General features: G+C 42.7%; 44 protein-coding genes and 6 tRNA genes (1 of these 50 running past the window's edge). 34 read left to right on the plus strand and 16 right to left on the minus strand.

Annotated features, from left to right (window positions below; translation table 11 throughout):
* From tssM to R2S67_RS03170, 18 genes are all read left to right on the plus strand, one after another.
* On the plus strand, window positions 1-1,706 hold a 1,706-nt coding region (gene tssM / locus R2S67_RS03085; protein ID WP_317342146.1), incomplete at its 5' end, for a type VI secretion system membrane subunit TssM.
* Window positions 1,688-2,383: a type VI secretion system-associated protein TagF gene (gene tagF, locus R2S67_RS03090; RefSeq protein WP_104970766.1), complete on the plus strand. Its 696-nt coding sequence runs from the start codon at window positions 1,688-1,690 to the stop codon at window positions 2,381-2,383. The genes tssM and tagF, both read left to right, overlap by 19 nt.
* A 9-nt stretch (window positions 2,384-2,392) precedes the next feature.
* Complete coding sequence (locus R2S67_RS03095) at window positions 2,393-3,187, plus strand: PP2C family protein-serine/threonine phosphatase (protein WP_005398381.1); 795 nt, start codon at window positions 2,393-2,395, stop codon at window positions 3,185-3,187.
* A complete protein-coding gene (gene tssA, locus R2S67_RS03100; RefSeq protein WP_074189671.1) occupies window positions 3,180-4,298 on the plus strand; it encodes a type VI secretion system protein TssA in 1,119 nt (372 codons plus the stop codon). Before R2S67_RS03095 ends, tssA begins: the two co-directional genes overlap by 8 nt.
* 15 nt (window positions 4,299-4,313) lie before the next feature.
* Window positions 4,314-4,844, plus strand: coding sequence for a type VI secretion system contractile sheath small subunit (gene tssB, locus R2S67_RS03105; RefSeq protein WP_005396385.1), 531 nt, complete (start codon window positions 4,314-4,316; stop codon window positions 4,842-4,844).
* Window positions 4,844-6,337: a type VI secretion system contractile sheath large subunit gene (tssC, locus tag R2S67_RS03110; protein ID WP_005396386.1), complete on the plus strand. Its 1,494-nt coding sequence runs from the start codon at window positions 4,844-4,846 to the stop codon at window positions 6,335-6,337. Before tssB ends, tssC (R2S67_RS03110) begins: the two co-directional genes overlap by 1 nt.
* 52 nt (window positions 6,338-6,389) lie before the next feature.
* Window positions 6,390-7,901: a type VI secretion system contractile sheath large subunit gene (gene tssC, locus R2S67_RS03115; protein WP_317342148.1), complete on the plus strand. Its 1,512-nt coding sequence runs from the start codon at window positions 6,390-6,392 to the stop codon at window positions 7,899-7,901.
* 10 nt (window positions 7,902-7,911) lie between these two features.
* A complete protein-coding gene (locus R2S67_RS03120; protein ID WP_074189670.1) occupies window positions 7,912-8,706 on the plus strand; it encodes a type VI secretion system accessory protein TagJ in 795 nt (264 codons plus the stop codon).
* A gap of 7 nt (window positions 8,707-8,713) precedes the next feature.
* Entirely contained in the window at window positions 8,714-9,178 is a 465-nt protein-coding gene (tssE, locus tag R2S67_RS03125; protein ID WP_012842186.1) for a type VI secretion system baseplate subunit TssE, read from the plus strand.
* Entirely contained in the window at window positions 9,175-10,998 is a 1,824-nt protein-coding gene (gene tssF / locus R2S67_RS03130) for a type VI secretion system baseplate subunit TssF (protein WP_317342150.1), read from the plus strand. The genes tssE and tssF overlap by 4 nt, the downstream gene beginning before the upstream one ends.
* Entirely contained in the window at window positions 10,995-11,960 is a 966-nt protein-coding gene (gene tssG, locus R2S67_RS03135) for a type VI secretion system baseplate subunit TssG (RefSeq protein ID WP_256951697.1), read from the plus strand. Before tssF ends, tssG begins: the two co-directional genes overlap by 4 nt.
* 10 nt (window positions 11,961-11,970) lie before the next feature.
* The gene (tssH, locus tag R2S67_RS03140) at window positions 11,971-14,538 is read left to right on the plus strand and encodes a type VI secretion system ATPase TssH (RefSeq protein ID WP_317342151.1); all 2,568 of its coding nucleotides are present in this window, start codon (window positions 11,971-11,973) and stop codon (window positions 14,536-14,538) included.
* 208 nt (window positions 14,539-14,746) lie between these two features.
* On the plus strand, window positions 14,747-15,226 hold the full coding sequence (locus R2S67_RS03145) for an Hcp family type VI secretion system effector (RefSeq protein WP_005375967.1): 480 nt from the start codon (window positions 14,747-14,749) through the stop codon (window positions 15,224-15,226).
* Window positions 15,227-15,274: 48 nt separating this feature from the next.
* On the plus strand, window positions 15,275-17,110 hold the full coding sequence (tssI, locus tag R2S67_RS03150; protein ID WP_258687212.1) for a type VI secretion system tip protein TssI/VgrG: 1,836 nt from the start codon (window positions 15,275-15,277) through the stop codon (window positions 17,108-17,110).
* Window positions 17,111-17,121: 11 nt separating this feature from the next.
* Entirely contained in the window at window positions 17,122-17,412 is a 291-nt protein-coding gene (locus R2S67_RS03155; RefSeq protein WP_005375969.1) for a PAAR domain-containing protein, read from the plus strand.
* Window positions 17,413-18,252: an NAD/NADP transhydrogenase subunit beta gene (locus R2S67_RS03160; RefSeq protein ID WP_282149746.1), complete on the plus strand. Its 840-nt coding sequence runs from the start codon at window positions 17,413-17,415 to the stop codon at window positions 18,250-18,252.
* A gap of 324 nt (window positions 18,253-18,576) precedes the next feature.
* The gene (locus R2S67_RS03165; RefSeq protein ID WP_012842192.1) at window positions 18,577-19,710 is read left to right on the plus strand and encodes an exonuclease SbcCD subunit D; all 1,134 of its coding nucleotides are present in this window, start codon (window positions 18,577-18,579) and stop codon (window positions 19,708-19,710) included.
* Between the two features lie 9 nt (window positions 19,711-19,719).
* Window positions 19,720-22,776 (plus strand): SMC family ATPase, encoded by a 3,057-nt coding sequence (locus tag R2S67_RS03170; RefSeq protein ID WP_317342185.1) that lies wholly within the window; start codon window positions 19,720-19,722, stop codon window positions 22,774-22,776.
* A gap of 56 nt (window positions 22,777-22,832) precedes the next feature.
* Here the strand turns inward: R2S67_RS03170 and R2S67_RS03175 are convergent, their stop codons facing one another.
* Entirely contained in the window at window positions 22,833-23,213 is a 381-nt protein-coding gene (locus tag R2S67_RS03175; RefSeq protein ID WP_005396397.1) for a cystatin family protein, read from the minus strand.
* Window positions 23,214-23,527: 314 nt separating this feature from the next.
* Between R2S67_RS03175 and R2S67_RS03180 the strand changes: the two genes are divergently transcribed.
* Entirely contained in the window at window positions 23,528-24,061 is a 534-nt protein-coding gene (locus R2S67_RS03180) for a lipocalin family protein (protein ID WP_256952379.1), read from the plus strand.
* 198 nt (window positions 24,062-24,259) lie between these two features.
* Here the strand turns inward: R2S67_RS03180 and R2S67_RS03185 are convergent, their stop codons facing one another.
* The 5 genes from R2S67_RS03185 to R2S67_RS03205 form a co-directional block, all read right to left on the minus strand.
* A complete protein-coding gene (locus tag R2S67_RS03185; RefSeq protein WP_134645718.1) occupies window positions 24,260-25,255 on the minus strand; it encodes a succinylglutamate desuccinylase/aspartoacylase family protein in 996 nt (331 codons plus the stop codon).
* A gap of 108 nt (window positions 25,256-25,363) precedes the next feature.
* The gene (gene yfcC / locus R2S67_RS03190) at window positions 25,364-26,896 is read right to left on the minus strand and encodes a putative basic amino acid antiporter YfcC (RefSeq protein WP_145472987.1); all 1,533 of its coding nucleotides are present in this window, start codon (window positions 26,894-26,896) and stop codon (window positions 25,364-25,366) included.
* 203 nt (window positions 26,897-27,099) lie between these two features.
* A complete protein-coding gene (locus R2S67_RS03195; protein WP_005396401.1) occupies window positions 27,100-27,420 on the minus strand; it encodes a c-type cytochrome in 321 nt (106 codons plus the stop codon).
* A 79-nt stretch (window positions 27,421-27,499) separates the two neighbouring features.
* Complete coding sequence (gene ltaE / locus R2S67_RS03200) at window positions 27,500-28,504, minus strand: low-specificity L-threonine aldolase (protein WP_005396402.1); 1,005 nt, start codon at window positions 28,502-28,504, stop codon at window positions 27,500-27,502.
* Between the two features lie 22 nt (window positions 28,505-28,526).
* Window positions 28,527-29,042 (minus strand): NUDIX hydrolase, encoded by a 516-nt coding sequence (locus tag R2S67_RS03205; protein WP_005396403.1) that lies wholly within the window; start codon window positions 29,040-29,042, stop codon window positions 28,527-28,529.
* A 268-nt stretch (window positions 29,043-29,310) separates the two neighbouring features.
* On the opposite strand from R2S67_RS03205, the gene R2S67_RS03210 reads away from it, so the two are divergent.
* The 6 genes from R2S67_RS03210 to dld all read left to right on the plus strand — a co-directional run bounded on the left by R2S67_RS03210 (window position 29,311) and on the right by dld (window position 36,058).
* Entirely contained in the window at window positions 29,311-30,972 is a 1,662-nt protein-coding gene (locus R2S67_RS03210) for an ATPase RavA domain-containing protein (protein ID WP_005396405.1), read from the plus strand.
* Window positions 30,973-30,981: 9 nt separating this feature from the next.
* Complete coding sequence (gene viaA / locus R2S67_RS03215) at window positions 30,982-32,436, plus strand: ATPase RavA stimulator ViaA (protein ID WP_012842207.1); 1,455 nt, start codon at window positions 30,982-30,984, stop codon at window positions 32,434-32,436.
* Window positions 32,437-32,642: 206 nt separating this feature from the next.
* Window positions 32,643-32,716 (plus strand) — tRNA-Cys (locus tag R2S67_RS03220).
* Between the two features lie 36 nt (window positions 32,717-32,752).
* Window positions 32,753-32,828 (plus strand) — tRNA-Gly (locus R2S67_RS03225).
* Between the two features lie 236 nt (window positions 32,829-33,064).
* Window positions 33,065-33,967: a LysR family transcriptional regulator gene (locus tag R2S67_RS03230; protein WP_203342454.1), complete on the plus strand. Its 903-nt coding sequence runs from the start codon at window positions 33,065-33,067 to the stop codon at window positions 33,965-33,967.
* Between the two features lie 384 nt (window positions 33,968-34,351).
* On the plus strand, window positions 34,352-36,058 hold the full coding sequence (dld, locus tag R2S67_RS03235; RefSeq protein WP_317342189.1) for a D-lactate dehydrogenase: 1,707 nt from the start codon (window positions 34,352-34,354) through the stop codon (window positions 36,056-36,058).
* 140 nt (window positions 36,059-36,198) lie between these two features.
* On the opposite strand, the gene R2S67_RS03240 is transcribed toward dld, so the two are convergent.
* The 4 genes from R2S67_RS03240 to R2S67_RS03255 form a co-directional block, all read right to left on the minus strand.
* Entirely contained in the window at window positions 36,199-36,507 is a 309-nt protein-coding gene (locus R2S67_RS03240; protein WP_124007969.1) for an AzlD family protein, read from the minus strand.
* Window positions 36,504-37,235: an AzlC family ABC transporter permease gene (locus R2S67_RS03245; RefSeq protein WP_012842210.1), complete on the minus strand. Its 732-nt coding sequence runs from the start codon at window positions 37,233-37,235 to the stop codon at window positions 36,504-36,506. Before R2S67_RS03245 ends, R2S67_RS03240 begins: the two co-directional genes overlap by 4 nt.
* A 316-nt stretch (window positions 37,236-37,551) precedes the next feature.
* Window positions 37,552-38,781, minus strand: coding sequence for an alanine racemase (gene alr, locus R2S67_RS03250; protein ID WP_256952389.1), 1,230 nt, complete (start codon window positions 38,779-38,781; stop codon window positions 37,552-37,554).
* 199 nt (window positions 38,782-38,980) lie between these two features.
* Window positions 38,981-40,612 (minus strand): methyl-accepting chemotaxis protein, encoded by a 1,632-nt coding sequence (locus R2S67_RS03255; RefSeq protein ID WP_012842212.1) that lies wholly within the window; start codon window positions 40,610-40,612, stop codon window positions 38,981-38,983.
* Window positions 40,613-41,164: 552 nt separating this feature from the next.
* Between R2S67_RS03255 and R2S67_RS03260 the strand changes: the two genes are divergently transcribed.
* The 4 genes from R2S67_RS03260 to R2S67_RS03275 all read left to right on the plus strand — a co-directional run bounded on the left by R2S67_RS03260 (window position 41,165) and on the right by R2S67_RS03275 (window position 43,579).
* Window positions 41,165-41,251, plus strand: a tRNA-Leu gene (locus R2S67_RS03260).
* A gap of 37 nt (window positions 41,252-41,288) precedes the next feature.
* A tRNA-Cys gene (locus tag R2S67_RS03265) sits at window positions 41,289-41,362 on the plus strand.
* Between the two features lie 308 nt (window positions 41,363-41,670).
* Complete coding sequence (amyS, locus tag R2S67_RS03270; protein ID WP_317342193.1) at window positions 41,671-43,194, plus strand: alpha-amylase; 1,524 nt, start codon at window positions 41,671-41,673, stop codon at window positions 43,192-43,194.
* A 130-nt stretch (window positions 43,195-43,324) separates the two neighbouring features.
* Window positions 43,325-43,579 carry a hypothetical protein gene (locus tag R2S67_RS03275; protein ID WP_012842214.1) on the plus strand — a complete coding sequence of 85 codons (255 nt, stop codon included), beginning with the start codon at window positions 43,325-43,327 and terminating at the stop codon, window positions 43,577-43,579.
* A gap of 74 nt (window positions 43,580-43,653) precedes the next feature.
* Here the strand turns inward: R2S67_RS03275 and R2S67_RS03280 are convergent, their stop codons facing one another.
* Both R2S67_RS03280 and R2S67_RS03285 read right to left on the minus strand, forming a co-directional pair.
* Window positions 43,654-44,442 (minus strand): lipase family protein, encoded by a 789-nt coding sequence (locus tag R2S67_RS03280; RefSeq protein ID WP_047009223.1) that lies wholly within the window; start codon window positions 44,440-44,442, stop codon window positions 43,654-43,656.
* 68 nt (window positions 44,443-44,510) lie between these two features.
* Window positions 44,511-45,440, minus strand: coding sequence for a CHAD domain-containing protein (locus tag R2S67_RS03285; RefSeq protein ID WP_317342194.1), 930 nt, complete (start codon window positions 45,438-45,440; stop codon window positions 44,511-44,513).
* Between the two features lie 301 nt (window positions 45,441-45,741).
* Between R2S67_RS03285 and R2S67_RS03290 the strand changes: the two genes are divergently transcribed.
* From R2S67_RS03290 to R2S67_RS03300, 3 genes are all read left to right on the plus strand, one after another.
* A tRNA-Leu gene (locus R2S67_RS03290) sits at window positions 45,742-45,828 on the plus strand.
* A 36-nt stretch (window positions 45,829-45,864) separates the two neighbouring features.
* Window positions 45,865-45,938, plus strand: a tRNA-Cys gene (locus tag R2S67_RS03295).
* Window positions 45,939-46,919: 981 nt separating this feature from the next.
* Window positions 46,920-48,602, plus strand: coding sequence for an Ig-like domain-containing protein (locus R2S67_RS03300; RefSeq protein ID WP_317342734.1), 1,683 nt, complete (start codon window positions 46,920-46,922; stop codon window positions 48,600-48,602).
* 72 nt (window positions 48,603-48,674) lie between these two features.
* Here the strand turns inward: R2S67_RS03300 and R2S67_RS03305 are convergent, their stop codons facing one another.
* Window positions 48,675-49,961, minus strand: a complete 1,287-nt coding sequence (locus tag R2S67_RS03305) for a DUF11 domain-containing protein (protein ID WP_225461124.1) — start codon at window positions 49,959-49,961, stop codon at window positions 48,675-48,677.
* A 680-nt stretch (window positions 49,962-50,641) separates the two neighbouring features.
* Between R2S67_RS03305 and R2S67_RS03310 the strand changes: the two genes are divergently transcribed.
* Window positions 50,642-52,237, plus strand: coding sequence for a DUF11 domain-containing protein (locus R2S67_RS03310; RefSeq protein WP_317342197.1), 1,596 nt, complete (start codon window positions 50,642-50,644; stop codon window positions 52,235-52,237).
* 63 nt (window positions 52,238-52,300) lie between these two features.
* Here the strand turns inward: R2S67_RS03310 and R2S67_RS03315 are convergent, their stop codons facing one another.
* The 3 genes from R2S67_RS03315 to rnk all read right to left on the minus strand — a co-directional run bounded on the left by R2S67_RS03315 (window position 52,301) and on the right by rnk (window position 56,166).
* The gene (locus tag R2S67_RS03315; RefSeq protein WP_317342198.1) at window positions 52,301-54,085 is read right to left on the minus strand and encodes an Ig-like domain-containing protein; all 1,785 of its coding nucleotides are present in this window, start codon (window positions 54,083-54,085) and stop codon (window positions 52,301-52,303) included.
* Between the two features lie 481 nt (window positions 54,086-54,566).
* On the minus strand, window positions 54,567-55,520 hold the full coding sequence (locus R2S67_RS03320) for a GGDEF domain-containing protein (protein WP_046875474.1): 954 nt from the start codon (window positions 55,518-55,520) through the stop codon (window positions 54,567-54,569).
* 238 nt (window positions 55,521-55,758) lie between these two features.
* Window positions 55,759-56,166 (minus strand): nucleoside diphosphate kinase regulator, encoded by a 408-nt coding sequence (gene rnk, locus R2S67_RS03325; RefSeq protein WP_005394604.1) that lies wholly within the window; start codon window positions 56,164-56,166, stop codon window positions 55,759-55,761.
* Window positions 56,167-56,695: 529 nt separating this feature from the next.
* Between rnk and nirB the strand changes: the two genes are divergently transcribed.
* Window positions 56,696-57,671: the start of a nitrite reductase large subunit NirB gene (nirB, locus tag R2S67_RS03330; RefSeq protein ID WP_317342199.1), read on the plus strand. The gene runs 1,589 nt beyond the window's last position; the window shows 976 of its 2,565 coding nt (coding positions 1-976); its start codon is at window positions 56,696-56,698; the stop codon falls past the right edge of the window.

A 57,671-nucleotide genomic window follows, 5' to 3' on the forward strand; every position in this document is an offset into this window, starting at 1 on the left:
GTCAATATCCGGGTGAACTAAATATAGACTTAAGAAAAGGTCTGTTACAGCACACTCAAAATTTATTAGAGAATAATGGACAAGGCTTTTCTTATAATACTGCTGCCGTGACTAATGCCCGCGAGGTTTTGACACAAATGTCTCTACCAGAACGTGCTTATCAGCGAATGAAGATACAATTTTCGAAGAGTCATGTTCCTTCATTTCGTTTGACTGATGTCTTGGGGCCTAAAGGGCTTGAGCAGTTTGAACGAGCGAGTGGAAAGCCGTTATCACAGGGCATTTCGGGCTTTTATACGTACAATGGCTTTCATAGCATTTTTCAGATTCAGATCAACCGTACAGTAAAAAGCCTAATGGAAGAGAACTGGGTTTATGGTGACGATCTTAAGGCTCATGAAATTGATCAAGATAGCGCTATTCAAGGAGTCCAATCTCGATACTATCAAGATTATGTGAATGAATGGAAAACTCTGATCGAAGATATTCAACTTAAGCAGGCTCCGAGCCTAGAGCTTGCAACAGAACAAGCTAGAGTTCTATCTGGAGTTGAAAGACCAATCGAATCGTTGTTGAGGGCAATCCAAAAAGAAGTTGGTTTGTCGAAAGTATCATTGTCAGAAAATCAGAAGGCCGCTTCTGAAGTTGCTGGTAAGGTTGCCAAAGTTAAATTTTCGAATACGGCAGATAGACTAGACATGTACTTGCCTGAAGAAAATGGTTTCAATGTTGCACTGCCAGGTAAAGAAGTCGAATCTCATTTTTCGGAGATCTTACGTCTCGGCGAACAAGACTTTGATGATATTCAACAAGCTATGGTTAACTTGCGCTCGTACTTAAGCGATTTATCAAGCTCAGGTAATAATCAGAAAATTGCTTACAAAAGTATTTTAGATGGGACCGTTACACAAGATGTGGCTGCTTCCTTTGCTCGCGCTAAAGAACTTTTGCCTAGGCCATTTAATCAATGGCTAGGTGAACTTTCTCAAGAGTCAGTTAAGTTTGCAGAGAGCGGGTCGAAAGATCATCTAAATCAGCTTTGGGTTACGCAAGTGGTGCGCCCTTATCAGCGGACGATTGCGGGTAGATACCCATTCGAGCCAAATGCGAGCAGAGAAGTAAGGCTGAAGGACTTCAAACGTTTCTTTGGTTATGGAGGTACGCTTGACTCATTCTTCCAAGAGTATCTTGAACCGTTTGTCGATACGTCGAAAAGTCGTTGGCGATTAGAAAAGGAAATTGGAGTTCGTCCAGAAACGCTGATGGTCTTTCAAAGAGCGAAGCGTATCAGGCAGTCTTTCTTTGAATCTGATAATTCATTGCGCGTAGAGTTCGGTATGAAACCAGTGTATCTGGATCAGCACATTACTCGGTTTGTTCTAGAGCTAGGTAAGCAAGATTTGGTTTATAAGCATGGACCAGCACGAGCTAAATCCTTGAGCTGGCCTGCGGGTCAAGACCAGACTCGAATAGTGTTCACACCACCAGAATCTAAACGCGAAATTGCTCATACCTATGAAGGTGAGTGGGGCATATTCAAGCTTTTGGATCAATCACTTAAAGCAAGACCAGAATCACGTAAAGACAACATAGTTATGATTGATTTAAAGGGAAATAAGGTGCAACTAGAGCTTATTCCGTCTAGTGCTATTAATCCGTTTTGGTCAAATGAAATGGAGAGGTTCAGATGTCCACGAACCTTGTAACATCAGCCTGGGGTTATATCGGTAAAATGCCTGCAAAAGGAGACTTTGTGAAAGATGGCTTATCACAAGATTTTTCAGAGCGCTGGCATGACTGGCAGCAGGCTGTTATTGCAGTCAGCAGAGAACAATTGGGTGAAAGTTGGAATGAGCACTTTTTAACCGCGCCTGTGTGGCACTTTGCTCTGGATGTTAGTTACTTAGAAGACTCGACATACATTGGTAGCATGATTCCTAGTGTAGATGCATGCGGTAGATACTTTTTCTTTACTATAGCTCGTGCCGTAAAAGGTGAAGCTGCGCAATATTGGGGGGACAAAGCTTGGACCGAGGACAGTGCATCTCTTGCCCTAGCAGTACTTGAGGACGACTTTGTATTTGATGTTTGGCATAAGAGCATGCAAGAAAAAAACGATTTAGTGGCGAATGTAAAAAGTGAAGTGCGGCCTCTTAAATTTCTTTATCAAAGCCAAATATCTACGATTTTTCATGATCAAGGTGGAGCAGATCAAAGCGCACTTTTGAATTACCTCATTAAAGAAAAATTGAGTAAGCCATGCTTTTGGTGGACTGAAGGCTCGACTCTAGTTGAACCATGTATGTTTATGACCAGCGGTTTCCCTTCTATTGGTCAATTTTCTGCCATGCTTGATGGCGGTTGGAAAAAGTGGAATTGGTAGGATAGAAGAATGAATTGGAACTATTTTACCTTTGCTAAATCGCACGCAGGAAAAGTACGCCCTTATAACGAGGATGCTCTTTTAGATATGACAGAGCAGCATATTTGGGTTGTAGCCGATGGAATGGGTGGGCATAGTGCTGGCGACATAGCAAGCCAGATGCTAGTGGATAGAATCGCGCGCCATATGCAGGATGTCCCAAATACCAATATCGATGATATCCGGAGTGTGGTTCAAGCCGCGAATTTAGAAATTTATCAATACGCACAAAATCACTTAGACGGTAAAACGATGGGAACAACTCTCGTTTTGTTGTTTATCCAGGACGGGTATTACCACTGTCTTTGGGTCGGTGATAGCCGAATTTACCAGCTTAGAAATGGTCATTTTTCTCAAAAAACACGCGATCATAGTCAAGTTATGGATTTAGTCGATCAAGGGTTATTGGCATTTGAAGATGCTGAGTCACATCCTCTCGCAAATGTTATTACCAGAGCTGTTGGGGTAGATGAGAGTATCACTATTGATCAAGTTTCGGGGCAGTTGGCTGACGGAGATCAATTTCTTCTGTGTAGTGATGGGCTTTCTAAAGAATTAACGAGTGATGAAATTCACCGGACATTGTATGCGGACTCAGTAAATCAAGCAGGATTAGCGCTCATGCATTCGGCGTTAGTGAGAGGTGCAAGTGATAACGTTACTTGTGCGTTAGTCAAAGTTCGCCAAGCGCAGACGGAATTTGAAGCAGTAACGAGAGAAGACGCGACGATCCCCGTTTTTCTTAGAGGGAGGTCTTATGAATAGTGAGATGTTCGATTGGTATGAACAAGCGTTGACTCCTATATCTCAAGAGAATCCCACAGGTGTTGACCCTAGAGAAGATGTATCGCCACAGTCTGCTTATTACCGATTAAAAGATCAGCGTATGGCTGCGCGAAATGCAGAGCGCAATGCACTTATAGAAGAAGAAAGTATTTATACCCACAGTAACTTATGGCGGGTATTTATAGAAGAAGTACCAGAGATACTTACGAATCAATCTAAAGATTTAGAGTTTGTTGCTTGGCTTATAGAGGCTCTAACTCGATTGTATGGTTTTCGCGGTATGGGCGTTGGGTACAAACTCGCTACTGAGTTCATCGAGAAATTTTGGGATGCTCTCTATCCAATGCCTGATGAGGATGGCATTGAAACAAGAATATCGGCGATTACTGGCCTCAATGGTATCGATAGCGAAGGAACACTTATTTTCCCTATTGCTTGTATCCCGCTTACTGACGTAGGCGTTGAGCAAGCGTATGCCTACTGGGAATATCAGCAAGCTATTGAGTTGGAGCGTTTAGATGAAGATAAGCGCCGAAATCGAGTCGATCTTGGCGCTACAGAGCTATCTGATATTACAACTACAGTTAAATCTACCTCTGATGCCTTTTATCGTGAGCTAATCGCTGATCTGGAGTTCGCCACAGAGTCATTTAATGAATTCAGTCAGCGATTAGATGAAGCGGTAGGTGATGTTACTCCTAGCTCTTATATATCAAAAAGGCTTGAATCAATACACTCGGCATTAAAGCATCTCCTTGGAGAGCGTTTTAATCAACCACAAGCTGTGTTTGAAGAACTGGAGGAGGTGGATGAATCTTCTTCTTCGGAACAACAAGTGAGTTCACAAAGTTCTGATGCACTATTAGCGACAAACATGAAATCACGAGAGCAGGCGATTAGACAATTGCAGCAAGTGGCTGATTTCTTCAGAGAGAGTGAGCCTCACTCACCAGTTTCTTACTCCATCGAACAGATCATTCGTTGGTGTGGAATGCCTCTGCCGGAGTTACTGGCGGAACTTATCTCCGACGGAGATGCAAAGAAAAGCTACTTCCGTTTGGTTGGCATAGCAGAACAAAATGAAAATTAATAAAGGGAGAATGGTATGACGAGTATCCACTCGAAACTGTCACGAGTACGGAAGCCTCGTGTCCACATTACCTATGATGTTGAAACTGAAGGTACAACTCTTAAGAAAGAGCTACCTTTTGTTGTAGGTGTAATGGGTGACTTCGCTGGTCAAAACACTGAAGCGTTGAAGCCATTGAAAGACCGCCGTTTTATTCAGATCGATCGAGACAACTTCGATGATGTGCTCAAAAAGATGAACCCATCGGTTAAGTTCAAAGTTGCGAACAAGCTTGCGAACGACGATTCACAGTTTGAGGTGGATTTGAACTTTAAATCAATGCAAGACTTTGAGCCCGCTGCGATCGTAAATCAAGTTGATCCACTGCGCCAACTGATGGAAACGCGTAATAAACTGCGTGATTTGATGACAAAAGTTGACCGTTCTGAAGAGCTTGAAAACATCTTAGAGGATGTTTTGAACAACACAGACAATCTGGCAAAACTTGCGGGCGAGTTAGATCTTGGCAAGAAAGCGAAGTCAGACAGTACTGAAGGAGCGGAATAGTGACGACTGAAGCTGAAAAGCAGTTAGATCCAACTGTTAATGAACAAACAACTTCATTTTTAGATCAAGCTATTGGTGCAACTAAGCAGACAGAAGCCTCTCGTGCTGAAGAGCTAATTAAAACGCTCACTGAAGAAGCGATGAAAGGGACGGTTACTTGGAACAAAAACCTAACGGTAACTTTTCGTGAAGCGATTAATTTACTTGATAAACAGATTTCTGATCAGTTGTCTGAAGTAATGCATCATCCTGAATTACAGAAACTTGAAGGTTCTTGGCGTGGTTTAAATTATCTAGTGATGAACTCAGAGACGAGCTCTACTCTGAAAATTCGCATGATGAGTATGACTAAGAAAGAGTTACATAAAGACTTGAGTAAAGCGGTTGAATTTGACCAAAGCCAGATCTTTAAGAAAGTTTACGAGTCTGAGTTTGGCAGTGCAGGTGGTGAACCTTATGGTGCATTAATTGGTGACTATGAGTTTACCAACCACCCAGAGGATATTGAGTCGCTGCGCCTAATGTCAAATGTAGCCGCTTCAGGCTTCTCCCCATTCTTGTCCGCGGCCTCACCAGCACTATTTGGTTTTGATGAGTGGACTGAACTGTCAAAACCACGCGATCTAGACAAGGTCTTTGAGTCGCTAGAATACGCTCAATGGCGTTCGTTCCGTGAGAGTGCTGATTCACGTTTTGTTAGCCTGACTATGCCGAAAGTTCTGGCTCGTTTGCCATACGGACAAGCCACTGCTCCAGTTGAGGAATTTGGATTTGAAGAGTTCGAAGTAGATCCAGTGTCAGGTATTGCTGTCAATGCTGAGCATAATGACTACTGTTGGATGAACTCTTCGTATGTTCTTGGTGTTAAGTTAACAGACGCCTTCTCAAAATATGGATTCTGTACAGCTATCCGTGGTGCAGAAGGTGGTGGTCGAGTGGATAATTTGCCAACACATTTCTTCATGAGTGATGATGGCGATCCTGATATGAAGTGTCCAACAGAGATTGGTATTACCGACCGACGTGAGGCAGAGCTGGGTAAACTTGGTTTCTTACCGCTTTGTCACTACAAAAACACCAACTATGCGGTGTTCTTCGGTGCGCAAACCTGTCAAAAACCGGCGAACCACGAATCTCCAGAAGCAACGGCTAATGCGGCGATTTCAGCACGTCTACCTTATATGATGGCGACATCTCGTTTTGCGCATTATTTGAAGGTAATGGCTCGAGATAAAATCGGTAGCTTTATGGAAGCAGAAGACGTTGAGTCTTGGTTGAACCGCTGGATTCTAGGCTATGTAAATGCTTCAGAGGGTGGTGGTCAAGAGATCCGAGCGAAATACCCTCTAGCAGATGCTCGTGTCCAGGTTAAGGAAATCCCAGGCGCACCAGGTTCTTACAATGCTGTAGCATGGCTTAAGCCTTGGCTGCAAATGGAAGAATTGACGACATCTTTGCGACTTGTTGCAAAGATCCCTCAGTCGGGTGGATAAGAAATGAATTGGCTGGTCGTAAGGCCAGCCATACCAAATCGTTATGTTCTAGATGGAAATAGCAGTGTCACTTAACTTTCGCGATCCCAGTAAGCTAAAGCATGAATTCAGCACAGGAGGCTATGCTGAGCTTGATAGCCCGTGGTTGACTCGATTCAATGAATCTTCTGATCTTTTAGAGTCAGCTCGAATTTGGCTAGAAGGTACGCGTTCAAGAGATTTGGACAGTTTTCGTCATAGTGTGATGAACACGATAAACCGAATTGATGAGCTATTAGAATCTCAACTAAACGAAATAATACATCATCCTGAGTTTCAACAACTCGAAAGAAGTTGGATCGGCGTGAGGTATTTATGCGAACAGGTCGACACTCGCTCATCAGACTCCGTCAAAGTCAAGGTGTTGGCGGCAACATGGAATGAAGTCAGTAAAGATGCACTAAAAGCCATCGAATTTGACCAATCAGCATTATTTAAGCTGCTCTATCAAAATGAATATGGCATGGCCGGGGGAGAACCCTTTGGCGTGGTAGTTGGCGATTATCAACTTCGTTGTGATGCGAGTAAAAATTATTTTGATAGAGATCTGTCTGTGCTCAGCAAGATCTCTCAGTCTGCAGCGGCAGCATTCAGCCCGTTCATTATGTCAGCATCGCCGGAGATGTTTGGTGTTGACAGTTTTTCACAGCTCTCTGCGATAAGAGATATTGCGGCCCAATTTGAACAGGCAGATTACGCAAAATGGCGCAGTTTGAGAGACAACGATGATACCAAATTTATTGGCCTGACTGCGCCGAATGTTTTATTCCGTCAGCCATATAAAAGTGATGGTTCACGCAACGATCAGTTCGACTTTCAAGAGCATGTCTACGACTCTAATCGCGATTTGCTATGGGGGAGTAGCGCGTATTGTTTTGCGGCCGTATCAATTAGAGCGTTTCAGGAGCATGGGTGGTTTACGCACATGCGAGGCATTAAGCAAGGGGATTATAGTCAGGGTATTATCGTCGCTCCTACTAGGAACAAAATGCGTGTTAATGGCAAGAATGACCGTGAAAGATGTCCTTTAAACTTAAAGATCTCTGAGAGAAAAGAACAAGAGTTGTCTGAATGCGGTTTCATTTCTATTTCTCCTGTACCTGAAACCGATATGGTAGGGATGACCTCGAATGTATCTCTCTACAAGCCTAAGCAATATGCAGAAAAACACATTTCAACGAATGCAAAGCTCACGTCGATGTTGCAATACACGTTGTGTGTGTCGCGAGTCGCACATTATCTCAAGGTTATGGGGCGTGACAAGATTGGTGGGTATCAAGATGCAGAAAGCCTAGAGCGGGACTTTCAACGATGGTTGCATCAGTACACTACCGCGTCGGATGAAGCATCTGATGAACTTAGGGCGAAGTACCCCTTAAATGAAGCGAAAATTACGGTTCGAGAGAAAAGAGAAACTCCAGGACACTATTACTCTGTTATCCATTTGCGACCGCACTTCCAGCTCGATCAAATGGTATCTAGCATTAAATTAATTACTGAATTATCACCAGAGCACTTGGTGTAAGGAAATAACAATGACCCAATGGAAAAATGCTTTGTCCCAAGGCCAATTGCAACAAGCTCTAGAGCTATTAATTGATGAAATTAAAGCGGCGCCTAAAGATGCAAGCTTGAGAAGCTCGTTCATTGAGCTGCTTTGCATTGATGGAGACTTCGAGCGTGCGGATGAGCAACTTATGCAATCGATCAAATTGTTTCCTGAGTATCTACCTGGTGCAAGTCAGTTGCGACATTTAGTGAAAGCGGCCCAGGCTAGAAAAGATTTTATCGACGGTGCGGCTAGTGCCAAGGTATTAGGTGACGAGGAATTCACTAAAGAGCTTGTTCGCTTTAACCTCGCTCTCAAAAATCAAGATTATGCAGAAGCGTCACACCTAGCGCATAGCATTGAAGAGCATCGTACTATTAAAGGCTTTAACATAAACGGTACAAACTATGAAGATGCTAGGGATATTGATGATCGTTTAGGTGGTTACATTGAACTGTTTTCCACCGCGGGTAACTATTTTCTTGTTCCAATTTCTAGCATTCAAGCGCTAGAAATAAAAGCACCTACCTCTTTATTAGAAAGTATTTGGCGACCTGTAGAGTTTGATATTGACGGACTTGGCGAAGGAGAAGGCCATATGCCATTGACCTATGTTGACTCAGAAACTGACGCACAAAAGCTAGGTCGAGAAACAGATTGGAAACAGCTTGGTGAGCAAGAATCCTTCGTGGGTTTAGGCCAAAAATGTTGGCTAGTTGGTGATTCAGCCCTCCCAATCTGTGACTTGACTACATTGTTAGAGTCGAAACAAATAGCGTAACAAAAACATGTCTTTAACCGTTTCTCTGCTCGACAAATTGATGGATAGTGATCCTTCAACTAGAGATGAAAAAGACTTCCCTACGAGCCAACAACAGATGTTGAACAGCTTGCTTAGAGATCTGGAGTCTATGTTAAATAGTCGTATCGGATGGAAAAACATTCCTGATGACCTTTTAGAGGTTCGCTATTCAATATTGAATTATGGTCTGCCAGATTTTTCCTCGATGCCTTATAGCAGCCAAGAGGGGCAGAATCAGCTTTGTGACATTGTTCATGATGCAATTAAAGAGTTCGAGCCTAGGTTAAGGAATCCTTATGTCCAGATTTCGGACGAGAAAAACGCTATTGATAGGGTGTTGAGGTTGCAAATTAGCGCCACTTGCTTAATCGATAACAGCATTCATGAAGTGCGATTCAATTCTGAAGTAGAGCCGGTAAATTTAGGTATGAAACTGAGTAGAGCGAAATGAGTGAAGAGTTTCTCAAATACTATAATCGCGAGTTAGCTTATTTACGTCACAAAGGACAAGAGTTTGGGGAGCAGTATCCTAAGATCGCTGCGAGACTCCGTATCAGTGAGGAGCAGGTTGACGATCCACATGTAGAAAGATTGCTAGAAGGCTGTGCATTTCTAACGGCAAGGATTAGACAAAGTTTAGACAATAGTTATCCTCAGTTCACTGAATCTTTGATGGGGCAGTTATATCCGGATTTTCACGCACCAATTCCATCAATGTCCGTCATTAAGATGAACTGCTCTAGCTCCACTTCCTCTTTTTTTGACGTAGAAGAAGGTGAGCGAGTCGTTATCGGTGCTCCTGGATACCACGAATGCGAGTTTAGAACCTGTTATCCGGTCAGAATGTACCCTGTTGATGTGACCTCTGGTGCTTTCAAAAATGCACCGCTTAAATCGGTGGGCTCCCAATGGGAAAGCCATGCTCATTCAGTTTTGAAAATCCAGCTCACCGCCCAAGATGAAGAGACATCTCTGAGTGACATGGGATTAGAACGGTTGCGCTTTTATTTAAACGGGCAATCTCAGTTGACGTTTAAACTTTACCAAATGCTATTTCAAAATCTAATTGGTTTATCTGTCGTTGCGGGTGGCAAAGAAGTTCGTTCTTTAACGAAAAGGCATCTTATTGAAGTGGGATTTTCAGAAGATGAGAAGGTTGTTCCATACAGTAAGAGAAGCTTTTCGGGAGCAAGATTACTTGTTGAGTATCTGCACTTTCCTGAGAAGTTCATGTTCTTTGATATCACTGAACTCGGATTATCAGAGCTAGCTCTTGGAGAGCAAGCTGAACTGTATTTTTACTTTGATACCAATGATGATTGGCTTCCTAAGCAAGTGGATGACGAGAGTTTGATGGTTGGTTGTGTGCCAGTCGTCAACTTATTTAAAAGTGTTATGGAGCCCAAGCGTATTCTACCAACCGAGTACGATTACCACTTATCACCGCAATACCAGGAAGCCGAGAGTAATGAGGTTGTCTCTATTTCTGACGTAACGTTGAGAAACTGGAACAAAACGTATCACAACCTGCCATGTTATCACGCTGGTGAGCACACGCATTATATGAACGCCAGTGAAATTTATTGGTTGATGAGACGTGAGGATAAAAATTGGGCTGGTGGATACGATGAGCCGGGTAGGGAAACTTACATTTCTTTTGTTGATAAAAGGCATCAATTGTTCAGTCCAGAGAGCCGAGAAAACTGGTTAATGTACGTTGAAGCTGAGTGCTGCAATCGTAATTTAGCGCAGAAGCTTCCATTTGGAGGCGGTCTTCCAAAAGTCTCTTTGCCGGAAGTAAATGACAACTTCGAGTCAGTTCGTTGTTTAGTTTCTATATCAGAAACCCTCCGGCCAGAAATGGATGAAAGTACACGATGGCAGCTAACTAAGCTTCTAACTTTAAACCACTTTACCGAAGAAGATGGATTAACAACTTTAAAGCAAACCCTGAATCTCTACGCGTTTTCTGGGACCGCAGAAACGAAAGCGGTAATTGATGCTTTAGCGAAGCTAGAGTTCGAGCCGACTACAGGTAGAGTCAGTCAGAAAGGTAAAGTTGGTTTTGCGCACGGTATAAAAATCATTTTGACGGTTTCTGATCAAATTTTACCTAAAGAGCAAATCTTCCTCCTAGGTAGTGTGCTATCCGTTTACTTTGCACAATATGCTGAAATTAACATTTTTACGCAGCTAGAAATAAGACTTAAGTCAACGGGAAAGCCCTTCCACTTATGGCCTGCATTAACTGGCGATAAGGTGTTGCTATGATCGCGGAGCAATTTTATCGAGATCTAAAGCAACATCCGTTGTTTGAAGCAATTCACCTTATCGAACACGAGATCTTGCAAGCCGAGGCACAAATAGGGACAGATGCTCTACCGAAGCATGAAAAACTAAACTTAAAGGTCAATCCATCGTTAGGTTTTGAAAATGCGCAGCTTTGCGATCTAAAACATATTGATAGCCACAAGCTAGCACTTGAAACCAATTTAATAGGCCTAACGGGTGAGCAGGGGGTGCTTCCTCAGCACTACAGCGAGTTAGCTTTGCATCGTCAAAAAGAAGGCGATACGGCAATGGTGGACTTCTACGATATTTTTAACCATCGTTTACTGTCTCTTTACTATCGATGCTGGCAACTGAGTCAATTGACCGTTCAGTCTCGTGCTCATGCACAGGGATTACGTTCACCTTTAGAAGATTGTAAGTCGGCATTAACTGGCCAGGGTAGTTCGTTGTCCCTGTATTATGGTGGTGTTTTTGCTTCACCGACGAGAAGCAAAGCTGGACTAAAAAGTGTTCTTGAATGTTTATCTGGATGCCAAGTAAAGATTCATGAGTTTCAAGGGCAGTGGCTACATCTTGCAAAAGAAGAGCAAACACGTCTTTCATCTCGAACTATGCCTGAAGGGCAGTTTGCTCAACTTGGTTCCGGAGCATCCTTAGGCTCGAAAGCTTGGAATATAAACGCAGGAACAACGATCGAGTTTCTGCCAAAGCACAAAGATCTGGTTAGTAAATTACTGCCTAACCATCCAAATGTAGAAATTATTAAACGTGCGGCTTATGAATTTATTGGTAAGCATAAGCAAGTGAAATGGCAGCTCACCACCAAACATAGTTTATTACCTCAAGTTTGTTTATCAAAAAAACATGGTCAGTTAGGTGTTGGTTCTGTACTTAAAAAACATAAACGCACAAAAGATCGAACCATAACAATTACTATTTAAAGGAAACATAATGGCTTCACTCTCACTTTCAGCGTTGGTCGAAAGATTGTCTCCTCAGGCTAAGGAAACACTTGAACAAGCAGCTGCGATGGCAAGCTCTCGAACCCATCACAGTATTGAAATGTCTCACTGGTTAATGACGATTATTCAACATCCTGCCGATATTTATTCAGAAGTTTTCGACGAATTTGATGTCGATAAAATCAAGGTTGAAACTGATCTTCAAAAGACACTTGAAAAATACAAAACGGGATGTCAATCGGTCCCAGGTCTTTCAGCTCACACAGTGACTGTGATGCAAAATGCTTTGCTATCGGCAACGATTGAATTCAATCAGGAGCAGTTGGATTGCATTCATCTTTTATTTGCCTACTTGTCCGATAATACGTTAGTCAACATGGCTGGTTCGATTAGCCCTGAGCTAAACAAGATAGAACCATCTCGGTTATTGAACTTTAAGGAAAGTAATACGCGTCAACCAGGTTCGAATGACCTAGGGAAATCAAACGCGAATTCTGCGCTGAATCAATTTACAACAGATCTTACTGAGCAGGCTAGGGAAGGTAAGATAGATCCGGTTATTGGTAGAGACAATGAAATCCGTTTAATGATCGACATCTTATTAAGACGTCGACAAAACAACCCGATTCTAACTGGTGAAGCTGGCGTTGGAAAAACAGCCGTTGTTGAAGGCTTGGCGCAAAAGATTATTGATGGCGATGTACCTCCTGCTCTACAAAATGTAGCGATTAAGTCTTTGGATCTGGCGTTATTGCAAGCTGGTGCTGGCATGAAAGGTGAGTTTGAAAACAGACTTAAAAACCTTGTGAAAGAAGTTAACGACGCACCACAACCCATTATTTTGTTTATCGATGAAGCACATGGTCTGATTGGTGGTGGGGGACAAGCAGGACAAGGTGATGCAGCGAATATTCTAAAGCCAGCGTTAGCGAGAGGTGAACTCAGAACGATCGCAGCAACAACTTGGGCAGAATATAAAAAGTATTTTGAAAAAGACGCGGCTCTTACCAGACGCTTTCAAGTAGTGAAGGTCGACGAGCCAGCGCCGGATCTAGCGATCGAGATGTTACGTGGTTTACTTGACGTAATGGCACAACACCATGACGTCCACATCACTAGCCAGGCCCTCAATGCTGCCGTTCAACTCTCAGCTCGATACATTAATGGCCGACAACTGCCAGATAAGGCTGTGTCTGTTTTAGACACAGCCTGCTCGCGAGTCGCGTTAAGTCAATCGTCTACACCGGGAGGTCTAGATGCGAAAAGGAATAAACTAAAAGCCAAGCAAGCTGAATATGAGCACCTAAGCCAAGAAAGTCAGCTAGGTGCACCTCTTGATATGCAGTTGCAAGATGTCAGAAAAGAGATTGATGTTCTATCTAGTGAAATAGTTGAACTAGAGACGCTGTGGGAGAAAGAAAAAGAGTGGGTAAGTGAAGCTAAGTCACTTAGAGCTCAAATAATCAAGGAGGGTTCTGAGACTGCTAGGGACAAGTTACAGGAGCTCGAAAGTAGCCTCTCCGCTAACTCGCAGCCATTAGTATTTTCGCATGTCAATGAAGCGCTTATTGCAGAAGTAATTTCAGATTGGACCGGGATACCACTGGGCAAACTCCAGGATGATGAAATCCAAGCAGTACTGAGTTTGAAAGAGAGTTTGTGTAAACGAGTTGTCGGACAGGAGCACGCTTTGGAAGTCATGTCTGAAGTGATAAAAACTGCCAGTGCACAGCTCACGGATGAGACACGACCAAATGGTGTATTTCTTCTCACGGGACCAAGTGGAGTGGGTAAAACTGAATCTGCTTTAGCTATTGCAGAGAAAGTGTACGGCAGTGAAGAGAATGTCACAACTATCAATATGTCCGAGTTTAAAGAAGAGCACAAAGTTTCCTTATTATTAGGCTCGCCTCCAGGTTATGTTGGGTATGGCGAAGGTGGTGTACTTACTGAAGCCGTCAGACGCAAACCTTATAGTGTGATTCTCTTGGATGAAATGGAAAAAGCACACCCTGGAGTTCAAGATATTTTTTATCAGGTATTCGATAAAGGCTCAATTAAAGATGGTGAAGGTCGCGATATAGATTTTAAAAACACTATTATTATTATGACCGCGAATACAGGGACCGAAACGACGATGTCGTTGTATTCTGATCCTGATTTATCTCCAGAACCTTCAGCACTAAAAGATGCTTTGCGTGACGATTTGTTGGTTGACTTTAAACCTGCATTTTTAGGACGTGTTAATGTATTACCTTATTTGCCTCTATCAAGAGAAGTATTGATAGAAATAACAAAATTAAAATTAGCCAAAGTTACGAATCGCATTCGTAAAAATTACGGCGCTGACCTATTTTTTGATGAAGAACTAATTAATGATATTGTAGACAATAGTAATGAGTCGGGGAGCGGTGCACGTGTGGTACAGACAACCATAGAAAACACATTACTTCCTAAGATTTCTCATGAAATATTGCATGCAATTCTTAATGATAAGACGTTTGATGAAATTATTGTTAAAGGTACAACTAGTGGACTTGATGTCTCAATAGTTTAACATCCTTTACACTCTCAATAATAATTGGGAGTTGGTTCATATTAACTATTATTTTTTATAAAAAACGCTTAAATTAAGTCTTATTTAAAGATATAACAGGGCGTATTTAAAATGAAGTTTTTGATACATTAATCACTAATTATCATCAAACGTCAGATAATTAAATTACTACGATATATGTCAATTAATAATGCTATAGGAGATTAGCATGCAGTCTAATACGTATCTTAAATACGCAGATATTAAGGGTGAGGCAACTGCCGAGCAATATAAAGATTTGATTACACTACTATCTGTAGATTGGAGTGTAGGTCGTGAGATCTCATCATACACTGGTACAGCGATGGACCGTGAAGCGAGCGCTACTCGTCTATATGATTTGACTATCACTAAACTTCAAGACCGTTCTTCTCCTGACTTATTTAAAGAAGCGACAATTGGTAAAGGTAAACCTGCGGTTTTCCATATTACTAAGCAGGGTGAGAAAGTTGAAGAAATCATGAAGATCGAACTGACTGATGCGATGATTTCTAACTACTCAGTTTCTATCCAGGATGATCGTCCAGTTGAAACCATCACTATTTCTTACACTGAAATGATGATGACAGTGACTCCTACTGACGATAAAAACAACACTTCTGCGCCATTGGTATACGGCTACAGCGGTGTTAAAGGTCAACAAATGTAATTTTTATGCGGGGGAATATTCCCCCGCATTTTTTGAAAGAAGTATTTAATGAAAAGAGCAACTCAAGATAACAATTTCATCCGAATTTCCTCTCCATTCGGAAAAGATGCCATCATACTAAACTCATTTGAGTATAGAGAAGAGATCTCAGAACTTTTTTCATTGCGTGCTAAAGCTTACTTTAATGATCAACGAAGTGAGTTAAACGAAATAATTGGTAAAGAAGTAACAATTACCCTTGAAAATAGTGAGGATGTTTCTTCAAAACCTCGTTATATACATGGTTATGTATCTGCTGCAAGATTAGAAGGGCAACGAGTTTCTAATACTCATAATGGTGAGAATTATAAAAATATAGAGTTATTAATAGAGCCTAAATTACGTTTCGCCGATTACAGAAAAAATTGCAGAATATTTCAGCATAAAGATATAAAAGAAATTATCTCCGAAGTACTCTCGGAGCATAGTGTCGCCTTTAGTTTTGAGTTAACTAAGTCGTACCCTAAATACACATACAAAGTGCAATATGAAGAGTCAGACCTTGAATTTGTCCGACGCTTATTGTCAGAAGAAGGGCTATCGTTCTGTTTCACACACACTAAGTCTGTCCACACGCTTAAGATTTTTGACGACATCAGTTTCTATAAGCCGGGTACAGAGTTTTTAGTCGATTTTGATACAGGTACAGCTAAGTCTAGCCATATTTCTTCTTGGCATGAAACCCAAGTTTTGACGACTAAAGCAAGCCAAAAGTCTGGCTATAACATGCTTAAGCCTTCGTCTAATCCTAAAAATACTGCCAAGGGTGAAAGTGATTTTTTTACCGTGCCTGAAAGCGAGTATTTTGAATACATGGGTGAAACGGAAAGTGATGATCAATACGCACTTAGAAACACGCACGCTATAGAAGCACTACAGCAAAACGCATATCTGTGCCGTGGCGAGACAACGTGTCGAACGTTCAGTGTGGGAAAGTGCTTTAAGTTTAAAAAGCATGAAGATAAGTCTCGAGTCGGCAAAGAATACGTACTGTCCTCCGTTTTTTTATCTGCGGCTGTTTATAATCAGACTGGTCAAGGTGGCACTGCTGCGCAAGGTGTTAAAGTATCATTTAGTTGTGTTGACTCAAAAACAATCCTTCGCCCTTCAGTGAACTATCCGAAACCTCAGATAAAAGGTTTGCAAACCGCAGTGGTAACGGGAAACAAAGATGGCGAAATTTACATAGACAAACACGGTCGCATTAAAGTTCAGTTTCACTGGGATCGTGTTGGTAAATACGATGTAAACAGCTCATGTTGGATTCGTGTTGCGCAAAATATCGCGGGTAACGGATGGGGCTCGGTGTTTCATCCTAGAGTAGGACAAGAGGTCATCGTCGAGTTTGTCAATGGCGATCCTGACCAGCCAATTGTTACGGGGTCACTGTACAATGGTAGTCAACTCCCTCCCTACACGTTACCAGAGCAAAGCTCTCAAAGTGGTTATAAATCGCGTTCTGTACAAAAAGGCACATCTAATTTTAATGAGTTGCGCTTTGATGACAAACCCGGTGAAGAACACATCTATCTTCATGCCGAAAAACTTTTCCAAATGCTAGTTGAAGACTGTGTTGATATTGCCGTTGAAAACAGTAAAACCGAAAAAGTGACGAATGATGTCAATCAAGAGATTGGCAAGAATGCGACCTTGAAAGTGGGTAAAAACTTTTCTAATGAAACGGGTGAAGTGTTGTCTTTTAATGCAGGAAAGAGTATCGAGATCAAAGTCGGTGGCGCTTCGATTCAGATGTCTAGTTCCGGAGAAATCAACATCAAAGGCAATAAAATATCTATTAACGGCTCTGCTATCGCTCTTAAAGCTGGGCAAATTTCATTGAACTAAGGTGATTTAAAGTGGGTAAACCAGCCGCAATATTGGGCAGCTTTCATCTTTGTCCTAAAAAAACAGGAAAAATTCCTCATGTAGGTGGCCCCGTCGTAGTTGGCTCGCCAAACGTGACAATTGGCGGCATTCCAGCGGCTAGGCAGGGAGATAAGCTTATCTGTATAGGTCCTCCGGATAGCATCTCAGCAGGCTCTTCTAGCGTTACAATCAACGGTAAGCCAGCGGCAAGGGTCGGGGATTCAACGTCTCATGGTGGTAAAATTCTGTCTGGCATGCCTACGGTTTTAATCGGAGGCTAGATGCCACTCGCATTTCAAACTCATCTTCTTGCCATTAATGGCAGGCCATACACTGTTCGTGAGATAGCTAACGAATGTTTTAGATTGCCCGCAGAAACACCAAGATCCTATCCTGATCAATCACTGTATGAGCAGATATTAAATCTTGTGCGCTCTAAGCGCGAGATACTGGAGCAAAGTGATATCAAAGGGAATATCTGCGTTCTTTTACCGTCTTCGGTAGATAAAAGCTTGCTTAAGGCATTGATAAACGAGTTTTCTCTTATCCTTGGTAACTCTGCCAATAGAGAAATTTATTTTTATCCTTATGGTCAAGCGGCGTTCTTGATGGCGCTAAATCGGATAAACCGTGAAGTTAACGAAACACAAGCAACTTGGATACTGGCTATAGAAATTGCTCGCGATGCAGAAGAGCATGCCAAATCTCAAAACTCGATCATTTTGACGAAGTGCTTTTTTCAACAGTCCGGCCTTGTTACTGATGATGTTAGAATTGATTTAGATACCAAACAACAAAGCATTGCTGTAGATAAAGTGTTTAAACAACTTGGAGTAGGGTGTGATCACTCACTTAGTGAGTTGCATTTATCCGTTGATGGAGATGAGCCGCGATGGTTAAATGCTATGCAACTCTTGTCTCCCTGGGTGACCGATCAAACTCAGTATCAATTTATTGATGTTAAACTAGGAGGGCTGGGCGCATGCGGAGGTGTTTTAAAAGTGTTAATGATTGAGGAGCATCAAAGAAGTAGCCTCAACTCAGACTTCCACGTTTTGCAAGCTGATATCGAGCCAGATGGTTATACGGTGGGAGTTCTATACAATTGGCATAACGAGTAGTTCTGGATCTAGTTTGTCCCTTCTAAACGTTGGCTTTTAATGGTTTAAATGTGACGGTTATGTTTACTCGAGACCATCACTTAATGTTGCTTAAAAGGTGTTTATACAACGTTCTTCTCGCTTTCCGGTGAAATAGTGAACCATAGAACATAAACTACATGAAAAGCTGTTCGACTCAAGATATCCTAACCCAAATTAAATAAATTGAGCTTTGGTTTGTGCCAGATTCAGCCAGTCAGGTAATACTCTGATGTTTACACGGCTGAAATTCGGATTCTTGCAGGAGCAAACCTAGCTTAAAGATTTGGCGGAAAGTGAATTCGAATGAAGTTTATCCACACCTCAGATTGGCATCTTGGTCGACAATTCCACAATGTATCACTACTCGAAGATCAACAAGCAGTACTCGAACAACTGATTAACTATATTGAACACAACCCCGTCGATGCCGTTGTAGTGGCGGGAGATATTTATGACCGTTCGGTGCCACCAACGGTTGCAATAGAACTGCTAAATCGAGTCGTGAAGCGTATTTGTACTGAACTGAAAACACCGATGATATTGATATCTGGCAACCATGATGGTGCAGAACGATTAGGTTTTGGCTCAGAGCAAATGAAAAATGCAGGCCTTCATATTGTTAGTAACTTTGAAGATATGCTAACTCCCATCATCATAAAAACGGACTCTGCGGGTGAGGTAGCGTTTTATGGCATGCCTTATAACGACCCTGAACAGGTCAGATTTGCCTACAAAACCTCGGTATCAACTCATGATGAGGCACATCAACTGCTTGTAGAGCAAATAAGAGAGCATTTCATTTCAGAGCAAAGGCGTGTTCTCGTTAGCCACTGTTTTGTTGATGGTGCTATTGAGTCTGACTCTGAACGACCACTATCTATTGGTGGCTCTGATCGCGTAAGTCATGAGCATTTCTTAGATTTCGACTACGTCGCACTTGGTCATTTACATCAGCCTCAGAAGAAAGGCGCAGAGCATATCCGTTATTCTGGTTCACTTATGAAGTATAGTTTTGGTGAACAGAACCAGAAGAAAGGCTTCACGTTAGTCGAACTAGACAAGAAAGGATTTGTCTCTGCTAAACATATTGAGCTAATTGCCCCTCATGAAATGCGCATTGTTGAGGGAGAGCTAGATAAAGTCATAGAGCAGGGCAAGACTGACCCTAAAAATGAAGATTATTTGTTAGTTCGTTTGATGGATAAACATGCGATTTTAAATCCAATGGAAAAGCTTCGTTCGGTGTATCCAAACGTTTTACATCTTGAGAAACCGGGTATGTTAATTGGGGTAGAGCAGGAAATGGCGCAAGCAAAGTTGGCCCGAAGCGAAATTGATATGTTCCGAGACTTTTTTATTGAGGCACAAGATAGTCAATTATCCCAAGAGCAAGAACAAGCCGTTACTGACATTATTAAGCAATTATCACAGCAATAGGGACCAAAGATGAAACCAATTAAACTTACCATGCAAGCCTTTGGTCCGTTTGCAAAAACCGAAGTCATTGACTTTGAAAAGCTTGGCCGTAACCCTCTGTTTTTGATTAATGGTCCTACAGGCTCAGGTAAAACGTCGATCTTAGATGCCATTTGCTTTGCCCTTTACGGTGAAACTACCGGTAATGAGCGGCAAGGCATCCAGATGCGATGTGACTTATCGGCGCAAGACTTACCAACCGAAGTCGTTCTAGAATTTTCGTTACATGGCAAACAATACCGAGTTGTGCGATCTCCAGAGCAGGAAGCGCCCAAAGCGCGTGGTGAAGGGATGACGGTAAAAAAGCACACTGCGGCTCTTTATGAACTCGGCGAGACCGAAAAGCTCATCACTAGCAAGACGACTCAAGTTAAAACAGAAGTGAGCAATATTATTGGTTTGAATGAAACGCAATTTCGCCAAGTAATGGTATTGCCTCAAGGAAAATTCCGGGAGCTGTTGCTTGCTAGTTCTAAAGAGCGCGAAGAAATTTTTGGTCAGCTCTTTCAAACGGACATATATAAAAAAATTGAGTACGCGCTCAAAGATAAAGCGAGCGCAATCAGTAAAGCGAAAGATGAATTTGATAATCAAATTCGAGGCGCTTTACAAGTTGCAGGAGTGAGTTCAGAGCAGGAATTATTACACCAGCTTGAACAAGCAACTGAGCAGCTAGAGGTCGATAGAAAGAAAGAACAAGCTTCGTTAGATAAGCTAAATGTTGCTAAATCTGAATTGCAAAAAGCGGAAACTATTAATGGAGAGTTTTCGAAACGAGAGCAAGCAGAAAACGCACTCAAGCTGCATCTAGAACACTCAGACTCGATAAAAGTTCGTCAACAGCAATTAGAAAATGCTAAAAATGCCAATAAGATAGAATTACCCTACGTCTCATTACAAAATGCAAAAACTCAAACTCAAGAGCTCAGACAAAAAATCGTAGCTTTGAAAGAGAGCCTTGATAAAGCCAATGCTGTTACGAAAGAAAAAGAAAACTTGCAGCAAAGTGCAAAAGAAGCCGCGGCAAAAGTCCCACAGTTAACGCAACTGCAGTATCAACTTGAAAGCATGAAAGACAAGTTGGTTGAAAAAGCCAACTTGGAAAGAAAAATAACGGCAGGTCATCAACAAAAGCAACAATTTGAAGCAACGTTAAAACAGTACATAGAGCTGAAAGACAAGTTGGCGTTTCAGGCGCAACAGGGCCAGAAAGATCTAGAGCAAGCCCGAGTAGATGTTGCGCTTGTTGGCAGCATCGATGCGGAAATAAAACAAAAACAACGACTACTACAGGATCTACAAAAGCTGCATGGTCTTACTTTGGAGCTCTCTAAACTCACGGCGTTAACCGTAAGCAAGCAGCAGTCATTACAGGAGGCCAGTCAGCGCTATATGCAGTGTCAACAAGCCGCTGATACGATAGAGCTTAAGTGGCACAACGCTCAAGCGGCAGTATTAGCGCAGCGACTAAAGGCAGGTGAAGCATGTCCGGTATGTGGCAGCCAAGCGCATCCTAACCCTGCGACGTTTGTTGAAGAAGTCGTTACAAAAGAGCAAGTTCAGGCTGCCAGAGTGAAAGAAAGAGAAGCTCAAACCTCACTGAACCAGCTAAGTAATCAGCTAGAACAACATAACGTTGTCATTAGTCAGTATCAGAATCAATGTAACCAGTTGAAAGAAGAGCTTGGCGAGCATGCAGCATCTGAGATCTCGACGGTTCAAACTGAGTTGCAGGCGCTTAATGATCAACTTCTACGTCTACAATCTATTGATATTGAAAAGCTAGAAAAGAACGTTGAACAGCTTAATCAACGCTGCTTAGTGGGTGAAAATAAAATTCATGAGCTGCAGAATCAAATGGCGGCAAATGAATCAACCGCTCAAGCAAACCAAGAACAATTGACTCAATTACAAGCTTCCATTGAACCGAAATACAGTTCCGTTGATGCGCTTGAGCGTGACATTTCGCTCACAAAAGAGCAAATTCTGACCTTGAATACAGGTTTAGAAAAGGCACAAAACGCTTTGCAGCAAGCGGTATTAGCGCAATCGAATGCTGAAAGTCAGTTAGTGACGAACAAGCAGTGGCTATCTGAGTCAGAACAAAAGCTTAGCCAAGCAGAATTAGCGTGGAATGAGGCGTTACAGGCGAGTAAATTTGAGGATGAAAGCAGTTATCTAAATAGCAGAGTGACAGATGATGAGCTTCAAGTGTGGCAGAAAGAAATAGACAACTTCAAACAGGCACAAACCAAGCTTGAACAAACACTACATGATTTAAACCATGCATTGAAAGCGCTTGAAAGACCGGACTTGGATTCGCTTAACGACAGCTTAACCACTCTGCAGGCGCAGTATATTGAAGTAAGGAATCAGCTCGATACCACGCGCTCAACCTTTGAGCGAATTGAAAAAGTTCGTAAAGATATTGCTACGCTGCATGAGAAAAATAGCAAGTTAGAAGAAGAGTACAAAGTGTTTGGTACGTTATACGACGTTGCCAGCGGTAAAACAGGCAGCAGGGTTAGCCTGCATCGCTTTGTTCTTGGTGTACTGTTGGATGATGTATTGATTCAGGCCTCTCAACGTTTAAGCCTCATGAGTAAAGGGCGCTATATCCTTGCTCGAAAAACAGGGGGCTTCAAAGGCGCTGCGGGTCGCGGCTTAGATTTAATGGTTGAAGATGGCTACACAGGAAAAATACGTGATGTTGCGACACTTTCCGGTGGTGAATCGTTTATGGCAGCGCTCGCTTTGGCGCTTGGCTTGTCGGATGTTGTGCAATCCTATAGTGGTGGTATCCGTTTAGACACTTTATTCATTGATGAGGGGTTCGGTAGTTTAGACCCAGAATCTTTGGATCTCGCGATTCAAACGCTAGTGGATTTACAACAGACTGGACGCATGATCGGTGTTATTTCTCACGTTTCTGAGTTAAAAGAACAAATGGCGCAGAGGATTGATGTTGAACCATCAAGAGTCGGTTCGACAGTATCGGTCAAATCTCAATGTAGCTTCGCTGTCTAATTCAGTTGCTATCACAAAACCCAAAGCCCCTATCTAGGGGCTTTCTTACTTAATCGCTACTGTTCGCAAAAGTGGCCTTCTTTTGGCGACTGGGTAATCGCATACTCACCATCTAGGTTGCGATAAACAACTGTATTCCAAATAGAGCCATCATCCAATTCAAACTCAATGGCATAGTTGACGCCGCTAACGATTTGCGCGTGAACGTTCAGTATTTGTTTGAACGACGCTATTGTGTCCATTCTTTTCAAAACAAAAGCCATTGCCTTTTGTGCATCAGGGGTAGCATTAAACTCATTCCACCCACCTGGCATGTTTCCTTGTGTATTACATACATCTGCCGAGGTTGTTAATTGTGTCGCTTGGCTTGGGTTTTCCTGCTGGCAACCTGCAAGCAATACCAAAAGTGCACAAACTGACACTGTTTTTAATTTCATAACAATAACCTCTGTCTATATCGCGACGTATTATAGGAGGGTGATATGACAGCGTATGTCTATATTGTGCAAAGTTTCTATATGCATACGGTTAAATGCTGACAAAATATACAAGTATGACCAACTTGTAAGTCAAACATAGAACAATATTGTTAGGGAATTGCTGACATAACGAGGTTTTGGTGTTCAGCATGCTATTGATAATGAAGAACTGTGATGTGTAGCTACGTACCTTTGGGACAGTGGTGCGACTTAGTGATCGATTTGCTACCTTCTACAGTAAAATCAATCACTAAATCAAATTTAGGTGTTGTATGAAATCGCTAAAAACATTATTACTTTTATCACTTGTAACTTTATTTGGCTGTACCTCTAAACCTGATGGGGTGGAGCCAGTTAACAATTTTGATTTAGAGCCTTATCTAGGCAAGTGGTACGAAATCGCACGGCTCGATCATTCGTTTGAGCGTGGTCTATCCAACGTTACGGCCGAGTATCGGCTTCGCAAGGATGGTGGGGTTAAGGTGACAAACCGCGGATATTCAGAAGAAGAGCAACAGTGGTCCGAAGCTGAAGGTAAAGCTTATTTTGTTGAAGACGAAACGGTTGGGCACTTAAAAGTCTCCTTTTTTGGGCCAATCTATTCTTCTTACATTGTGTTTGAGCTAGGTGAAAACTATGACTATGCGTTTGTCTCCGGTTACAACCACGACTACTTGTGGCTATTGTCTAGAACACCCAACGTTGATGAGAAAATCCTGGAGCGTTTTAAGCAGGTTGCTAAAGAGAAAGGTTTCGCGTTAGATGAGCTAATTCTCGTTGATCAAGAGAGTGGACGACAGTTTTAAGTTCATCAATGTGACTTCTAAAATCAACAGAAGCGAAGTTTCTGTCTAGCGGTTTTGAGTTTTGCTTGGAATGTTTTTGTTACCTTGTAACCTCATGTAATCAAAAATATAGGCCCATCATTTGTGATTACTCGTGATGGGGCTTATATAAATTTGAGTGAGCGTCGAAAGGTGGATCTATCGACAAACGGTTATGGTTTACTTAATCAAACGAACGATCAGAGAGCCAGGCGCCCGAATAGATTCCACATTGTGGCTGAGCACTGTACCACTTGTTGGGGCAGTGTAGTGCTCAACTTCAGTGCCAAAGCTGTCGTATTGAATAGCAACCATTTGGCCTTGCTCGACAAAATCCATCAAACCAACATGAGGTAGTACAAAGCCGCCATGTGTCGCTTTCACACTGACGATCTCGTTTCCTTCCAAGCATGAAGTGATAGGCTCTATCTCACCTTCTACGACGTTATGCTGCTTCAACACATTAAAAATGCCTGATACGGTTCGACTAATGAGTTTTTGCTCTGTGTAGCGCCCCATACCCACTTCAACCGTAATGCTTGGGACACCATGGTTATTCCAAACTGTTTCAAGGACGCCTGCATCTCCGGGATCATTTAAAATCGCATCAGGATTAATGAGACGAGCCATTTCTAATGATTGCTCAATTCGGAAGTCTGCAAACACGTATAGTGGATAGGCCGCACCACTGGTTTGAGTGTGAAGGTCAATGGCTAAGTCAGCATTTGGTTTGAGCAGATCATTCCACAATGCATATAAGTAGCGTTGTGCCTCATTGCCGTTTTGGTCACCAGGGAAAAAGCGGTTTAAGTTTGCAGGAGACGCATCCGGGTCTGCGGAATAGAAATCGCGGCTGTGGTTTAGCATACCTGGCATGTTAATGGTTGGAATAATAGTGACAGTACCAGCGACTTCAGTGCCAATGAGTTCTCTAGCGGTCTTCTGCGCTGCTAACACACCATTATATTCATCACCATGAACCCCTGCGGTGATCATGATTTTCTTGCCAGGTTTTTCACCTTTGAATACCAAAACAGGAAGATGTTGCCACTGAGAGATCGCGTTGGTCGCGATGCGGAACCAAAACTTATGCTCACCCGGACCTAGGTCTGCTACATTGAGAGATTGAATCACTTGATGACCTTGAATCATGTCATCGAGAAGTTGTGTTGCCATTAAAGTTACCACTCCAAAACCATAAGCCAATCTAAAACCTTAACGTCGCCATACGAAGAGTATTAATAAGGCGAGAACGTGTCTCGCCTTGTGCCAATTGATTTCGTTTTACGCAAACCCCATTATGTGAGCTGCGATAACGACGACACTCGACAGGGTAAAGAGTAATAGGATAAATCGCCAGCAGAATTTTGCCCAGTCACCCCAGTCGATGCGGCAGACACCAAGTGTTGCCATCAAGGATGCTGAAGTAGGGACGATAACGTTGGTAAAACCATCTCCAAGTTGGAATGACAAAACGGCAACTTGGCGCGTGACACCTGCAATATCCGCCAATGGCGCTAATAAAGGCATCGTCAGTGCCGCTTGTCCAGATCCGGAAGTAACGAAGAAGTTGAAGATAGATTGGAATACATACATTAACCATGCCGCAGCTACGTCAGGAAGCCCACTGATCACGCCGCCAGCACTGTTCAGAATAGAATTCAGTACACTCGCTTCATCAGTCGTACCGCCACCTAGGATAAGTAACACACCTTTCGCACAACCAACCAATAGAGCAGGAGCAAGCATAATAGCCGCCCCCTCCTTAAACGCATCGGCTGCGCAGTTGAGCGTCATACCGTTTAAGCGAAAAATCGTACCGATGATCGCGACAACAAAGCCCATAGTGAAGAATTGAGAAGCGATTTCTGGGATGTACCATGCGTTAGCGACCACGCCCCAAACAACCCATACTGTGGTTGCAATAACCGTAAGAATAACGAGTGTATCGCCGATATTCCAACGAGAATCTTGATTGCCAAGCTCTTGCTGACGGAAATATTTGTCTGTGCGGTGACTGTAAGAAAGTTCTGGGTTTGACTTCACGCGAGCGGCGTAGATCATGGTGAAGGCGATACCGATTAACGTAAAGCCAGCCCATAACCCCATGCGCACTGTCATGCCGGATAAAACAGGTACTCCCGCAATACCTTGTGCAATAGCAACAGAGAAAGGGTTCATCCAAGATGTTGCGAAACCAATTTGAGTCGCCACGTAGGTCACCATTACCGTAGTGATACCATCGTAACCAAGGCGAACCATAAGCGGAGCGATAATAATCGCAAATGCTACGGCTTCTTCACCCATACCAAATACCGCACCGCCCAGAGAGAACAGCAAAAATAGCACTGGAATGAATAGCGCTTCGTTACCTTTGGTCTTATCGATAAGGCGCAAGATACCGTTGTCGATGGTGCCTGTTCGCATTACAACGCCGAAAGCACCACCGATAACCAACATGAACATAATCACGCCGATCGCGCTGCCCCATTTAGAGCCTGAAACTAGCCCTTCGAATGGGAAGTTCATTAAACCAATGCCACCACCAGAAGCAAACAGGCCAACCTTGTTGTAAACCAATTCACCGTTTTCGTCGGTTGCATAAGAGAAAGAAGATGGATCGATAACCGTGCGAGTTTTTTCTGCACCATCGACCATATAAGTCACTTGCTGACTGTCAAAATGGCCAGCAGGAATTAAGTAGGTAAGAATCGCAGCGAGAATACCAACAATGAAGATCAAAATGAGGGTATCTGGCATCTGCCATGATTTGGGTGTAGCAACCGAGTCCGTTGGTTGCGCATGTGTGTGAGACATAACTTACTTCACGTTAAATTCAATGAAGCATGAAATATCAATAAAACAGAATAAAAAGTCAACATTAATGGAAATATTGAACTATAAATTCATCAAATATTTGAAGTGAAGTCATTGTGATTATTTTACAAGCAAAGTTTGGTTAAATGTTTTGGCTCGGGTCGAGGGCTCACAAGCTCTTGTTGTGAGCCGAGATAAACAAATCATTTGTCTTGCGTCTGTTCTGCATAAAATGCAGCGACATCACGAAGATCCTCATCATTTAACATTCTTAATTGTGCGCCCATCATTTCGGCAAGCGGCCCTTTACGTTCGCCTGCTTGGTAAGACTTCATCGCATCGTATAGATACTGGGCATTTTGACCTGCAAGATTTGGATAGGCATCATTACCTGCGACGCCTGTTGCACCATGACAATAGACGCAGCTAGGGGATTTGATTTTACCTTTATCAGCATCACCAAAAGGCGCGGCATGGCTAGCGGAAGAGAAAATAAGAGAGGTTAGAAGTACAAATCTGAACATGAAGATTGTCTATTCGCTAAAAAGTCATATCGATACAATAAAGCTTCCCCTTAGGGGAAGCTCAATGATCAAAATCAAACTAAAGCAGAGATTTAATGCTTGATAAGAAATTGTCGATATCTTGCGCTGAAATGTCTTTATGAGTCACGAAACGAATGGGGTTTCCAGGTGTTATCGTGATATTTTGTTCCTTTAGTTTCGCAGCGATATTTACTATGTCCACTTGAGGATCAAGCTTCGCGAATACGATATTCGTTTGAACAAATTCAGGGTTGACTGAAAAACCAGGCAGTTCAGCTAAACCTTCCGCTAAGGTTTTTGCGTTGGTATGATCTTGTTTTAGCTGTTCCACTTGTTCGGTAAGGGCGAGTTTGCCTGCTGCGGCAAGAATACCCGCTTGACGCATACCACCGCCGACCATCTTTCTTAAGCGACGTGCTTTTGCGATGTACTCTTTGCTACCAAGCAGTAACGAACCAACAGGGGCAGCCAAACCTTTCGACAGACAAATCGTCATTGAATCAAAATACTGACCGATTTCTTTTACCGGAACATCAAGCGCAGCGGCTGCATTAAAAACGCGAGCGCCATCTAGATGCATCTGCAAGTTATGTTTATTCACGAAATCACGTGCTTCTGCTAAATAAGACAGAGGTAATACTTTACCATTAATCGTGTTTTCTAAGCTGAGCAGCTTGGTACGAGCAAAGTGACAATCATCTGGCTTAATCGCCGCTGCCAGTTTATCAAATGGGAGTGTGCCATCTGGGTTATTTTCGACTGGTTGAGGTTGAATTGACCCAAGTACTGCTGCGCCGCCGGCTTCGTACTTGTAGTTATGTGCTTGCTGCCCACACAGATATTCATCTCCGCGTTCACAATGCGCCATTAGGCCGAGCAGATTGGCTTGCGTGCCTGAAGTGGTAAACAAAGCCGCTTCGAATCCTGCAAGCTCTGCGGCAAACTCCTCAAGCTCATTGACCGTAGGGTCATCACCATAAACATCATCCCCAACGGGGGCCTTAAACATGGCCTCTCGCATGGCTTGGGTAGGCTGTGTAACGGTATCTGATCGAAAATCCATGAATGTCTCCTTGGTCAAAGTCCTAAATATATCCGCAAAGGCGCGCTTTGCTTAAACAAGCGATCGTTTTGGCATCGGTAATTGTGCCATCAATAATCTTGTCTTCGAGTTGTTGGAGTGACAAGGTAACAACCTCAATCACTTCATCTTCATCACATTCGTAACGGTTGGTTTGGCTGAGCTTCTCAGCAACAAATAGGTACTGTATCTCATCACAAAATCCGGCAAGGGGAGTGACTTGGCCGAGAGAGGTGAATTTTTCTGCACTATAGCCCGTTTCTTCTTCTAGCTCTCTTTTCGCGCAGCAGAGAGGGTCTTCATTGCCTTCTCTTGTACCAGCAGGAAGCTCCAAAAGCCATTTATTAAGTGAAGGGCGAAATTGATGGACAAGGACTATCTCTCCTTCCGTTGTAATCGGGAGAATCACCGCAGCGCCCGGGTGATGGATTGTGGTGTGCGTAATTGCCTGTCCTGTAGGAAGCATAACCTCTTCTTCAATCAGAGAAATTTGCTTCCATTTATGAATTATTTTGCTCATGCAGTTATTAACCCTAGCTGTTACCGCATTTTGACGTTTTTCGACATTAACCACAAATGGTGGGAAACAAAAGCAAAAAATGTTGCAACACGACGAAAGCGTTTGCACTTTCAGTGAGCTGTATCTCATAAATGGAAACTTTGATTGCTTGCTAAAGAAGGGGGTAAGCATCTGCTATAAGGGGAATTCAACAAAATACATTTGTAACAAAGTTATAACAAGTGTATAAAAATGTTAACGCAATACCAGTTCAGCAGCCGGAGAACGTATGACACAAACCTTATTTGCCTCAAATGCCGAAAAAGCGCTTCTCTCAGAACGCATCAACAAGTTGGCTAAAGCGTTAACGGATGGCGTTTATGAACGCGAACATACCATCAAGCTCTGCCTCCTTGCGGCACTTGCTGGTGAAAGTGTTTTTCTTTTAGGCCCACCTGGCATTGCAAAAAGCTTAATTGCCAAGCGACTTATCCAAGCGTTCGATAATAGCAGTTACTTTGAATACCTGATGACTCGATTCTCAACACCTGAAGAAGTTTTTGGGCCACTGAGTATTCAAGAACTCAAAGATAACGGTCGTTATGTTCGCTTAACTAAAGGGTATTTGCCAACCGCACAAGTCGTATTTTTAGATGAAATCTGGAAGGCGGGCCCCGCCATTCTGAATACATTGCTGACAGTGGTCAATGAGAAAACGTTCAAAAATGGCAGCGATATTGAGCGTGTGCCAATGCGTTTGTTGGTATCGGCTTCCAATGAACTGCCAGATGAAGACAGCGGTTTGGATGCACTCTATGACCGCATGTTGGTGCGCGTGTTTGTGAATCGAATTCAGAATAAACAAAACTTTAAGTCGATGTTGACGGTAGGCACGTCACAAGAGGCACAAGTGCCAGAAGGGCTAGCAATAACAGATGAAGAATATCATCAATGGCAACAGCAGCTCGACAAGCTGACGTTAACCGATAATGCATTCGAGAAGCTTTTCCAGCTTAAAACGATGTTAGAAAGCAAAGTCGAAGCTCAGTTTGGCGATGTCGCTAATACCGACATGTATGTGTCTGACCGCCGCTGGAAGAAAGCCGTGAAATTGCTAAAAGCGAGCGCGTTTTTTAATGGCCGCGATGAAATCAACCCACTTGATCTACTGTTGCTGCAAGATTGTTTATGGAACAGCCCTGAATCGCGAGACGTGGTACGCGAAGTGGTCCAAGAGTTCGCCCTAAAACATGCATTTGACCAACAAGACGCCGAGCAGGAAATTGAATACTGTCGCGAGTCTTTGGTCGATGTTCAGCATGAGCTTGAAGATGCCTACCGCATGACGTTAACGTCTGAAGCGGCAACGGGTATTCTGCGCAAAGAAACCATGCGTTTTGATACCTCTAAAGCTAAGACCTACAAAGTTGGCGCAGCCGTTAACTTAGTTAAATTGGTTATTTTGCAAAGCAACATGTCGGTTTCAGAGTCAGAGAAAGGCGATAGCCGCTGGGTTTACGTGCCAAAAGATGAACTAGACCGAGTCATCAAAGAGGGACACGGTGATGTGTATGGCTACGTCAATCAAAACACCAACATGTGTCGTTTACGATTTGATGTTGATGCCGCAAATAACCTAGTTATCCGTGATATCGCAAACCGAGGCATTCTGGTGAGCTTAGTGACTCAAGAGGGCTTGGATGTAGAGCTTTACCAAAAGTGGTTAACGCAGAGTGAAAAAGCCGTAAATCAACTCAGTGAAGCAGAGCACCATATGCGCAAGGTAAAAGCGAATTTCCATGATGCGCTTCCGCATAGCTTTGTTGATCCTGAACTACCACGCCTAATGGAGTCGAGTCTTCAGCAGGTCAGTCAGAGACTTGAGTCTATCCAAGCTGAAAGCGAGAAAGTTATCCAACGCTTTAAAAACTTACATCAGTTTTTCTCATAAGGAGACGACATGCTAGGTGCAGACGGACTTAACCTCGCGCTGATGGTAGCCGACTCTGGCATCATCGATAGCGCAGTTAATGATTTAATGGCGCGTTCACAAGTCATGATGATGGCGGAAAACCGAGGCGTTAAATCTTCAGTCAAAGGCCACTTATTAAAGTGGCGAGGCAGTGTTAAAAAACGGATTACCAAGGTATGTGAGACAGAGCGTTTCCAACAAGAGCTGTCTTTATATCAAGAGGTCATTCACTGGGATGAAGAGGCGTTTTTCGAAAACATCGAAGATGTGATTAAAAAGCTTGAGTGGCACTCCGCTTTTTATATGCAGGCTCGCCGAATGATGGAGAAGAACAAGGGGATGAATAATCCCATGTTCCCACATTACTTCTGTGATCAATGGTACCAAAGCCTAGCCGATGCGATTAAGCAAGCGCAAGTAAGCGAGCTTGAGGCCAATAAAGAGAAAGTGCTGAATGACCTGTATCAGCGTATGGAGACCATGCGTAATATGGATAAGGTCACGGAGTCGGGTGATGCTGAAAGTGTAGGGCGCTTATGGGATATGGCATCTGCCAAGTTGAGCAAAACTGACTTAACAGTGATGAAACGCCATGCGGAGTTTCTGAAGAAGCACCAAGGCTTGCAAGAAATAGCCGAGCAACTTGGTCGTATGGCGGGGCAAGTGAATGATCCCGAACTTAACCGCGCGCCTACCGAAGAGCTACAAATGATCGAAGAGAAGAGTGATGAAGCGACAGATGATATTGTCGGCATTCACGAAAGCGATGATTTAAATAAGCTACTTCCCAACGAAACGATGTTTTTGGCGTATCCTGAACTCGAGGTCGTGTTCTATAAACACTTAGTCGATAAACGACTTATGAACTACCGTACACAGGGCAAATCGCGCACGTTACGTAAAGTTAAAGCTCACCGACCTGACAACAAAGCGGTAGATATCGAAAAAGGACCGTTTATTGTGTGTGTGGACGCGTCCGGCTCAATGAGCGGGTTTCCTGAGCAATGCGCCAAAGCCATGGCTTATGCGCTGATGCAAATTGCATTAGCGGAGCAACGTGATTGCTATGTCATTATTTTTTCGACGGAACACATTACGTACGAGCTAACCAAACAAGATGGTCTGCGCGAGGCGGCGGACTTTTTAACTTATAGCTTCCATGGTGGTACAGACTTAGAGCCAACTTTGATCAAATCTATCGACTTGATGAGCGGTGATAAGTACAAAAATGCCGATATGGTGGTCATTTCCGACTTTATCGCGCCAAAACAACAAGACGAGTTGCTTGCCAAAGTGGATGCGCTTAAAGCGAAGAAAAACCGTTTTCACGCGATCAGCCTATCTAAATACGGAAACCCGGCATTGATGTCGATGTTTGATCACACGTGGTCTTATCATCCTAATGTTGTGGGCAGGTTGCTTAAACGGGTCGGTAATTACTAAGTGACATTGAAATTCTATTGAGTAAAACGTACAGAAAGCTAGATTTATATTGCTTCGTTTTAAGCCGATAAGATCGAACTTTGGTCTAATTGGCTTAAAAGAAATCAAACAAACAGAAAATGAAAGATTTTTGTTTGACTATCTTCTCTCAATCCGTAAAGTAGCCACCAACGCAACGGGGAAGAGCCCTGAAGCGAAGTAAAAAAGGCGCCTTGGCAGAGTGGCTATGCAGCGGATTGCAAATCCGTGGACCTCGGTTCGACTCCGGGAGGCGCCTCCATTATTCTTTGAGAGTGAATGGCTTTCGAGAATCAATGCGACACTAGCTCAGTTGGTAGAGCGCAACCTTGCCAAGGTTGAGGTCACGAGTTCGAACCTCGTGTGTCGCTCCAAATTATTCAGATATGGCAATTGCGGTATCTCGATGCCAAGTGCATCAACTTAAAACCAGCGAAAGCTGGTTTTTTTGTATCTGAATATTGATAAATTTACGCCATCCCAATTTCTTGAACTGTGGGTATAACACTTGTTTCTGTCACCAGTTATGCTGTTAAGTGTGACCCGATATTTCGCAGATTGATCAATATCAGTTTAAAATGTCGGTCTCCAAAGGATTTGACGAAGACGCATGAGAAATACCGACGATTACATCATTTTCTATCACCTGATCGAGCAAGGCTCATTTAGCGCTGCAGCAAGACACATGTCATTGACCAAATCGGTTGTCAGTAAACGCATCGCGAAGCTTGAGCAAGAGCTTGGTGTACAGCTTCTTTACCGAACAACGCGAACGTTAACGTTGACGGAGGCAGGGCGAGCGTTCTTTACTCATGCAAAAGCCGTTTATCAAGCGGTGGCAACGGCAGAAGAATCCATTGTGGGGTTAGGTAAGAATTTATCTGGAAACATTAAAGTTTCTGTACCCACTATCTCTGGTGAGTTAATTCTTCCTCAAGTGATCAATGAGTTTAATCAGAAATATCCTGACATCAATATCGATATGGATCTAGATAATCGTTTCGTCGATATCGTGAATGAACGTTTTGATCTGGCAATTAGAACGGGTGTGTTGCCAGATTCTAGTCTGATTGCAAGAAAGCTGGTGGATGCGAATTGGATTATTTGCGCGTCACCCCAATACCTGGCTAAACATGGCATACCTAAACAACCTCAAGCCTTGGATAAACACAATTGTTTAGTCTATTCCTACCAAGAAACAGGAGCGCATGAGTGGGCGTTTAAAGATGGAGACGAGGTATATCAAATTACAGTCGACGGTAACCTCTGTACCAACAATTCTTCTGTATTGAGAAATGTGGCGCTGTTAGGGCAGGGAATCATCTATGTGCCACGTGTCTTGGTTTATGAAGACTTAAAGCAAGGCCGCCTGATTCAATTGTTCAAAGACGAAACCGCCAAATGTTTGGGTATTTATGCAGTGTATCCTTACACTCGTCAACAGCCAGAAAAAATTAAGATCTTCATTGATCATCTATACACCAGCTTTCAAAGTCAAAATCATCGATTTTAAGACAATAACTCAACACCAATCGTTATGTTGGTGTTGAGTTATTGTTTCCATCTTCATTTCTAATAATTCTTATAAATTTAGAAGCTTAAGCTTTCTCCTTGTTTTATCACTAATATTGATAACAAGATGCCGCGCACAACTGTTAACAAATGGTTTTGCTATTGTTTCTTTTAAGAAACGGTCTGTTTCTTGCGTTAAATTTTCCGAATGTGAAAGATAAGTAACAGAAAAATAAAAGAATTATTTTGTTTGTTGTCTGTTGGTTAAGTATTGCTCGCCTGCCTGACATAGACGCCGAGAAATGGACTGCTTATAGTGGCTCAAACGCCCATTACCGTCATTAAACGGTGATGTGAGCGAAGTACAATAACTAGAGATACGGATATGAAACAAAAGCAGCTGATTGATGAATTTAAAACTATCGTTGGGGAAGAAAATGTCCTAACCGACGAGGTTAAAACAAAATACTATCGTTCGGGTTTTCGCTCAGGTAGTGGTACTGCACTTGCTATCGTGTTTCCTAATACTCTTGTAGAACAATGGAAGATCATTAAACAGTGCGTTGAAGCAAACTGCATTATTATTATGCAGGCTGCCAAAACAGGTTTAACAGAAGGCTCAGCTCCAAGTGGTAATGATTATGACCGTGATGTGGTTGTGATCAATATTACCAAAATCAAGAAGATTCACTTATTAGATGGTGGTAAGCAGGCGGTATGCTTGCCTGGTGCAAGTTTGCACTCATTGGAAAAAGAATTGAAGGCGGTGAACCGAGCGCCGCACTCTATCATCGGTTCTTCATCATTAGGTGCCACTGTGGTTGGTGGTATCGCCAATAACTCAGGCGGTGCGTTAGTCAAGCGTGGTCCTGCTTACACCGAACTGGCGATCTATGCGCAGGTCGATAAGCAAGGCCAATTACACCTGGTTAACCACCTTGGTATTGAAGGTTTAGGTGAAACGCCAGAAGAAATTCTGACAAACCTGCAAGAAGGAAACTTTGACCCAGCGAAGATCATTCATGACGGGCGAATGGCATCAGACAAAGAATACGATGAACGTGTTCGAGACGTGACTTCTGACATTCCTTCTCGCTTTAATGCCGATGAACGTCGATTATTTGAAGCCAGTGGCTGCGCTGGTAAATTGGGTGTTTTCGCCGTTCGAGTTGATAGCTACCCAGTACCCGAAAAAGAGCAGGTTTTTTACCTTGGCACCAATGATCCTGCGAAACTGACGAAGCTGCGAAAAGATTTCTTATCTACGTTTGAGAACTTGCCTGAGATGGGAGAATACTTGCATCGAGATATCTTCAACATGGCAGAGAAGTACGGCAAAGATGTCTTCTTATCCATCGACTTATTAGGCACAGATAAGCTGCCAAAAATGTTTGCACTTAAAGCTAAAGTAGAAAATTTCTTAGAGCGCGTCCCGTTTGTTAGTAAATACCTGCCGGATACCATTTTGTACTACGCGAGTAAGTTGTTCCCACAACATTTACCAGAACGAATGCTGGATTTCCGTGACAAGTATGAGCATCACCTGGTATTGAAAATGAGTGATGGTGGTATTGCTGAAGCGCAAAAATACCTCAAAAAAGTTTGGGCTGTTGAAGACGACTGTGATTTCTTCGAGTGTACGCCGGAAGAGGGTAAAAAAGCTTATTTACATCGCTTTGCAGCAGCAGGTGCAGCAATTCGTTACGAGACGATTCACCGAAAAGACGTAGAAGACATCGTTGCACTTGATATCGCTTTGCGACGTAATGATGAAGAGTGGCTAGAAACTTTACCGGAAGCGGTGAGTAAGAACCTTGTTCAAGCGCTCTATTATGGTCACTTTATGTGTTATGTATTCCATCAAGATTACATTTTCAAAAAAGGGACCGACACGAAGTTGATGAAAAAGCTGATGTTAGAACACCTCAATAGACGTGGTGCTAAATACCCAGCAGAACATAATGTGGGTCACTTGTACGAAGCTGAAAATTCGCTGCAGAAGTTTTACCACGAGCTAGATCCAACCAACACCTTTAACCCTGGTATTGGCAAAATGGACAAATATAAGCGCAATTGTAACTGCTGTGCGTAATTTGCTATCTCACCGTGATTAATATCGTTGATCATCGTTAAAATAATGAGCATAAGATAAGCCCTGATGACACTCGTGACATCAGGGCTTCGTGTTTTGGGGCTTTTTATTGATGACTGGTATCGGCGTTGAAACAACGGTTAAAGAGCGCGTACCGCGGCGGCTGCGATGATGCCAGCTGCAATTGCGGGCAGAGGCTTTTTAACGATGAACATGACGACAGCAGTAGAAAAAAGTGCTGCTCTAGCACCGTAATCACCCTCAACCGCTAGTGGGGCTAAAAGGGCAACCAATACGGAACCTGACATCGCAGTGATGAAACGTTGAACCCGCTCGCTAATTGGAATAAATGACATAACATACACTCCGCCCCAGCGGGTTATGAGCGTGACTAACGCCATAGCGATGATGATAAGCAGTGTGCCACCTACGCTCGTTTCGATGTTCATGCTTTTTTCTCCTTCCAACAAGCACCTAAGACTCCACCAGTAATAGCGCCAACCACTACGTGGCTATTCTCTGGTAAATACCAGTACGCCAACATAGAAGAGGCTGCTGCTGTGGCCCAAATTGCAAAGATTCTTAAGTCTTTCGGCCCTGCCACCACCATAGACAGCAGGAAGCATCCCATAACCATATCGAGCCCGAGGCCCACCGGGTCTTTGATTGCGTTACCAAAATAAATGCCGATCCAGGTGCCAACAATCCAAAACGACCACATCGCTAAGCCGCCACCAACAAGCAAGCCAAAACCTGGTTCTTTTCTACCAAATGCATTGAGTGCCATTGCCCAGTTCGCGTCTGATGCTACTAGCATTACACCGTAACGTTTTGTCGGTGGGAGTTGTCGTAACCATGGATAAAGCGTAGCGCCCATCAAGAGGTGACGAGCATTAATAGCAAATACAGTAATAAGCACTGGAATCAGAGGTACTTCTGCTCCCCACATTTCAAGTGTGGCAAATTGTGAAGCACCGGCGAAGACCAGTGTGCTCATCAACATAGTGGGAAATACATCTAGTCCAGTTTGTACGGCGGCAACACCGAATGCGAGGCCAAATATGACCACAAACATGGACAGAGGTAAAAGTTGGGTGAAACCGTTCCACACGTCGACCCGAGTAAATTCGTGCAACTCTGATGAGGAGCGCTGAAGATGTTGAGTATTTTCTGTCATAGAGATACCTAGCCAGCAGGCAAAAAGGGCAGTGCCATATGAATGCGTTTGTTATTCTTTTGTAAACTTCATGTTTAACATCAATTGAAAGGGCTTTCAAACACTAAGTGCTATATAAAAAACAAGTATACCTGAACGATTTTAAGATGAAGGGGTTAGAGGATTTGTCACTTGCTAGGGCTCAAGGAAAGTAACGCAACGCAAATAGCAAACTCTGTTCAATTGAGAAGAGCACGGATTGTTACAGATTAGTATATAAGTAGGAAAGCGAGCACGAGGCTCGCTTTTTCGTTCTGTTACGAATAACTGAAAGGGTTTATTTTACGTAGACACGAGGGTTCGCAGTACCCCAAACCGTGTATAGTTCTGGGAAGATGACCTCTGCATGTTTTTCCATTTCTGCTGCCGAAATCGTTTTGCCTTGCTGAGAGCCAAACAGTACAACTTCAGAACCAGGCTCAACATCTTTGATACCTGTAATATCAACCATGGTGGTGTTCATTGAAGCAACACCCGCCACTTTTGCTCGTTGGCCATTGATCAGTACTTCTGCTGTATTGCCCATTTTTCGTGGGTAGCCATCAGAGTAACCAACAGGAATGTTCGCCATTAGGCTTTCTTTGCTCGTTTTGTAGCTGCTGTCGTAACCGACAGTGCTATTTTTTGGCAGGTGGTGAACGGATGCCACGCGTGTTTTGAAAGACACGATAGAAGGGTACTCAGGGTTGGTTGGCAGATCACCATATAAAACGCCACCAGGACGAACCATATCAAGCTGTGCTTCAGGAACATTGAGTGCAGTGTAAGAGTTGGCCACGTGCAGCAAAATATCTTCGCGTTTTAGGCCCGCTTCTTTAATCAGCCATGCAGAGCTGTCTTTGAACGAAGATAACTTTTGACGAACTTCGTCTGCATTGTAGTTAGGGAAATGAGTCATGATGCCAACAATATTAACGCCAGCTTGTTGAGCGATTTCTAGCGCTTCTTGCTTGCCCGCTTTTGTCGTCATATCAACGCCATTACGTCCCATACCACCGTCGTTTAGAGCAAGGTGAACTTTGATTTCTTTATCCGCTTTCTCTGCTAGCTTAGACAGTGCTTTGGCTTGCTCAGCAGTGCCAATCAGCTCTTCGATATTTAGATCGATTGCGGCTTCGATCTCGCCAATATCCGCCGAGCGTACACGCATAAGTTGACCTTTAAAGCCACTGTCGCGAACGGTCTGTGCTTCGGCGTTACTTGCAACGGCAACGCAAGGAATTTGTTGTTCGATGATGGTTGGCATCAGGCCCGCGATGCCATTACCGTATGCGTCGGCTTTCATTACGGCGCAGATTTTCGTTTTGCCATCCATGTGCGACTTGAACTGCTCAATATTATCGCGGAATTGACCTAAGTTTATTTCCAGCCAAGCGTTAGCGCCTTGAACTTGCTCTGCTTTTACTACAGTGTTGCTAATTTGAAGAGGGGCAGCAGTAGCTTGCATCGCAGGAGCAACGGTTGCAGCAGCGATAGTCAGTGATAGTAAGGTTTTATTTAAGCGCATAAAGTCTCCGTACGCGTTTTTTGTATTGGTTATGTTATTGAGTACTTGGGGAAAGTACCTGACGAAGTAAAACGCTCCAAGTAGTGCTTTGGAGCGTTTTTGAAGATCATGATTCAATATACCTAAATATATCTCAGTGATTGCACTCAATTTGCGCAAATCGAGGTTGATTCAATATCAACTAAGGTATCAACTGAGTTTAACTCAGTTTAAAGCGGCTCATTACATCTTTAAGAGAAATTGACAGCTGGCTTAGCTCACGACAAGCCTGTGCGGTTTGCTCTGAACCCTGTGATACTTCTTGAGATGCCAAGTGTATGTTTTCAATGCTGCGGTTAAGCTCTTCTGCAACAGAGTCTTGCTGGTTACAAGCCGTGGCGATTTGGGTGCCCATGTCTGAGATATCAGAAATCGAGTGTTCAATGTCGCTCATCAGCTGTTTTGATTGAATGCCTTGCTCTGCACATTCTGAGATACTGGTTCTAGAAAGCTCTGTCGCAGATTTCGCGTCTTTTGCAAGCGATTGTAGCTGTTCAATGATCGACGTAATTTCGCTGGTTGAATCTTGCGTACGGCCTGCAAGCGTTCGAACCTCGTCCGCAACCACGGCAAAACCGCGACCAGACTCACCAGCACGCGCAGCTTCAATGGCTGCATTAAGCGCAAGTAGGTTGGTTTGATCGGCAATGTCACGGATAACATCAACAATAACGTTAATTTTATTCGATTGCTGTTCAAGCTCTGCCACAGTATCGCCGGCAGCACCAATTACGTTTGAAACTTCATGAATCGCGTCAACCATGCCTTGCGTTTCACGAACACCATGTTGTGTACGACGGTTTGCTTCGTTAGCTTGGTTCGCTGAATCTTCAGTATTACGTGCAACATCGGCTACTGCTGCTTTCATTTCTGTCATTGCCGTAGCAATGTGTGTGATTTGCAGTTGTTGATCTTTCATACCAGACGCAGAAATATCAGAGATTTGATTCATCTCTTCTACTGCACTGCTTAACTGTGTGACCGCAGCAATCACGTTGTCGATAACTTGGCGCAAATCATCTTGCATCTTAGTGGTCGCATCTGCCAGCTCACCTAGCTCGTCATTGCCGATGGCTTTACGATCGATGTCGTTTGATAGGTCACCTGTTGCGATGGCATTTGCTTGCTCGACAACAAGTTTTAGTGGGCCACAAATAAGGCGTGTCAGCACGTACGTCATGCCTACCATGATAAGCAGAATAATCACGTTGCTTGCAATTGACGAGTTACTCAATCCATTTACAGAAGAAAGAATATGAGTTTTGTTACTGTCCATAGCATTTTTAAGTAGACGGATCAGTTCACCGAGCTCAGAGTCAACCGCTTCGAAAGCAGGTAAAGAGTTCGCCAAAATAGGGTGGGCCTTGCTTTTGTCGTTGGCTAGCATCGCTTCGTTGTACTGATCCATAGTGACCAAGTACTTTTTCCACTGACGCATAAGGCGCTGGTAAGTTTGTTGCTCTTCACCAGGCCAAATCGTTTCACCGTAAGAATCGAGCTCTTTGCTGATCTTTTCACGTTCGCGAATGTTGCTGGCAATTTTGTTTCTGATTTGGTCTGCGTCTTCATAAGTGTATGTCGCAAACTGAGCACGGCGCCAGCGAGACAAGTGATCTCGGATCGAATCTACTCTTTCCATAGCAGGAAGCGTATCATCGGTATAGTTTAAAAGCTCAGATTTAATGCTTTTGAGCTCTGTAGATAAAAACACGCCAAACGCAATGTTGACGATGGCAATGAGTAAAAACGATAGCGATATCTTTTTCGCTATAGAAAGATTCTTGATAGACATTAGTGATATACCTTGTTTTTCTTATGGTGTGTCGCCAAAGTAAACCACGTCCTTATATGTGATATATGTCCATTAAATTACTGCAACGAGTGTAAGCTATCATTATTTATTGATATTTTCGATAATGAATTGAGCTTTTTTTGAAAATAAAAAATGTCAATGATTTTATAAAGGTACGACCACATTCGATGCAAAGTTATCGGTAACAAAATATGATATTTCGTGTGAAATAGTGCCAAGAGTAGGGACTCCAATTGTTACAGATGTTACAGAGCTGAAGAGAGTGGTGACTACGATCCGCGTTAGTCAGGCGTTTACAAGCTAAGCTGTTACGGGCATCAACATGTGTGTGACTTAGAGTTGATGAAAGCTAACGAGTGTTTCTTGGCCTAATTGAATGCCAATTGTACCGTCTGGATCGCTTTTTAAGCACTTAAATCAAAAAGATAAAATTTATTGTTGACCAGATAAATTAATCCGTTAAAGTACGCCTCGTTCTCACGGCAAAGGTCGCTGAGACAGATGGTGTCTAACCCATCGCATGATTGCGTTGCCCTGGTGGTGGAATTGGTAGACACAAGGGATTTAAAATCCCTCGGCGTTCGCGCTGTGCCGGTTCAAGTCCGGCCCGGGGCACCATCAAAATCTTTGGTAACAGAGATATAAAAATCAGAAAGGCGCCTTGGCAGAGTGGCTATGCAGCGGATTGCAAATCCGTGGACCTCGGTTCGACTCCGGGAGGCGCCTCCACTATTTCGAAAGCCAGTCTTAAATGACTGGCTTTCTTCGTTTTAAATCCATCATTCTATACTTGTCCACGCTTCTCTAAATTCCTCCCATGTTTTGATCACCATTCAATATTTTTAATGCACTAGTCATTGATTTTATAAATGTTAAATAACTCAATAATTGTATAGGGTGATTGGTGCTAATTTCTCTTCGATTGTAATCCGAACTTTTTGTATCACAGGCAGCAACTTGGCTAGCGTGACCGTTGGCAATGCTTGGTGTGTATGAGCAGAAAGGAGGATTTTAGTCCTTAACGTGAGAGAAAAATAATGAAAACATTTAAATTAAAACGCACTATTTTACCTTTAACCTTGTTGCTAAGTTCATCTGCATTGGCTGCTGAGAATGGCACAATGATGCAGTATTTCCATTGGTATGTGCCTAACGATGGCACACTGTGGACTCAAGTGGAAAATAACGCTCCAACGCTAGCAGAAAACGGATTCACAGCGCTCTGGCTACCACCTGCATACAAAGGAGCGGGTGGCAGTAATGATGTCGGCTACGGCGTTTATGACATGTACGACTTGGGGGAGTTTGATCAAAAAGGATCAGTGCGCACCAAATACGGCAAGAAAGATCAGTACCTTAGTGCTATCAATGCCGCTCACAATAACAATATCCAGGTTTATGGTGACGTGGTGTTTAACCACCGTGGTGGTGCGGATGGGAAATCTTGGGTTGATACTAAGCGGGTAGATTGGAACAACCGCAACATTGAACTTGGTGATAAATGGATTGAAGCGTGGGTGGAGTTTGATTTCCCTGGACGCAACGACAAGTACTCTAACTTCCATTGGACTTGGTACCATTTTGATGGCGTGGACTGGGACGATGCAGGTAAAGAAAAAGCCATTTTTAAATTCAAAGGTGAAGGTAAGGCATGGGATTGGGAAGTCAGTTCTGAAAAGGGGAATTACGACTACCTTATGTATGCTGACTTAGACATGGATCATCCTGAAGTTAAACAAGAACTGAAAGATTGGGGTGAGTGGTACATCAACATGACTGGTGTTGATGGCTTTAGAATGGATGCGGTGAAGCACATCAAATACCAATATCTTCAAGAATGGATTGATCACCTACGTTGGAAAACAGGGAAAGAACTCTTCACGGTCGGAGAGTACTGGAACTACGATGTGAATCAGCTGCATAACTTTATCACCAAAACTTCTGGCAGCATGTCTCTGTTCGACGCACCGCTACATATGAACTTCTACAATGCGTCTAAATCGGGTGGTAGCTACGATATGCGTCAAATCATGGATGGTACGCTGATGAAGGACAATCCAGTCAAAGCGGTAACCTTAGTAGAAAACCATGATACTCAACCTTTGCAGGCGTTGGAGTCGACGGTCGATTGGTGGTTTAAGCCGCTCGCTTACGCGTTTATCTTATTGCGTGAAGAAGGTTATCCATCTGTGTTTTATGCAGATTACTACGGCGCGCAGTACAGTGATAAAGGGCATGACATCAATATGGTCAAAGTGCCTTACATCGAAGAGCTCGTAACACTGCGTAAAGACTATGCGTATGGCAAACAACATTCTTATCTCGACCATTGGGATGTAATTGGCTGGACTCGCGAGGGCGATGCAGAACATCCACATTCAATGGCAGTGATCATGAGCGATGGACCAGGTGGCTCGAAGTGGATGTATACGGGCAAGCCAAGCACACGCTATGTCGACAAGTTGGGCATCCGAACTGAAGACATTTGGACAGATGCGAACGGGTGGGCTGAGTTCCCTGTAAATGGTGGATCTGTCTCGGTTTGGGTTAGCGTTGAGTAATCCATTCTTGTGATTTTGATACAGAACAGGCAAATTTTGATGAAACTTTGCAGTGAATCAATACGTTATTTGATATTCATATAACAAATGAGTAACTTATATTTGAGCATTATCTAGAGGAAGATGAAGAATGGAATCTATTGCTGATGTATTGGTTGTGGCTATTGTGTTCGGTGCCATATTTGGGGGCGGGATAATTAAGTTAATCTTGAATCATCGTAAAGAAGTAAGAGCCTTGGAGATATCTGAACGTAATACGATGAGCCAAGAAGAACAAGATAACCTTAACAAGCAAATTGGTGATTTGAAGCGACGCGTTGAAGTGTTAGAGCGCATAGTCACAGATAGCAAATATCAACTTGAAAAAGAAATTGCCTCTCTGTAATTCACCACAAAAACGTAAAGCCGGCTAAGTCCGGCTTTTTAGTGCCTGTACATCATAGTTTTAGGGTACTTAGCTCAGCGTTCGTCAAAGAAGTCTTTATCGCGGATGTATTTACTCATAAAGTGATAAGAGAATGGTCGCATCAACCAACTAAATAGAGAACGTCCAAGTCGAATGAACGTTGGCGTATTCTCGTATATTTTCCCGTTATACAACCATAGCATTTTGCCTACATGCCAATAGAGAAAAGGCACTGGCGGCATGAATGTCACGATGTCGATGTCGCAACAAATCCGGTAAGTTTTGTGCCCCAAACGATAGCGTTTTTTAAAGGTCCAATCTCCAACTGCGGGCTGACCGAAAGTCACGACGCGTTTAATGCTCTTTGGGTATTTTTTCTCAATATAGTCGGCAAAAACACTGCCAATCGCGCCACCTGAAGAGTGACCAGTAATGGTGATTCTTTTTCCCCTCAGAATGAGCGGTACAACGATACCTTCGAGGCGCTCGATCACGGTCAACCCCAACCGATCTTCATTTCGGCTCGGTAAACTTTCTTGAAACAGAAGATGATAGAAACCCGCGTGAATGCGGTAATTCAGTCCCAACCGTCGACAGCTTCTCGTCCACATCGCGAAGTTCAACAACCAATCACTGATACTGTGTGAGCCTTTAATTACTACGACCACTTCACTCTGTTTTTTACTCCAGAGCACGCGAATCATAATCTTACCGTGTTCATTTCTAATGACTCGTTGCCCATTAGGATCGAATCCGTATTGAGTTTGTCTGAAGACGCGAGGATAGGCGAGATTACAGAGTACGGCATAGCGCTCATATTGGTATCGTTTTAATGGTTTCACGTTATCTTTCTTTATGGAGCCTAACGACTGACTGTAATTAATGAATATTAAAAATACGTGAACCTAGGTTAGTGCTGGTAGAGGCTTTGTGTGTTGGTATCGTGGATGAAAGCCTCAAATTGGTCTAAGTGCGTTAAGATGGTCTGGCGCGAAGTATCGTGATGTTCACTAAGCACGTTAAGCAGCTTTTTCAGGGTCTTACGATCTTTTTTATTGAGGTTTACTGCCTCTTTGAGCTGTGTGAAAAATTCAATTTGACTTGAAGTGTCGTTAAAATCACCGAGCTTGTCTTGTAATAGTTTTAATTGTTTCACGTTGTTTTTGTGCTGTGGGGAAGGGTAGAGTGCGGAAAACCCTTCTAGCAAATAACGTAGCGCTTTGCACTTTATCCTCATCGAGTGAATCACGTTGTCACGACTTTTGTCCGAGATCTTGCGTCGTGCTTTGTCGACCTTTTTAAATTGTTCGGAGACTTTTTGGCTTGTGAAGAGTAACGCTGGTACGTTGTTATCCACTCGTTCGTGTTGTGTACTTCGCAGCAGACTATTCCTGACCAAAGTGCAGTGCATAGTGTATTCTTGTGTCGCTAGCCAACGCGCAACTTTTGCCTGTTCGTAAGCACGTTCGGATTCTATAAAGCCAAAAAGCGGCTCAAGAGAGGGTTTGTGGTTTGGGAGCATTTCAATGTATTGGCTTTTGTCCAAGATAAATACGTCTAAATCACGCAGCTTATTTGTTTTCTTCATCATTATTTTTAAATGAGGTTTCAAAATACGCTGTTCAAAAGGAGGTATCAATTCGCGAAGTAGCAAGCATAGTGAGCGTATGCGCCTCAGTGTGACGCGATATTGGTGTGTATATTCAGGATCCAAGTCTTGGACGATCCCCTGTTCCAGAGAGCGCGCATAATCAAATTCAGTAAGTAAGAAGTGGGGTACTACGAAGTCGAGTTCGGAATCAGTGTGTAGCGGTAATTGAAATGATGACTTTCGAAACATGATGAGCGCTTATTTGTCCCCTGCAGTACGAGTTAAGTTTATACCCATACTGCCAATTTGTGCGACTTGTCGATTCCTCGTTGACATTAAGTGATGAAGCAAAGTAAACGAGAGCAAAACAAGCTGATGTTCTTGTGAGCAAAATGATCGCCCTTTGTTCGTTTGAGTTGGCTTTTTAACCATTTGAATAAAAAAGACTAATTTTTTGTTGACCAGATAAATTAATCCGTTAAAGTACGCCTCGTTCTCACGGCAAAGGCCGCTGAGACAGATGGTGTCTAACCCATCGCATGATTGCGTTGCCCTGGTGGTGGAATTGGTAGACACAAGGGATTTAAAATCCCTCGGCGTTCGCGCTGTGCCGGTTCAAGTCCGGCCCGGGGCACCATCAAAATCTTTGGTGACAGAGATGCAAAATCAGAAAGGCGCCTTGGCAGAGTGGCTATGCAGCGGATTGCAAATCCGTGGACCTCGGTTCGACTCCGGGAGGCGCCTCCACTATTTCTAAAAACCGGCCTAGTGCCGGTTTTTTACTATCTGGTATTGTCAAACTATTCTAATACACATTTTTTATTGAATAATTAATTTTTGTACAAATACCAACCTCAATTATCAGCTAATCACCCTTTAACTAGTTTTCCTGAATTGCTATCTATAGCGTCATATTGTCATGTGACTTTAGTTCAATATTGAAAATAAAGTTGCACATATATCCAGCTTGTTTCTCTATATGTCTCTAGTTGATATTGCACTGTATCGCTCAGTCTGTCTTTTAATCGAGTATAAAGCTAGGTGAGCAAAAAATTTTTCACCACTTTAATTTAACGTAAATTTAACAATTAAAGGTGGATAATATTACTCATGAGTTGTTGAGGTATATTATTCGAATGACTCGTTATTAAGTTAATGAATTTAAAGGTTATAACTTTATGCGATGAAATTGAGGTTGTTTTAGTTCAATTTCTACTTGTTTGATTTTTAATGATTTAAATTGGCTGTAGTGCAAGTGATTTATTAAAGTCATTGTTGAATACAAAGGTTGTTCATATAAAACAATCATAAGGTTATTTTAAGTAACTGACAAAAATGGATAAATTTATTATTACACAAACTTAACCTAAATTACTTATCGCTCTGGTTGAATTTTGACCGGTTGCTTTGCTATGATTCCGGCTCTTATATTTTTGGTGGTTATATTTTTATAACCATGTTGATGTATATAGGAATATATTTGGCTTTATAGGCTAGGGCATTTTATTGCCTAAAATTTATATTATTTTACCCTACCATTTCTGCTTATATTGGCGGGAAGGTGAACTAGTTATTAATTTAAAATTAGGTGAAGCAGTGATAAAAAATATTAAAATAAATAGAACAATCCTAAATAAAGGGTTGTCATTTTTATTAGTAATATTCGCTTGTTTACAGAGCATCCATTACGCCAGTGCAGCAGGAAGTACGACGGGACAGCAAAATACATTGGTTATCCTGCTGAACTTCAAAGAAAACCCAAATGAGCAGCCATTAACTTTGTCAGAGGCAAATAATCTAATCTTTGGCACAGTAAATGACTTCTACCGTGAAAGCTCTTTTGAGCAAATGTGGCTATCTGGGAAAGTCGTGGGTTGGTTTAATCTACCGTTGTCTAATCAGGTTTGTGATTTTACCGCTGTTCAAGATGCAGCGGATCAAGAAGCCATCGCTGCGGGAGTGAAGCTTGAAGAGTACGATCGTATTGTTTACTTGATGACAAAAACGGCATGTGGTGTCGCTGGATCGGCAACTATTGATGGCATGCCTTCACGCGCGCACATCAATGGTGATTTTTCTCCGATGAATATCGCTCATGAGCTTGGACATAACTTTGGTTTGCATCACTCTCGTGCTCTTGATTGTGGCGAGCATACGCTTTCAGACAACTGTACGTTGCGTGAATACGGTGATACCTATGATGTAATGGGTGGTCCAGACATCGGCTATTTGAATACTTTCCAGCGCGAGCGACTAGGATGGCTAGAGGGAGAGCACGCCTCAAAGACACTGGAAGTTACTCAAAATGGTACTTACTCCATCGCGAATTACGAGACGACTAGTGAGCAGCCAGTTACGATAAAAGTACCTCGTGGTACTGATCCTTCTACAGGTGCAAAAAAATGGTTTTACATTGAATACCGCCAGTCTATTGGGTTTGACGACTTTTTAGATGCTCGTTCTTACTCGTTCTATCGCGGGGACGTTACGGATGGCATCATCATTCGAAGCGCTGTAGAAGGCGATGGGCGCAGCAGTAATCTGCTTCACTTTAAAACTGATTCTGAATATCGTGCGGTTTTTGGCCGAAATGACTGGTTTGACCCATCTATGCCGGTCGGTGGTAGCTATACTGACCCAGACTCAGGTGTAACATTGAGTTTGGTGAGTGCAGCGAACGGCATCGCCGAAGTAAGCGTTGTCTTTGACGGCTCTGACAACGGTAATATCGGGACTTGTACTGTTAATGCTCCATCAGTAACTGCGAAAGCTGCAACAAACAACTCGGTTGCAGCCGGCGATGAGGTTCAATATCAGGTCACTATTACTAACAAAGATAGTGCAGATTGTTCAGCGAGCAGTTTTTCTGTGAACGCGTCAGTGCCAATTGGTTGGAAAGCAAGCAGCAATGCAATCACGCTAGCAGCAGGTGAAACCGGACAAGTAATGATATCAGTCGTATCTTCGGTTGACGCTAGTGATAAAGACTATGCTTTGAATATGATCGTGACGCACGGAGAGGACTCAAGTCTGCAAACCGTAGCATCCGTGAATTACTCTGTAACTACTGAAATCTCGCCATCACCAGAGCTCGTTGCTGTTGATGATCAGGTGACTATGTCTTCGAAACAGTCGGTGATTATCGATGTGATGGCAAACGATGTTGTTGGAGAGCAAAACTCTGCAAGCGTGCTTTCTTTTACTAGACCAAGTAAGGGGCGACTAGAGCTGTTATCAGATGGCACCCTGCGTTACACACCTGAGAAGAAATTCAAAAATAACGACAGCTTTACCTATACTATAGGTGATGGTCAAAGCAGCTCGACCGCTCAGGTCTCAGTGAAGTTAGAGTCCTCATCTGGTGGCGATTCTGGCAACTCTGGTAACAATGGGAAAGGTAAGAATAAATAGAACGATATAGTTCGAAAGAAAACGCCTGACGAGTTAACGTCAGGCGTTGTTTTATTAAGTTGTAAGTAGACCTTATTCAGGGCAGTTAACAGGCTCTGGACAAGTTGGACATAGCGTACATTCTGCAGACGCTGTTATCGCTTCTACGACAACATTACCGAAGATAGTTTCACCACTCGCATCCACAGTATCTGTAAACGCTCTGACTTCTTCACCCGGTAATGGAAGGCCTTCACCATCTCCTGGGATTGGCTCGTAGTTACCAGTAAAGTCGTAACACTCAGCAGGCGCAAGCATACCAACCTGGATTGGATTCGAGTCTTTGTTGTCGATTACGACAATGCCGTCAATGGTGACATTGGAGGTATTACATACACTACCACTGTAATTGACTTGAAGACCGTATTCATTAATACCAGTATCTTCAAATCGATTCACGACGACGACACTACAGTCTTTCTCTAGAGACAATGAACCAGGGATGTTTTGGCTTGGGCATTCCCAATCCGCGTTGTCAGAAACCGCAACACCACCACCAGTTTCAAGTGCTGCGCTTACTTCTGCGTAGTTAGTGATACCGTTTTGGTCAATAATAAACGAACCATTAAACTCTTGCGTTTGTCCAACGGCGAGCATCGCTAAATTGAACACATGGTCACCAGCAGCCATATCGTTGTCAACGGCTGTAGTGTCTGTTGCCACAACATCATACAATGCAAAGTCACCGGTGTTTTCTACAGTGAGTTTATAGTTGTATTTCAAAGTGTTACCATTGACAACATCACCAAATGTACAAGTTTTAGTGATTTTAATGTCTGGTACGCCAGGTGTGTAACAGAATGAAATATGACTTAAGCCATAGTATCTACCATTGTTACCCACAGGTGCATGTAGTAAGGCATCATCTTGATACAATAATCCATCTGTAAAGTAGTTATATAGGTTTCCGTCAGGACCACCTTTTACGAAGATAGCTTGCATAATCACAGGGCTATCACCTTGATCCCAACTGAAGGTTTTTGCCCCAGGTTGTTGATCAATAACCACTTCAAGCATGCCATCACCGAAAGTGCCGTCTGTAACTGGCTCAAGCTTGTATTCTATCAAACCATCGATCCCTGGAAGTAATTGTTGACAGGTGTTATTCCCTTCAACAAATATTGGTTGCACGCCTCGGCTTGAAGGGTCGCCAGCGGATGCGTAAACAATTTGAGAGCTCAGCACTAAGCTAACCGCTATGACCCAAGTAAACAGCTTAAACATGCTGCTGATATTGATCGCTGTAAGTATATTCTGGCTACATAAAGTGGAACAACGGTAACTCTTATTGCCCCACCAAGAGTTAAATATGGTTTTCATAAAACCTCCTTGTGTAAGTGGGCTCGCTACGTCCTTGAGCCCACATACGTGATAGTTTTCTCACAGAGTTAAACTGCGCCAGTTGACTAGCATAGAGTGTTCCATATTTAACCTTTTGTATTTGTTGATTATTTTTTATTTTTGTACAGAGGGGTGAACAGTTTGTTTATATTTTCATAAATGGTTGAGCTAAAACTTATTCGCTAAACGACTGAATATGTTTTAGTTAAATGAGTATTCAATTAGATGTGTAAAGGATGTAACACTATGCAAACAGGTGTTACACATCACCTTCACATTAGTTGGAGCAGGTGAGTAAGCGTCTATTTCATATTCATAGTGGACAGTTTCAATACCGTCGTTTTTGTGCATCTGTCACAGGTGTAAACAATAAAGTGTCAATCTGTAACATTATCCTAGAACACGTATATATCTTTGTTATCGTAGGTTTTTTTGTCTCTTTTGTTTTCTTTCTCTTTCTTTAAAATTGAACACTCTGTTCATTCTCTTCGCTGTTGAAAATATTTAGTTTAATAAAATCATAACCTTAAGTAGTGGCATGCTCTATGCGTTATACGAGCTCGAAACGAAAGTTGTATCTCGCTTTCACTCTTTCTTAAAAGGCAATTAATGACATAGGGACCTTCGTCTAGCTTTAGAAGCGTTCTAAGGAGTAGGTTATGAATTCTTGTAAGTCAGGCATCTGGCATACGATGAAGAGCTTTCTTTATGCAATATTTACAAGCTTGCTAATAGGTAGCTCTGCATTTGCAACACCAACAGATGGCGTATTTGAGTTAGAAGCAAATGCTAATGCGATAGATGACTCTGGAGTAGGTGCTCCAGATGATTGGTCAACGCCGCCAAACAGTGGTGGAGCATTAGTATTTAGCTTTGAGAATGACACGGCAACACCGGATACAATCTTTACTGGTGGTAATAAAGACATCAAAGACATACCGGAACTTGGTTGGAAGACTGGTACGGTACTTGATAAAGGGGACATTCTTCATGCGTATGCAGCGGCATACAACATTAATAATGACCTTGTACTCACCTTTGGTGCAGACCGTTTTGGTAACAGCGGTGATGCCTTCTTAGGTTTTTGGTTTTATCAAGACTCAGTCAGTACAAACCCAGACGGTACATTCACTGGTCAACATATTGCTGGCGACCTTTTGATTCAGGTGAATTATTTGCAAGGGGCAAATGAGGGGCCAGAAATTTTGGTTCTTGAATGGGACACAACTTGTGCGAAAGCTGATAACAATAATCCACAAGATGGTCAGTGTGCTGCGACAAACTTACGTTTGAAAGTTAAGACAAATGCACTGTGTTCACCAGGCGCGCAAGATGTGTGTGCTTCAACCAATACAACTGACTCACCTGCACCATGGGCGTATACGCCAAAAAGTGGTGTCGAAAATGTCTTCCCTCCAGAAACCTTCTTTGAAGGTGGTGTAAATCTTACTGAACTTCTACAAACAGACACCTGTTTTAGCTCGTTTGCAGCCGAAACAAGAGCATCAAGCAGTATTACCGCTCAGTTGAAAGACTTTGTGGTTGGTGACTTTGAGTTGTGTAGTGTTGATATCACCAAAACATGTAATCAAGCGGTCGTGAATGATACAGAAGATGGTTACGTTTACTCATACAGCGGCGACGTGATTAATGATGGTGTCGGTACGCTCTACGATGTTGTTGTAGAGGATTTAGAAGCAGGTACTACACATAGCTTAGGTGCCATTGCTTCAGGTGATAGTGCTTCATACAGCGGCAGTTTTGAAAGTACAAGCAATGGTCTAACTAATACGGTGAAAGTCACAGCAGCTGCGACTCCGGGTGGTCAAGCGACCATTACTGATACCGCAAGTGATCCATGTGAGTCATTGAGCTTGTCTCCAATGATTAGTGTAACGAAATCATGTGAAAGCGGCTTCAAACTTACTGAAAACGGTATCATTGCAGAAGTGAGCTTCTCGGGAATGGTATGTAACACAACGCCTGGACTTACTTTAGTGAATGTTTCTGTTGTGGATGACTCAGGTACGCCTGAGGATGTTTCTGATGACGTGACAGTAGTGAATAATATCGAACTCGCTTCGGATCAATGTCAGTCTTATACTGGTAGTTATATCCCAACGGCATTTAGCAATGCAGAAACACAATCTTTCCGTGATACTGTGACGGCGGTTGGTTTCTTGAAAATCGATAATACTCAAGCGACGAATACAGCTTCTGCAGACTGTGATATTTGTCCTGCACCAAGTAACTAATTGACGTCTTTTGAATAAAAAGCCTGGAGTATTCTCCAGGCTTTTTTGTATGAATTGCGTGATTTAGTTCGGTTTCCCTTTACCGTTTCCACCACCATTCCCACCAGAAGTCGATTGTAAGGTGATGCTAATCATCGCGGTTGAAGAAGATTGACCGTCACTGATCGTATAAGTAAATGAATCATTATTCTTAAACTTCTTCGAAGGTGTGTATTCAATGGAGCCATCGCTCAGTACACGGGCGCTGCCTTTGTTTGGCTTAGCGACCGTAATGGCAAGAGAGGTCGATTGTTCAAACGAGTCATTATTTAACTGCTCGATGCGAACGACGGATTTATCACTGATCGTTACGCTATCATTCACCGCCTCAAGTGGTGACGTCGACTCAGACAACACTGTGTAAGATAGCTCGGTTTTGGCTGATTGTTCATTTTCAGCATCTATAACGTCAACGGTTATGCTGTAAGAGTTCGGCTGAGCATCGCTGTTTGACGTAACCATGACCGTCGTTTCTGCACTCATGCCGGAAGGAACCGTCAAGGCGCTTGCGTCATAATTCCATCCGTCAGGAACGCTTAAAGCCGTTGTATAAGTCGCGTCTGCACATTCTGTATTGTTCTGGTTCGTCACTTTAAGATTATACGCTAACGTTTCTCCAGCATTTGCATCAGAACCTGATAGTGGGGTTAGAGAGAGTAGAGGCGATGTCGCAACGCATTGCCCGGATTCACCACCAAATATGACACTGACCTGTGCGTTTTGACCATTAGCACTTTCCAAAGTAATCGACACGCCTGTTTTTGGATCGGTGAACGTTCCACCAATTGGAAGAGCAGGGTCTTCCCAGTCATTACTCCCAAATAATTGTTTGAAAGTGGAGTCAGGCTTCATGTGTAGCAAGCGGCTACTTTTAAGATCACCGTCTGTCGCTAGGCGCACAACCACACCTTCTGTCACATCTTGGCGGTATACGATGTACGAACGGTCACGTAAAAAGCTGTCGTAGCCAAGAGCTTGTCGATATTCAACGTAAAACCATTGGCGCTGACCTGTAATTGGATCGGTACCTCTTGGGATTTTTAAAACTTTTGATGAAGTACTTTCAAAGTCTTCATAGGCATCAATAGAGTAAACACCATCACTAGAAATGATTTGAGCAGGGGAGGTCTGCCACCCTAAGTTTTCCAATTGGAAGGCGCTAAAGTAACCCATATCGTAGTTACCCATTGTATCGTAGCTATCACCGTACTCTATGACACGGCAATCACCAGCTAACGTACCGTCTTTACAGTCGAGTGCGGAAGCGTGATGCAATCCAAAATTATGTCCTAATTCATGGGCGATAACTCGAGGCTCGAAAACCGCATTTATTGACGCTCTAGAGGGAGTTACTCCTTGACTACCAGAGCCTTCTGATGCACATCCAGTTTTGGTTGTTAAGTAGATAAAACGGTCATAGTTTGATAGTTGATATCCCGCAGTTTCAGCCATTTTGTTGGCTTCCGCTGCTACAGCATCATCATCGCAAATTTGGTTTGATATTGGTAAGGTGAATGTTCCAGCAACATCACCAGATAGCCAAAGTTGCCCCTGGGACATTTGCGAATAGAAGTCGCTAACGGTATTAAAAACAACATGATGGGCGTCTTCTTTAGAGATCGGGATCTCTTGAGGGTTTTCTTGGAAATTGACGAGTACAACTAATGTTTTTTGTTCACCACTAGCCACTTGCTCAGCATAAACCTCTGATGAAAAAGAATATGCTGACACGAGGGTTACAAAGCCAAGAGCTAGCAAGCGTAAATTTGACGCAACAAAGCCCAATTGAGGGAGGATGACCTTCTTCAATTTATATACCTACTTAATATTTTGATATTAAATGAAATTACAAATTCATAATGTTTTAAATAAAATAAATACCGAGCTCTACCCAAATAGAACCAGTAATTATCAAGTGTGCATTATGTTTTATAAAGTTTGTTTTATATTTGTGTGTGTTTATTACTTTTAAACACGAGGCGAGATATTAGCAGAAGGGGTGGTTAAAATTCAACCATGCATTTCGGTTTTTATAAGTTTATGAATTATAATGTTTAACTACTTTTTACTAGTGGTTTTTATAAAAATAATAAGAAATAATATTGTATGCAACAAAAGCAGTCACAAAGACAGTAATAATATTACACCGTGTAGTATGCAACATTCTTAATTGTTTGTTATTTCTTTTGTTTCCTATATAAATGACTTATTAAAAAATAAGACGCTATCAATTCCGTAGAGAAAATTGTCAAATTAAAGAAATATTAATTTCAAAAAAACAAGAGAATTATTATATCTGGATATAGGCAACGCCATTTTTGCCATTTTTCTTTATCTCATACATTGCATGATCGGCTTTTTGATAAACTTCATTAAACTGTTGTTTTCCTTTATCAAATAGACAAACACCGATGCTCATTCCAATCGTTACTTTATTTAAGTCCTGATTTATCGCAGGAATGATGGAACTTAAGAGTCGATCACAAAGTTGAGATATTTCTTCTTGATTTGAATAAGAGCTTAAAACGACAAACTCATCTCCTCCTATGCGTCCGACTTGAGACTTGCTTGGCGCAAGCTCTGTTAAGCTATTGGCGATATTAATGAGGAGAGTATCACCAGTATGATGGCCTAGCTGGTCGTTAACTGCTTTAAAATTATCTATATCAACAAACACTAAGGCAGACTGCTGAGACGGCTTGGTTTGAGGTTGATGATTAAAGTTTTCCTCAATTGCTTTTCTATTTAACAGTCCGGTCAATGGATCACTCGAAGCTAACTTAGCCAGTTGCTGCTCATATCGCTTTTCTTTTGTAATATCGATATGAGTGCCCATCATGCGTAGTGGTTCGCCATCAGAACCATACTCGACGATGCGCCCTCGATCGTAGACCCAACTATCACTGCCGTCTTTATGAATCATGCGATGAACTACCTCATAAAGGTCGGTTTTGCCAGCTAGGTGATCTTCAAATGCACCCACCGCAAGATCATAATCTTCAGGGTGGAGATTGTTTTTCCACGTTTCAACCGTCGCGGTTAACTCATGGGGCTGATAACCTAGCATTTTGCCCCACTGCATATTGAATATCGTCAAAGTACCTGAAGGAATATGCTGCTCCCACAAACACAGTCCATTACTGTCGAGTGCAGCATTCAACTTTTCTTGTAGTCGCGCATTCTTCCGCTTCAGCTCTTCATTTTCTTTTTCTAAGCAGGCAATTCGAGTTAGATATTCTTCCATTTTGCGCATAATTTACGTCGTTTTCGGAGCGACAATATACGAAAAATACTTTGCAATTTCTATGATTGAGCTTGGAGATATAGGTATTGAATATGCGGTAAATAATAAAGAATCGGTGATGTTACTTAAGAGCAGCAAAGTAAATGCTTGGAAAAACAAAGAAGGAAATAGGGGATAAGCGAGGGGCTCTCCTGGTGCAAAGTCATAAATGAGGCCTTTGCACCGGGACTACTGAGGGTTAGCGGTTTAGTGCACCACAACGCTCAGGCTGGTAGGTGATATCGACAATTTCAATTGTCTTCACTTGATTATTTGGCATTGGCCATTCAAGTTTTTGACCAACAGACAAACCGATCAGTGCGCTGCCTACGGGCGCAAAAATGGAAATATCATCACTGCTTTTCAGCTCAGATGGGTAAACCAGTGTCTTTGTCATGGTTCTATCTTCACCTGCAAATTTAAACTCTACAGTTGAGTTCATCGTGACCACATTATCTGGCATTTGTTCTGGCTCAAGAACCGTCGCACGGTCTAGCTCTGCTTCTAGCTCAACAAGCTCCGCCGCGATGTTTGGCATTTTATCCAACAAAGCCGTGATTCGGTTCATATCTAAGCTTGAAATGTAGATAGAATTGTTTTCTGACATTTTATGACTCCCAAATAAAAGGCCGCCTCACAAACATGGGACGGCACTCTATATGTCAATTACGGTATCAATCATATGGATTTTATTCCATATGAACTAAATCAGATTCTAGTCTTTATAGTGCGACTTAGCTAGTAAAAGATTTTTGTTGTGAGACTTGATTTTTCTAAAACTTTCAGTCACTTCAGTTGTTCACCTTTAATAGCCTTGAAACGGCTAGGTTAAAACGAATGCTTTGTTTTTAAACAAAGCAGGGTTTATCGTTAGCGTGGTTTAACTCGACAATCATTGCCATTCTGTAAAAGCCAAAACTGTATAGCCCTTTGTGAGCATGACTGCGGTTATCTCATTTTGTAAAAACTACCAACATCCGTTAATAAATTACCTTTTATTCTTCAATATCAAGATAAAAACGTTCATCTACCCCTTTAGGGTAGTTTGAAATTGTAATTGATTTACATCATGTATTAATTTTCTTTCACAATTAACAATGAGCTCAGTGATAAGAACCTAACCCTTAGGAATTATAATGAGCAAGTTGAAGCTAGTAGTCATCGGTAACGGTATGGTAGGGCACCGTTATATTGAAGACTTAGTCGAGAAAGCTGATATCTCTAATATGGAGATTACCGTTTTCTGTGAAGAACCTCGTGTCGCATACGACCGTGTGCACCTTTCCTCTTACTTTTCTCACCATACTGCAGATGAACTTTCTTTAGTGAAAGAAGGCTTCTACGAGAAACACAGTATTAACATGCTGATCGGTGAACGTGCGATTAACATCAACCGTGAAAACCGCATTGTTTACTCAAGCACTGGCCGTGAAGTTCAATACGACAAGCTGATTCTTGCTACAGGCTCATTCCCATTTGTCCCGCCTATCAAAGGTCATGAAAGCAAAGACTGTTTTGTTTACCGTACTATCGAAGATCTTAAAGCGATCGAAGCGTGTGCGAAGAACAGTAAATCCGGCGTGGTTATCGGTGGTGGTCTACTCGGTCTTGAAGCAGCAGGCGCACTAAAAGCATTGGGTGTAGAAACACACGTTGTTGAGTTCGCACCAAAGCTGATGGCTGAGCAACTTGACCTTGCTGGTGGTAACCAACTTCGTCAAAAGATCGAGCGTATGGGCGTGAACGTTCACACCAGCAAAAACACGCTTGAGATTGCGGCAGAAGGCACAAACGCACGCAATGTTATGCGTTTTGCTGACGGCTCAGAGCTAGAAACAGACTTCATCGTATTCTCTGCAGGTATTCGTCCACAAGACAAACTAGCTCGTCAAATGGAGCTAGAAGTTGGCCCTCGTGGTGGTGTTGCCATCAACGACCACTGCCAGACTTCTGATGAGAACATCTACGCTATTGGTGAGTGTGCGTCTTGGAACGACATGTTCTACGGTCTTGTTGCTCCGGGTTACAAGATGGCGACGGTTGCCGTTGATCACCTACTAGGTAACACAGAAAGCAAATTCGAAGGCGCTGATATGTCTGCGAAGTTAAAAC

The organism is Vibrio sp. T13N, from assembly GCF_032970445.1.
In the GTDB taxonomy this organism is placed as follows: Bacteria; Pseudomonadota; Gammaproteobacteria; order Enterobacterales; family Vibrionaceae; genus Vibrio; species Vibrio diabolicus.

Bases quoted from the DNA above. Each gene is read 5' to 3' on its own strand.
- tssF (WP_317342150.1), top strand. From the start codon at position 9,175: ATGAGTGAAGAGTTTCTCAAATACTATAATCGCGAGTTAGCTTATTTA.
- R2S67_RS03245 (WP_012842210.1), bottom strand. From the start codon at position 37,235: ATGACAGAAAATACTCAACATCTTCAGCGCTCCTCATCAGAGTTGCAC.
- R2S67_RS03180 (WP_256952379.1), top strand. From the start codon at position 23,528: ATGAAATCGCTAAAAACATTATTACTTTTATCACTTGTAACTTTATTT.
- yfcC (WP_145472987.1), bottom strand. From the start codon at position 26,896: ATGTCTCACACACATGCGCAACCAACGGACTCGGTTGCTACACCCAAA.
- R2S67_RS03165 (WP_012842192.1), top strand. From the start codon at position 18,577: ATGAAGTTTATCCACACCTCAGATTGGCATCTTGGTCGACAATTCCAC.
- R2S67_RS03170 (WP_317342185.1), top strand. From the start codon at position 19,720: ATGAAACCAATTAAACTTACCATGCAAGCCTTTGGTCCGTTTGCAAAA.
- R2S67_RS03275 (WP_012842214.1), top strand. From the start codon at position 43,325: ATGGAATCTATTGCTGATGTATTGGTTGTGGCTATTGTGTTCGGTGCC.
- amyS (WP_317342193.1), top strand. From the start codon at position 41,671: ATGAAAACATTTAAATTAAAACGCACTATTTTACCTTTAACCTTGTTG.
- R2S67_RS03310 (WP_317342197.1), top strand. From the start codon at position 50,642: ATGAATTCTTGTAAGTCAGGCATCTGGCATACGATGAAGAGCTTTCTT.
- R2S67_RS03145 (WP_005375967.1), top strand. From the start codon at position 14,747: ATGCAGTCTAATACGTATCTTAAATACGCAGATATTAAGGGTGAGGCA.
- tssI (WP_258687212.1), top strand. From the start codon at position 15,275: ATGAAAAGAGCAACTCAAGATAACAATTTCATCCGAATTTCCTCTCCA.
- R2S67_RS03120 (WP_074189670.1), top strand. From the start codon at position 7,912: ATGACCCAATGGAAAAATGCTTTGTCCCAAGGCCAATTGCAACAAGCT.
- R2S67_RS03320 (WP_046875474.1), bottom strand. From the start codon at position 55,520: ATGGAAGAATATCTAACTCGAATTGCCTGCTTAGAAAAAGAAAATGAA.
- R2S67_RS03195 (WP_005396401.1), bottom strand. From the start codon at position 27,420: ATGTTCAGATTTGTACTTCTAACCTCTCTTATTTTCTCTTCCGCTAGC.
- R2S67_RS03095 (WP_005398381.1), top strand. From the start codon at position 2,393: ATGAATTGGAACTATTTTACCTTTGCTAAATCGCACGCAGGAAAAGTA.
- dld (WP_317342189.1), top strand. From the start codon at position 34,352: ATGAAACAAAAGCAGCTGATTGATGAATTTAAAACTATCGTTGGGGAA.
- R2S67_RS03240 (WP_124007969.1), bottom strand. From the start codon at position 36,507: ATGAACATCGAAACGAGCGTAGGTGGCACACTGCTTATCATCATCGCT.
- tssA (WP_074189671.1), top strand. From the start codon at position 3,180: ATGAATAGTGAGATGTTCGATTGGTATGAACAAGCGTTGACTCCTATA.
- tssC (WP_317342148.1), top strand. From the start codon at position 6,390: ATGGAAATAGCAGTGTCACTTAACTTTCGCGATCCCAGTAAGCTAAAG.
- tssE (WP_012842186.1), top strand. From the start codon at position 8,714: ATGTCTTTAACCGTTTCTCTGCTCGACAAATTGATGGATAGTGATCCT.
- viaA (WP_012842207.1), top strand. From the start codon at position 30,982: ATGCTAGGTGCAGACGGACTTAACCTCGCGCTGATGGTAGCCGACTCT.
- R2S67_RS03185 (WP_134645718.1), bottom strand. From the start codon at position 25,255: ATGGCAACACAACTTCTCGATGACATGATTCAAGGTCATCAAGTGATT.
- R2S67_RS03230 (WP_203342454.1), top strand. From the start codon at position 33,065: ATGAGAAATACCGACGATTACATCATTTTCTATCACCTGATCGAGCAA.
- tssH (WP_317342151.1), top strand. From the start codon at position 11,971: ATGGCTTCACTCTCACTTTCAGCGTTGGTCGAAAGATTGTCTCCTCAG.
- rnk (WP_005394604.1), bottom strand. From the start codon at position 56,166: ATGTCAGAAAACAATTCTATCTACATTTCAAGCTTAGATATGAACCGA.
- tagF (WP_104970766.1), top strand. From the start codon at position 1,688: ATGTCCACGAACCTTGTAACATCAGCCTGGGGTTATATCGGTAAAATG.
- R2S67_RS03210 (WP_005396405.1), top strand. From the start codon at position 29,311: ATGACACAAACCTTATTTGCCTCAAATGCCGAAAAAGCGCTTCTCTCA.
- tssG (WP_256951697.1), top strand. From the start codon at position 10,995: ATGATCGCGGAGCAATTTTATCGAGATCTAAAGCAACATCCGTTGTTT.
- R2S67_RS03205 (WP_005396403.1), bottom strand. From the start codon at position 29,042: ATGAGCAAAATAATTCATAAATGGAAGCAAATTTCTCTGATTGAAGAA.
- R2S67_RS03285 (WP_317342194.1), bottom strand. From the start codon at position 45,440: ATGTTTCGAAAGTCATCATTTCAATTACCGCTACACACTGATTCCGAA.
- tssB (WP_005396385.1), top strand. From the start codon at position 4,314: ATGACGAGTATCCACTCGAAACTGTCACGAGTACGGAAGCCTCGTGTC.
- R2S67_RS03175 (WP_005396397.1), bottom strand. From the start codon at position 23,213: ATGAAATTAAAAACAGTGTCAGTTTGTGCACTTTTGGTATTGCTTGCA.
- alr (WP_256952389.1), bottom strand. From the start codon at position 38,781: ATGCGCTTAAATAAAACCTTACTATCACTGACTATCGCTGCTGCAACC.
- ltaE (WP_005396402.1), bottom strand. From the start codon at position 28,504: ATGGATTTTCGATCAGATACCGTTACACAGCCTACCCAAGCCATGCGA.
- R2S67_RS03305 (WP_225461124.1), bottom strand. From the start codon at position 49,961: ATGAAAACCATATTTAACTCTTGGTGGGGCAATAAGAGTTACCGTTGT.
- R2S67_RS03160 (WP_282149746.1), top strand. From the start codon at position 17,413: ATGCCACTCGCATTTCAAACTCATCTTCTTGCCATTAATGGCAGGCCA.
- R2S67_RS03255 (WP_012842212.1), bottom strand. From the start codon at position 40,612: ATGTCTATCAAGAATCTTTCTATAGCGAAAAAGATATCGCTATCGTTT.